This window comes from Candidatus Limnocylindrales bacterium (genome assembly GCA_035559535.1).
Classification (GTDB): Bacteria; Moduliflexota; Moduliflexia; order Moduliflexales; family JAUQPW01; genus JAUQPW01.
This window is the reverse complement of sequence record DATMBG010000051.1, coordinates 115,344-173,014: the sequence shown is the minus strand read 5'-3', so window position 1 is coordinate 173,014 and position 57,671 is coordinate 115,344. Positions and strand designations below refer to the sequence as shown.

Annotated in this window: 48 protein-coding genes (2 of these 48 cut by a window edge); 16 read left to right on the top strand and 32 right to left on the bottom strand. The window is 44.8% G+C overall.

Annotated elements, in window-relative coordinates; all coding sequences use genetic code 11:
* The 10 genes from VNM22_19265 to VNM22_19220 form a co-directional block, all read right to left on the bottom strand.
* Nucleotides 1-65, bottom strand: partial view of a glycosyltransferase gene (locus tag VNM22_19265; GenBank protein ID HWP49305.1) — the start only. It extends 949 nt beyond the left edge of the window; only the first 65 of its 1,014 coding nucleotides appear in the window; it begins with the start codon at nucleotides 63-65; its stop codon lies beyond the left edge, outside the window.
* Nucleotides 66-243: 178 nt separating this feature from the next.
* Entirely contained in the window at nucleotides 244-996 is a 753-nt protein-coding gene (locus VNM22_19260) for a class I SAM-dependent methyltransferase (protein ID HWP49304.1), read from the bottom strand.
* Between the two features lies 1 nt (nucleotide 997).
* A complete protein-coding gene (locus tag VNM22_19255) occupies nucleotides 998-1,819 on the bottom strand; it encodes a class I SAM-dependent methyltransferase (protein ID HWP49303.1) in 822 nt (273 codons plus the stop codon).
* A 148-nt stretch (nucleotides 1,820-1,967) separates the two neighbouring features.
* The gene (locus VNM22_19250; protein ID HWP49302.1) at nucleotides 1,968-3,149 is read right to left on the bottom strand and encodes a glycosyltransferase; all 1,182 of its coding nucleotides are present in this window, start codon (nucleotides 3,147-3,149) and stop codon (nucleotides 1,968-1,970) included.
* Between the two features lie 25 nt (nucleotides 3,150-3,174).
* Nucleotides 3,175-3,879 carry a hypothetical protein gene (locus VNM22_19245; protein HWP49301.1) on the bottom strand — a complete coding sequence of 235 codons (705 nt, stop codon included), beginning with the start codon at nucleotides 3,877-3,879 and terminating at the stop codon, nucleotides 3,175-3,177.
* Nucleotides 3,863-4,945 (bottom strand): hypothetical protein, encoded by a 1,083-nt coding sequence (locus tag VNM22_19240; protein HWP49300.1) that lies wholly within the window; start codon nucleotides 4,943-4,945, stop codon nucleotides 3,863-3,865. Before VNM22_19240 ends, VNM22_19245 begins: the two co-directional genes overlap by 17 nt.
* Nucleotides 4,942-6,078, bottom strand: a complete 1,137-nt coding sequence (locus VNM22_19235; protein HWP49299.1) for a DegT/DnrJ/EryC1/StrS family aminotransferase — start codon at nucleotides 6,076-6,078, stop codon at nucleotides 4,942-4,944. The genes VNM22_19240 and VNM22_19235 overlap by 4 nt, the downstream gene beginning before the upstream one ends.
* On the bottom strand, nucleotides 6,075-6,788 hold the full coding sequence (locus VNM22_19230; GenBank protein ID HWP49298.1) for a hypothetical protein: 714 nt from the start codon (nucleotides 6,786-6,788) through the stop codon (nucleotides 6,075-6,077). Before VNM22_19230 ends, VNM22_19235 begins: the two co-directional genes overlap by 4 nt.
* A 16-nt stretch (nucleotides 6,789-6,804) precedes the next feature.
* Complete coding sequence (locus VNM22_19225) at nucleotides 6,805-7,518, bottom strand: class I SAM-dependent methyltransferase (protein ID HWP49297.1); 714 nt, start codon at nucleotides 7,516-7,518, stop codon at nucleotides 6,805-6,807.
* Nucleotides 7,519-7,534: 16 nt separating this feature from the next.
* A complete protein-coding gene (locus tag VNM22_19220; protein HWP49296.1) occupies nucleotides 7,535-8,833 on the bottom strand; it encodes an ABC transporter ATP-binding protein in 1,299 nt (432 codons plus the stop codon).
* Nucleotides 8,834-9,812: 979 nt separating this feature from the next.
* On the opposite strand from VNM22_19220, the gene VNM22_19215 reads away from it, so the two are divergent.
* From VNM22_19215 to VNM22_19195, 5 genes are all read left to right on the top strand, one after another.
* Nucleotides 9,813-10,727 carry a MoxR family ATPase gene (locus VNM22_19215; protein ID HWP49295.1) on the top strand — a complete coding sequence of 305 codons (915 nt, stop codon included), beginning with the start codon at nucleotides 9,813-9,815 and terminating at the stop codon, nucleotides 10,725-10,727.
* The gene (locus VNM22_19210; GenBank protein HWP49294.1) at nucleotides 10,727-12,169 is read left to right on the top strand and encodes a VWA domain-containing protein; all 1,443 of its coding nucleotides are present in this window, start codon (nucleotides 10,727-10,729) and stop codon (nucleotides 12,167-12,169) included. Before VNM22_19215 ends, VNM22_19210 begins: the two co-directional genes overlap by 1 nt.
* A gap of 7 nt (nucleotides 12,170-12,176) precedes the next feature.
* Complete coding sequence (locus VNM22_19205) at nucleotides 12,177-12,593, top strand: hypothetical protein (GenBank protein HWP49293.1); 417 nt, start codon at nucleotides 12,177-12,179, stop codon at nucleotides 12,591-12,593.
* 370 nt (nucleotides 12,594-12,963) lie between these two features.
* Nucleotides 12,964-13,311: an RNA-binding protein gene (locus VNM22_19200; protein HWP49292.1), complete on the top strand. Its 348-nt coding sequence runs from the start codon at nucleotides 12,964-12,966 to the stop codon at nucleotides 13,309-13,311.
* A gap of 257 nt (nucleotides 13,312-13,568) precedes the next feature.
* Complete coding sequence (locus VNM22_19195; protein HWP49291.1) at nucleotides 13,569-14,501, top strand: hypothetical protein; 933 nt, start codon at nucleotides 13,569-13,571, stop codon at nucleotides 14,499-14,501.
* A 131-nt stretch (nucleotides 14,502-14,632) separates the two neighbouring features.
* On the opposite strand, the gene VNM22_19190 is transcribed toward VNM22_19195, so the two are convergent.
* Together VNM22_19190 and alaS are read right to left on the bottom strand one after the other, a co-directional pair.
* Nucleotides 14,633-16,501, bottom strand: coding sequence for a radical SAM protein (locus tag VNM22_19190; GenBank protein HWP49290.1), 1,869 nt, complete (start codon nucleotides 16,499-16,501; stop codon nucleotides 14,633-14,635).
* Between the two features lie 307 nt (nucleotides 16,502-16,808).
* Nucleotides 16,809-19,445, bottom strand: coding sequence for an alanine--tRNA ligase (gene alaS / locus VNM22_19185; protein ID HWP49289.1), 2,637 nt, complete (start codon nucleotides 19,443-19,445; stop codon nucleotides 16,809-16,811).
* Nucleotides 19,446-19,700: 255 nt separating this feature from the next.
* Here alaS and VNM22_19180 point away from each other — a divergent pair, with 255 nt between their 5' ends.
* Nucleotides 19,701-22,340 carry a GAF domain-containing protein gene (locus VNM22_19180; GenBank protein ID HWP49288.1) on the top strand — a complete coding sequence of 880 codons (2,640 nt, stop codon included), beginning with the start codon at nucleotides 19,701-19,703 and terminating at the stop codon, nucleotides 22,338-22,340.
* 64 nt (nucleotides 22,341-22,404) lie between these two features.
* Here the strand turns inward: VNM22_19180 and VNM22_19175 are convergent, their stop codons facing one another.
* Genes VNM22_19175 through recA form a run of 3 tightly spaced genes read right to left on the bottom strand, consistent with a single transcriptional unit; the run spans nucleotide 22,405 to nucleotide 25,204 of the window.
* Complete coding sequence (locus tag VNM22_19175) at nucleotides 22,405-22,917, bottom strand: regulatory protein RecX (protein ID HWP49287.1); 513 nt, start codon at nucleotides 22,915-22,917, stop codon at nucleotides 22,405-22,407.
* Nucleotides 22,918-22,972: 55 nt separating this feature from the next.
* On the bottom strand, nucleotides 22,973-24,160 hold the full coding sequence (locus VNM22_19170) for a type IV pilus twitching motility protein PilT (protein ID HWP49286.1): 1,188 nt from the start codon (nucleotides 24,158-24,160) through the stop codon (nucleotides 22,973-22,975).
* Nucleotides 24,161-24,163: 3 nt separating this feature from the next.
* Nucleotides 24,164-25,204, bottom strand: a complete 1,041-nt coding sequence (gene recA / locus VNM22_19165; GenBank protein HWP49285.1) for a recombinase RecA — start codon at nucleotides 25,202-25,204, stop codon at nucleotides 24,164-24,166.
* 387 nt (nucleotides 25,205-25,591) lie between these two features.
* Here recA and VNM22_19160 point away from each other — a divergent pair, with 387 nt between their 5' ends.
* Nucleotides 25,592-27,451, top strand: a complete 1,860-nt coding sequence (locus tag VNM22_19160; GenBank protein ID HWP49284.1) for a diguanylate cyclase — start codon at nucleotides 25,592-25,594, stop codon at nucleotides 27,449-27,451.
* A 137-nt stretch (nucleotides 27,452-27,588) separates the two neighbouring features.
* The gene (locus VNM22_19155) at nucleotides 27,589-29,433 is read left to right on the top strand and encodes an SGNH/GDSL hydrolase family protein (protein HWP49283.1); all 1,845 of its coding nucleotides are present in this window, start codon (nucleotides 27,589-27,591) and stop codon (nucleotides 29,431-29,433) included.
* Nucleotides 29,434-29,485: 52 nt separating this feature from the next.
* Here VNM22_19155 and VNM22_19150 read toward each other — a convergent pair whose 3' ends face one another.
* From VNM22_19150 to dnaA, 13 genes are all read right to left on the bottom strand, one after another.
* On the bottom strand, nucleotides 29,486-29,788 hold the full coding sequence (locus VNM22_19150; protein ID HWP49282.1) for a hypothetical protein: 303 nt from the start codon (nucleotides 29,786-29,788) through the stop codon (nucleotides 29,486-29,488).
* A 93-nt stretch (nucleotides 29,789-29,881) separates the two neighbouring features.
* On the bottom strand, nucleotides 29,882-31,432 hold the full coding sequence (locus tag VNM22_19145) for an NADH-quinone oxidoreductase subunit N (protein ID HWP49281.1): 1,551 nt from the start codon (nucleotides 31,430-31,432) through the stop codon (nucleotides 29,882-29,884).
* A 116-nt stretch (nucleotides 31,433-31,548) separates the two neighbouring features.
* Nucleotides 31,549-33,120 carry an NADH-quinone oxidoreductase subunit M gene (locus VNM22_19140; protein HWP49280.1) on the bottom strand — a complete coding sequence of 524 codons (1,572 nt, stop codon included), beginning with the start codon at nucleotides 33,118-33,120 and terminating at the stop codon, nucleotides 31,549-31,551.
* 60 nt (nucleotides 33,121-33,180) lie between these two features.
* A complete protein-coding gene (gene nuoL / locus VNM22_19135) occupies nucleotides 33,181-35,346 on the bottom strand; it encodes an NADH-quinone oxidoreductase subunit L (GenBank protein ID HWP49279.1) in 2,166 nt (721 codons plus the stop codon).
* A gap of 258 nt (nucleotides 35,347-35,604) precedes the next feature.
* Complete coding sequence (nuoK, locus tag VNM22_19130) at nucleotides 35,605-35,916, bottom strand: NADH-quinone oxidoreductase subunit NuoK (protein HWP49278.1); 312 nt, start codon at nucleotides 35,914-35,916, stop codon at nucleotides 35,605-35,607.
* Complete coding sequence (locus VNM22_19125; protein HWP49277.1) at nucleotides 35,913-36,410, bottom strand: NADH-quinone oxidoreductase subunit J; 498 nt, start codon at nucleotides 36,408-36,410, stop codon at nucleotides 35,913-35,915. The genes nuoK and VNM22_19125 overlap by 4 nt, the downstream gene beginning before the upstream one ends.
* 132 nt (nucleotides 36,411-36,542) lie before the next feature.
* Nucleotides 36,543-36,995, bottom strand: a complete 453-nt coding sequence (locus VNM22_19120) for an NADH-quinone oxidoreductase subunit I (GenBank protein ID HWP49276.1) — start codon at nucleotides 36,993-36,995, stop codon at nucleotides 36,543-36,545.
* A 113-nt stretch (nucleotides 36,996-37,108) separates the two neighbouring features.
* The gene (nuoH, locus tag VNM22_19115; GenBank protein ID HWP49275.1) at nucleotides 37,109-38,245 is read right to left on the bottom strand and encodes an NADH-quinone oxidoreductase subunit NuoH; all 1,137 of its coding nucleotides are present in this window, start codon (nucleotides 38,243-38,245) and stop codon (nucleotides 37,109-37,111) included.
* Nucleotides 38,235-39,392 carry an NADH-quinone oxidoreductase subunit D gene (locus VNM22_19110; GenBank protein ID HWP49274.1) on the bottom strand — a complete coding sequence of 386 codons (1,158 nt, stop codon included), beginning with the start codon at nucleotides 39,390-39,392 and terminating at the stop codon, nucleotides 38,235-38,237. The genes nuoH and VNM22_19110 overlap by 11 nt, the downstream gene beginning before the upstream one ends.
* A gap of 71 nt (nucleotides 39,393-39,463) precedes the next feature.
* Nucleotides 39,464-40,051: an NADH-quinone oxidoreductase subunit C gene (locus tag VNM22_19105; GenBank protein ID HWP49273.1), complete on the bottom strand. Its 588-nt coding sequence runs from the start codon at nucleotides 40,049-40,051 to the stop codon at nucleotides 39,464-39,466.
* 143 nt (nucleotides 40,052-40,194) lie between these two features.
* The gene (nuoB, locus tag VNM22_19100) at nucleotides 40,195-40,704 is read right to left on the bottom strand and encodes an NADH-quinone oxidoreductase subunit NuoB (protein HWP49272.1); all 510 of its coding nucleotides are present in this window, start codon (nucleotides 40,702-40,704) and stop codon (nucleotides 40,195-40,197) included.
* A 24-nt stretch (nucleotides 40,705-40,728) separates the two neighbouring features.
* A complete protein-coding gene (locus VNM22_19095; GenBank protein ID HWP49271.1) occupies nucleotides 40,729-41,163 on the bottom strand; it encodes an NADH-quinone oxidoreductase subunit A in 435 nt (144 codons plus the stop codon).
* 343 nt (nucleotides 41,164-41,506) lie between these two features.
* Complete coding sequence (gene dnaA, locus VNM22_19090) at nucleotides 41,507-42,907, bottom strand: chromosomal replication initiator protein DnaA (protein ID HWP49270.1); 1,401 nt, start codon at nucleotides 42,905-42,907, stop codon at nucleotides 41,507-41,509.
* Between the two features lie 762 nt (nucleotides 42,908-43,669).
* On the opposite strand from dnaA, the gene VNM22_19085 reads away from it, so the two are divergent.
* On the top strand, nucleotides 43,670-45,049 hold the full coding sequence (locus VNM22_19085) for an extracellular solute-binding protein (protein HWP49269.1): 1,380 nt from the start codon (nucleotides 43,670-43,672) through the stop codon (nucleotides 45,047-45,049).
* Here the strand turns inward: VNM22_19085 and VNM22_19080 are convergent.
* On the bottom strand, nucleotides 45,044-45,748 hold the full coding sequence (locus VNM22_19080) for a hypothetical protein (GenBank protein ID HWP49268.1): 705 nt from the start codon (nucleotides 45,746-45,748) through the stop codon (nucleotides 45,044-45,046). The genes VNM22_19085 and VNM22_19080 overlap by 6 nt on opposite strands.
* 241 nt (nucleotides 45,749-45,989) lie before the next feature.
* On the opposite strand from VNM22_19080, the gene VNM22_19075 reads away from it, so the two are divergent.
* On the top strand, nucleotides 45,990-46,856 hold the full coding sequence (locus VNM22_19075) for a TauD/TfdA family dioxygenase (protein ID HWP49267.1): 867 nt from the start codon (nucleotides 45,990-45,992) through the stop codon (nucleotides 46,854-46,856).
* A 72-nt stretch (nucleotides 46,857-46,928) separates the two neighbouring features.
* Here the strand turns inward: VNM22_19075 and VNM22_19070 are convergent, their stop codons facing one another.
* Nucleotides 46,929-47,840: a phytanoyl-CoA dioxygenase family protein gene (locus VNM22_19070; GenBank protein HWP49266.1), complete on the bottom strand. Its 912-nt coding sequence runs from the start codon at nucleotides 47,838-47,840 to the stop codon at nucleotides 46,929-46,931.
* 669 nt (nucleotides 47,841-48,509) lie between these two features.
* Between VNM22_19070 and VNM22_19065 the strand changes: the two genes are divergently transcribed.
* The 5 genes from VNM22_19065 (at nucleotide 48,510) to VNM22_19045 (ending at nucleotide 53,230) form a co-directional block, all read left to right on the top strand.
* Nucleotides 48,510-48,731 (top strand): hypothetical protein, encoded by a 222-nt coding sequence (locus tag VNM22_19065; protein ID HWP49265.1) that lies wholly within the window; start codon nucleotides 48,510-48,512, stop codon nucleotides 48,729-48,731.
* Nucleotides 48,724-48,879, top strand: coding sequence for a hypothetical protein (locus VNM22_19060; protein HWP49264.1), 156 nt, complete (start codon nucleotides 48,724-48,726; stop codon nucleotides 48,877-48,879). Before VNM22_19065 ends, VNM22_19060 begins: the two co-directional genes overlap by 8 nt.
* Before the next feature lie 287 nt (nucleotides 48,880-49,166).
* On the top strand, nucleotides 49,167-50,615 hold the full coding sequence (locus VNM22_19055; GenBank protein ID HWP49263.1) for a TldD/PmbA family protein: 1,449 nt from the start codon (nucleotides 49,167-49,169) through the stop codon (nucleotides 50,613-50,615).
* Nucleotides 50,616-50,675: 60 nt separating this feature from the next.
* On the top strand, nucleotides 50,676-52,055 hold the full coding sequence (locus VNM22_19050; protein HWP49262.1) for a TldD/PmbA family protein: 1,380 nt from the start codon (nucleotides 50,676-50,678) through the stop codon (nucleotides 52,053-52,055).
* A 59-nt stretch (nucleotides 52,056-52,114) separates the two neighbouring features.
* Nucleotides 52,115-53,230 (top strand): SIS domain-containing protein, encoded by a 1,116-nt coding sequence (locus VNM22_19045; protein ID HWP49261.1) that lies wholly within the window; start codon nucleotides 52,115-52,117, stop codon nucleotides 53,228-53,230.
* A gap of 18 nt (nucleotides 53,231-53,248) precedes the next feature.
* Here the strand turns inward: VNM22_19045 and VNM22_19040 are convergent, their stop codons facing one another.
* Nucleotides 53,249-53,770 (bottom strand): hypothetical protein, encoded by a 522-nt coding sequence (locus VNM22_19040; protein HWP49260.1) that lies wholly within the window; start codon nucleotides 53,768-53,770, stop codon nucleotides 53,249-53,251.
* Nucleotides 53,771-53,865: 95 nt separating this feature from the next.
* On the bottom strand, nucleotides 53,866-56,235 hold the full coding sequence (locus VNM22_19035; protein HWP49259.1) for an MMPL family transporter: 2,370 nt from the start codon (nucleotides 56,233-56,235) through the stop codon (nucleotides 53,866-53,868).
* A 585-nt stretch (nucleotides 56,236-56,820) separates the two neighbouring features.
* Between VNM22_19035 and VNM22_19030 the strand changes: the two genes are divergently transcribed.
* On the top strand, nucleotides 56,821-57,671 hold the 5' portion of the coding sequence (locus VNM22_19030) for a family 16 glycoside hydrolase (protein HWP49258.1). Its footprint extends 142 nt past the window's final position; 851 of the gene's 993 nt are visible here — the first part of the coding sequence; it begins with the start codon at nucleotides 56,821-56,823; the stop codon falls past the right edge of the window.

Genomic DNA, 57,671 nt, shown 5'->3' with positions numbered 1-57,671 from the left:
GAGTGATAAAGGGCCAGTCCCCGTAATAAATAATGATGATCAAAATAGGTACAGAAATAGTACATCAAACTAAAAAGACAATCATTCTTTAAACAAGATCAGAAGTTTACTTATCGAACCTCAGATCCTGATATAGAACACTGTTTAAACCTCCTCTCCCGCAGCGTGGGAGAGGGACTTGGGGTGAGGGCCGCTTAAACATTAATCACAATTAAAGTTACAGTGTAATATTTTCTCCTTGAATCAATCTTGCTTAAAAACAAGTTCGGGCTTTCGCGCTATCAGCACGTTATCTAACGTATCCCCTCGCTTGCCCAATAGCTTATCTAATATAAATCCAGTCAGTAGCACTGGTGAAAGCAGGATCGATAAGGCCAGAATCACCCACGGCGGTCGATGGATAACATAGGTATGAATAATTGTATCTACCATGCGTTGTGCCAGGGTTGCCCAAAGCCCACATGTGGGAATCACCTTAATGACTTCCAATCCATTCTTTTCGGCAAGATAACGCAGTCCATAATGGGTATACCGGTAGAAATCATAAGGTTCTAGATGAAGGCCCCAGGTTTGAGGAGTAGTTAAGAGGAGATAACCTCCGGGTTTAAGCACCTGAACTGCTTCTGCCATTACCACAGAAGGTTCTGGTACATGTTCCAGAACTTCGTTACACAGGACCGTATCAAAGACTTGACTCCGAAAGGGTAATCTCATGGCATCACCTATGACATCTACTTTACCACCGGATGGAATATCCAGACCAATATATCGGTCCACAAATTGAAACAGATCCCGATAAGGCTTTCCTCCACAGCCAATATCCAATAGTGATCCTCGGGCGTAGTGAGAGTGCTCCTGGATTGCCTGCCGCAATAACCGACGGGCAAGATGCAAGGGATCTGTCCATGCCAGTAACCAGGGACCTCCAGGAATATGAAGTAAAACACCCTTGCTCGTGAGGTATATCAGCCTTAAGCACCGTAGAACCCAATTCACTTCAACCAACCTCACAGATATAGGTATAGGTCTTACTTGTCTCTTGAAGTACTTCTTCCAGGTTGTAGGGGAGACTGGATAGCACGTGACGAAGAATTAATCCATTTTGCCTTATCAAATCCTGTAACTCCTCCTCGTTAAAAATCACTTCTATCACGGGTTGTCCGTAGGCAGATTTACGTAACAGAGTTGTGGATCTCTTCTGCAGGACAGGTACCGTATGAAAAATACACCATTTTCGGGTGACCCGACGACTTTCACGGATGGCTTCCCGGTAGCCTAACACATGCATCAATACCGTACCCGATAACAAAATATCGCAGGCTTCATCCCTCAGAGGAAGGGCTGTGGCATCCCCGACGACAAATTGAACCTCAGGATAAGATCGTTTCCCTAAATCGGTCATGGCAAAGGAATAATCCAGACCGATATAGCGGACAGGCCGCTTCAGGAGATGGGTTAAAACCTCAAAATTCCAGCCACTTCCACATCCTACCTCAATAATCAAGGGGTTTTTTAAGGCGGTCATCTGCACAGCCTTAGCTACCGCGACAAAATCCTCCCGTGGATTCCCTTCATACATTTGTCGGAGTAAAGGGTCAAAGGCTGCATGCTGCCTTTCGGCAACAGCCCGATCTTGCCATCCGTATAGGAGTTCCGGTGGAACTTCCTCCTTTATCACTTCAAGGTTAGAGGACACCGGTAGATTCTGTCCCGTGTTTCCGTTCTTCCGAAGCCACTCCCCTAATACTCGTCGTAAACGGAAAGGTAATATCCTGCGTGCAACGGCCTTTAGCTTCAAAGAGGTCGAAGTGAAAACCATCTGAAAATTTCGTTGTTGGACAGGTAATACCAATTCCCCATAAAGATTAGGCCTTACCCCCCTCTCCGGACGTGGGGACGGAGGGACTATGTTTCCCTATCGAATTGGTATAACATGCCAAAATCGAGACCTTTCCACCCGTTATTAATTAAAGATATTTACGAACCATATCCACAAACTCCTGCATGCGGTGGGAATAGGTATGTTCTTGTAAGACCCGTTTTTGACCGGCACAGGCAATGGATTTACGTTCTTCATCGTGTTCCAGGTAATATTGAATGAGTTCGGCACATTCTTCGGGAGTTCGATAGCTTACGATTTCTTTACCCGGTTCAAACATCTCGTGCAAATTTTCTTTCCAATCGGTCACGAGTAAAGTTCCAACCCCGGTTGCTTCGAAAAGGCGCATATTGTTGGCATAGGGACCCGCTATATTAATGTGGTGATTCAGGGTTATTTTGGAGTTGGAAAGGATTTGATACATTTCGATACCCCAGGCTTCGCCCCGGTAACACCGACGAATAGAGGAAGTCTCCGACAGACTCTGAATTCCCTGTCCCCATATCTCCATATCCTGACGTGCACATAGCTGTTCGAGGAGCTGAACCCGGGCTTTATGATGCGAGGATAGACTCCCTACAAAGGAGATGGAAATTTTACTCTCCCTCTGTTCCAATCGCTCTAATATTTTCGGCTCAAAGGCAAACCTATGTAATTCGGCAGGAACCCCTCTCCGTCGGAAATCCTCAACAAAATTAGGCAGGGACGAAAGGATCAAATCATAGCAACGAAAGTCCTGGTTAGGGGGTAAGGGAGAAGCAATTTGCCCTACCAGCAAGCGGGTGTAAGGTTTCATCTCTTTTAAAAACAAACTGCTCATACTTTTCATATCCAGATTAAAAAGAACATCCGGTCGGTAGTGCTTGATTTGTGCAGCCAGGATTTTGTACTGCCGTTTATCCAGTGAACGAAGTACCGGGCGAAAGAGTGGCTTAAGGTGTCTCAAGGGCGTTCGGGCAGTAACATACCGAATTTGCCGTAAAGCGTTCCACCCCGGCTGTGCTATGGAAACCGCCTCGTCTGGTTGGACTGGTTGGATATTATATTGTTGAGCCCACGCTCTCTGCATGAATTCATTATTAACGTGGATGTCCCAGGCTTCATTGCCGAGTTTATGGAGATTGTCGGAATAAAAATCTGCAAGCCCAAATAAACTCTCGTTGCGGACCCGCATTTGTTCTTCATAGGGTTGACTCTCTAACCCCGGATGTTGAGAGTAAAGCCACTGTAAGAACTCGGTATAATCTGTGTTAAGGATAAGAAATTTCATACTTACGCTGCGCTGCAGGTTGCAGCTACTTATAGAAAGATAAAACTCTCTTCCAGAAGGGTTCCGGTAGCTTTAACCTGGAAAGGCCTATCAGGGTAGAATCGTCTTCACCTCTTCCAATCTTCTGGACAGAAAAGTTTAACCGCCTTAGATGAGTTATCTGTTCGTCGGTTGCCGTCAAAATGGTGTAGCGGGCATTTTTTTCAAACCATTTATCTGCCAGCTCGGGTAAATGTTGCTCATGCTCACGAAGGTCTGCAGATTCCCAACCCCGGTAAGTATTTAGCATCATCACCACGTCGAAGGGAATTTCTGGGCAGGTCCTAAAAAGGTGTTGTATAAAAACATTGAAAAGTTGAACCCCTTCCTGTTGAACTTTAGAGTGTGTGCTAAACTTGCCCTTATTACAATCAATTCCAAAACAGTGGGCTTCAGGGAATGCTTTCTTGATCTGCCAGAGTATAACGGCATCTCCACAGGCAATATCCAGAAGAGAAAAGCCGGGTTCCAGGAGATGGTGCTCAATAAGGGTATTCAGATAAGAAATAATCTGGCCGGATCTGGAACGTTTATGGGTCACTTCATAATCCGACACACCTACCCTCTGAACGATTCTATCCTGGATGCCATCTCCAATAGGGGTTCTCGGCCACAGATAATAATCTGCAACATCTTCTTTTGAAGAAATGTGTTCCAAGTCCTCTAAATATTTACTATGAAAGGATTTCATGGATTAACTCTCGAACTTTTGTGGGAGTTGCAAAGACCTCCTCGGAAACTTTGGGGATAATTTGACCTCCAAACCGAAAGACGTTTTGATTCCAAAAGTCTATGGGGGTCGTACCTAATTGATAAACGGTCGCAGGGGCAATGGCGGTTACATCTTTTCCCAGGAATGGGGGAACGTAGATATGACTCCCGAAATCCCTTTCTGTGAAAAACAAACAGTGTCTGGCAAAGTGGATCAGGCAGATCTGCTCTGTGAAGGAGCTACAGGAGTACTGAAAACAGTTGGGCAACTTCTTAAAAGCCGAATAACTATCCAGATATCGACCGGTATGAAAAGATAAAAGAACTACCTTAATTTCCCTGGCCAGGGCTTCAATAAGCCGTTCCTTGGGTACAACTTCCTGAGATCTAATTACAATCTCCCGGTTTCTTGTTTGGCAAAGTACAAAGGGTTCGGTTAAATCCCAACCCAGTTTCTCCTCAACAGAAGCCCGTACCCTCAAATCCGGTTCGATCTTTTGAAAAAGATTGTTATTGAGATCCAGCAGGTCGTAAATATTACCTTCCGCAATATCCACGCCATATCGCCTGCGATCGCAACCAAAGGTACAGCCGTTTAACCGGATTTTGTCGGAGCTGAAGATAAAGGTATAGGGTTCTCCGGATCGGTCAGATCCTTGCGGTGAAAATAAATTCCACCACCGAAATTTTGGATTTCTGGATTGTTTTACCCCTTCCAGATGTTGAAGAATAAAAGATTTAAGTTCTGCTTTGAGCCGGTGATCGAATCTGTGGCGCTGATAAAAGGTCAATTTTCTTTTTAAACCAGAGGTAAGGTCGTAGGGATGTAGAGCAAAATACCCACAAGCGACACTCCTCTGAAAAGACTTTACCTGGGAAATATCGATGTATTGAGAAGCCTTTTCATACAGGGGATAAAGATTTGCCCGGCTGCAGCAGATAATCTTATCAGAAGGCGAAAGGGTCCTGGAAAACTTTCGGATAACGCCTTGCCAGTTGAATAATTCGTAACCAAACTCACCCAGAAACGTAAAGATGTAAATCATGGGTTCGATAAATCCTTACCAAAGTCATAAATAGATTCAATGATTTTATTAACCTCTTCATCGGATAGAGATTGATGGATAGGCAGGCAAAGGGTTGAGCGGGCTGCTTCTTCGGCATGGGGCAAATGGGTTGTTACCCCATAAAATTTCACCCAGTGTAGAGGGTAGTAGCGGAAAGTGGTATAGATGCCTTTTTCTCTTAGATATTTAGCCAGTCGATCCCGGATCTTGGGTTGGGTCTGGATCCAATAGAAGTAGTAAGAAGATTCCACATAAGCCGGGATCTGAGGTGGCAGTTGCAGCCAGTCCAGTTTAGAGAGGGCCTGATTATAATATTCATGGATTTCTCTGCGACGATTAATAAAATCGGGGAGTTTTCTTAATTGTTCAACTCCAATGGCGGAAGCGATATCATTCATGATAGCCCGCCTTCCATAACAGGAAATCTCAAATTCCCACCACTTGGTGTCTACGCTGCTGGAAAGTCCACTCTGGGTTGTTAAACCCAGATAAAGGAGTTTTTCGGCCCGTTGGGCTACCTCCGGGGTTCTGCAGTAAAGCATGGCCCCGTCTCCGGTCACCAGGATTTTCATGGCATCAAAGGACCATACCCCTATGTCTCCAAAGGTTCCGCAGGCCCGGCCTTTATATCGAGAGGCAACACTACAGGCGCTGTCTTCGATAAGTGCAATTCCTTTGTCCCGCACGAGCTCACAAATTTCATCCATCTGACAGGGCACTCCTCCATAATGTAAAATGATGACAGCTTTGGTCCTGGGAGTGATTTTCTCCTCGATAAAATCGGCCGTCGTATTGAGAGTTCTTTTGTTAACATCACAAAAGGTAGGTTGAATACCCGCCGAAGCTACGGCATTGGCCGCACCTACGAAACTGATGGAAGGAAGAATAACCTCATCCCCCGGACCTATACCCAGTAATTCCATAGATAGGAACAGACCTTCCGTACAGCAACTGAGGCTTCGAACTAACTCCCGCTTCACACCTAAGTGAGAAGCAAATTTCTCCTCGAATTGATTAGTTATTTTTCCTTTACCTACCCAATTTGATTCGAAAACTTCTTTAACAGCTTTTAATTCTTCTTTACCTAAAGCAGGTTGAAAGACATGGATCATGTTGGAATCATCCTTAGAGATTGCAGGGTTTGATAAATTTCAACGGCTTCTCTATCCCCGGGAAGTTCACTATGGTTATAATGCTTGCGTGAAGAATCGAACAGAGCTCGGGCCTCTCCGGTGAGAGGAATCCCCAACTTTTTACAAAGTAAGGTTGTTTGCTCGATTACATCTCCGTTATAATCGAGAAGGTACACAGGTTTTTTACCTTCACAGGCATGATAAATATATAAGAGCGATCGATTAAAGCGTTTCCAGTATTGTAAAGCCTGTCGTCTTCTCCAAAGCCCTTTGATCCATCCCTGACCCAGATAAGACGCAACCACTTCCTGGGGAGCTCGAAACATGCCGATAACAATATCGAAATGGTCCAGCCAGATATCATGCAAAATGGTCGTCCTGGGATCTTTAAAAGCCCAATAGGAAAGGGGGCTATTCGCTTTTGCCTGGGAATCCATGTACTTTATAAAAAATCGGGCCAAGGTATGCCAGGAATCCGAAAGTTTGATCTCTCTGGCCGGAAGCCTTCCGTAGGGCAATCCGGGTTTCGCACCGAATTCTTGTATCAAAACCGAATCGTTCACGAGTCGAGCCAGTTCATGTTCGTAGGCCCAATTCACGTCATCCAGGAATACTCCACACTTACCTAAGAATTCAGTGAGATAAGTCGTTCCACTACGACCCATCCCCACAATCATCACCCGTTGCATAGTAAACTCTTCCTATTTAGCAAGCTTTTATAAAGCGTAATACTCTCAGTCCAAGAGGATGAGGATAATCGTACAAACAAGCATCTAATCGCAGTTCAGGTATTTCGTTTACAATCCCTTCAAAGAACTCTAAGGTATGATGCCAGTACTCACGGTCCGGGAATGTTACAATAGCCCCCTGGAGAGAACCATTACGCGGATGGATAATAGGTTCTAAAAAATTCGGGCCATGTGGATTCAGAAAGATCGTCGCATACAACCGACCTCCGGATCCCATGACTTTTGTCAGATCATGAAAACAACGCCGAATAGCTTCAGGCGGGATATGATCAAACAAAGCATGAATCCAAATGTAATCAAAGGAGGTTTTAAGAATTTCCTTTAAAGGGACCGGTTCCTTACCCAATTCAACAGTATAAATCTGTGGTTTCTTTTCTAAAAGATGCAAAGGTTTTAAAACCCGTTCGATCCCGGCCTTAATAAGGGTTGAATCTTTATCTAGGGCAAAGTAATGACCTTCCATCAAATATTTGATAAAGAAATGACCCCCTCGAAAGGACCCACAGGCAACATCCAGCAAATAGTGATGGGGTTTAAGCCCTTCTTTTATCAGGAACTCAAATTGATTCCGTCCAACGTCCTCCCAGTGTCCTCCTACTGCAGCCTTATAATCTAGGCCAGAGCCTGAGGGATTCAATAGCCTCTGAAGTAGACGTTTGATTAAATTCACAGGGGTTTTCCTCTCCTCAAGGGATTTCATTATTTTCCATAGGGAAGTAATGCCATGTTTGATCCAGTAAAAAGGGACCTTGACTGCTTGAAGGCATAACTCCCGTACCGTAAAAATCTGCTTCATGAACTTCTATACTCAACGCATCTTTAATCTGGTCGGAGATTTCCCCATTGATGTCTATATAAAGGGAGAGGTAATATATGCCGGGACGAAGCAGTAATCTGGGCAGGTTGCACATCACTACCGTACCGTTTGTGATACTTCCCATATGGGCCTGGGCATTGGGATCGAATCTATTCAGCAGGGTAATCAACCTATCTCCATAAGGGCCGTTAATGCCGATGCCGATTTTTACGTTTGAAGAATGGAAAGCTGTAACGGCTTCAAGTTCCATTTTTATGGATGCTGCACACCCTGAGTACAGCCAGGATTCTCCATTTTGATTGAAAACGGCAACTTCTTTAAAGCGAATTAAACCGGTACCTGTCCTTGCTGCAAAGATTTTCGTACCCCCTGCTGTCCCTTGTGCAGCTGCCATCTGATATTTACTGATGACGTCTTCCACAGGACCTATACAGGTTACGCGCCCCTTCTCCAGAAGGATGCCCCGTTTACAAAGCCGGGCTATAGCAGCCATATTGTGGCTTACAAACAATACGGTTCGTCCCTCTTTTGCCACATCGCCCATCTTCCCCAGGCATTTCTTCTGAAAAGCCATGTCCCCCACCGCAAGTACTTCATCTACAACCAGAATCTCAGGTTCCAGGTGAGCAGCAACGGCAAAGGCCAGGCGTACATACATTCCACTGGAGTAATACTTTACCGGGGTATCGATAAATTTCTCTATCTCCGCAAAGACTACAATCTCATCGAATTTACGGTCAATTTCTGCCTTTTTCATCCCCAAAATAGAACCATTCAGGTAAATATTTTCCCGTCCGGTCAGCTCGTTATGAAAACCGGTACCCACTTCCAGTAAAGACCCGACCCGGCCATAAATAATGGCACTGCCTTCTGTCGGTTCGGTAATGCGAGAAAGAATTTTCAACAAAGTACTTTTCCCGGCTCCATTTCGACCAATAATGCCTACCACTTCACCTCGCTCGATTTCAAAGGAGACTTCTTTAAGTGCCCAAATGAAACGGTTGGATCGAGAATCCTGAACGGAAGATGAGGGACGGGAGAGGGGGAAAACAGCCCGGAAAGGTGCATAGAGGGCATGGGCCAATACATCTCGCAGAGCCTTGTAGGGCTCCCGTGGACCGATTTGATACATTTTACCCAGATTTTCAGCCCGAATAGCCAGATTCATAGAAAAAGAATCTCTTGCCGGGATTACCCCTGCAAAATAAACTTTATTACTTCTTTTATCAGGATAGGAAAATTAACAGAGTACCATAAGATTAACAGAATAAAAAAACAAGTCAATAACCCTTTTATCTATTATAGCTGTATCAATTTCCCACGCTACGATTTTCATGCCTTGTGGCGACCCAACGGGTCATAGCCGTTTAGTAGAGGGAAAAAGAAACATCCTCTAACCCCCCCCCATGCGCCAGGATAAGCTGAAAAGCCCCGTCAGGGGCGAACAGTTAGTAGCCCCCGACCTGCGTCGGTGGATTCAGAAATTCAGAATTTTTTTCACATCCTGGTAAACAGGTTGCCCCTGACGGGGCTTAGAGGATCCTGTTATCCTGTTTCCCCTGGCTTACACCAGGGGCTACCCACAGGTTGCCCCGCCAGGGCTGACCTTCCCATGGCGTGCATGCCTCTGACCTCCCTGGAGGAGGAACTTCAGTAGCAGCAACCCCGTATCAGTCCCCTCTGGAGGGGGCTAAAGGGATGTTCAGACAGAAAAAAGTGACACCTACTACATTGTTACAGCTACTTATTTCTTTGGGATAATCTTACTGACCTTTTTGTTTAGAGCAAAATTAAGGCCAGCTCAAGGGAGTCGTTTTGAAACATGGGGAATTAAACTAAAAGCCCAGAAAGTCGAATAAAAATTAATCCAACCCTTCAAGTTCCTTTTACAAAACTTTTCTGGTAGGTGTCAAAATTTGTCACCCCCCCCTCCCCTTCCCTTTTAATAAATCCCTTGACTTGCTTCGTGAAAATAATGAAATTAACAAGGGTAGCCAGTTTCCATTCCCTGAGACCCTACCCTGAACATCGAAGAGTTGAAAAATCATTTTTAACCTCGGAATAAAAGAAGAGCCTGCTCACTTGAAAGAGAGTCCCCGATGGATGGATTCGCATGGGTAAGAAATAGCAGGGGAAAATTAAAAAACATGTTTAAATCGATTTCTGATGTACAGGAACGGTTTGAAGGTAAAGGTTATCTTTGTAACCGGCAGGTAGCCACGGTTATTTACTTAGCTAGCAGAATGAAAAAGCCTATTCTGGTGGAGGGTCCTCCAGGAGTTGGAAAAACAGAGTTGGGAAAAACGCTGGCAGAGGTTCTGGGTATAGAATTGATCCGGCTTCAATGTTATGAAGGATTGGATGAAGCTAAAGCCCTTTATGAATGGAAATATGCAAAACAGCTACTTTATACCCAGATTCTAAAGGATAAAATCGGGAGTATTCTCAATGAGAGTGTAACCCTTCAGGAGGCGGTAGATCGGATTTCAGAAGAGGAGGATGTTTTTTTTTCAGAGCGATTTTTAGAGCCCAGGCCTCTTCTTAAAGCGATTTTAGCCGATGAACCTACAGTCCTCCTGATCGATGAGGTGGACCGGTCAGATCCAGAATTTGAAGCTTTCCTGCTGGAAGTTTTAAGTGATTTTCAAGTCAGTATTCCAGAATTGGGTACCCTTCGGGCCAAACATATTCCTCTGGTGATCTTAACCAGTAATAATAGTAGAGAAATGACCGATGCCCTGAAACGTCGCTGCCTGCATCTTTATATCCATTTCCCGGAAAAGGAGGAAGAACTGCGGATGCTTCAGATGCGTATTCCCGATTTATCCGATACCTTAGCCCGGCAGATTGTAGAGGTTGTCTACAGGCTAAGGAAATTGGATCTAAAAAAATCTCCCAGTATCAGTGAGACTTTGGATTGGGCAAAATCTTTAATAGTTCTTAATGCCGATAAATTGGACCAGACTACCCTGGATAGTACCTTAAATCTTATTCTTAAATACGAGAGGGATATCGAAAAAGTACGGAATCATTTACCTCAAATCATCAAAGAGATTGGTTGATGGAAGAAAAAATTTTAGAATTTGTCCAGGCCCTTCGAAAATCCAATATTCGTGTAACCCCTTCAGAGGAGATAGATTGCCTTCACTCTCTGAGCCATATCCCTTTGGAAGAAAAAGAGATATTCCGCATGACCCTTCAGACGACCTTGATCAAGCGTGTTGCCGACATTCCCACCTTTCAAAACCTTTTCGATCTTCATTTTAACTTTGAAGATAAAAAAAATAGTACGGGCGTAAGGCCTTACGCCCCTACAGAAAAAAATTCCCTGATGGCCCCCCATAACCCCCTAGAAGAAAACCTCCTGGATTATAATACCCTTGCAGAAAAGATTGACCTGGCTTTAGAAGAAGCAAGTACTAACATAACGGCCTTATCCAGGCATATTCTGGGAGGTAACGGAGGGCAATTACATCGATGGATCAAAGCGAAAGGACAGGAAGTCGGGATTCAAAACATGAGTTATTTTCTCCAGGTGAATTACTATACCCAGAAAATTATGGAATCTTTTGACTGGAGGGAAATCGAAACAGATCTCAATCTTCTTTTAAAGATCCTGGCCCAAAAAGGTCTGGATGGTCGTAATCTCAACCAAACAAAAAAACTTCTCAATTATCGGGTGAATCTTCTCAAAAACACGATCCGACAGTATGTACGGCAGGAGTTCGAGAAAAAGGATTTTAGATTTAGGCAGAAATTGGCGGAAGAAGCTTTGATGGATAAAAACCTCTTACAGTATACCGAACGAGAGGTAGAGGCCATGAAAGGGATGGTTGCCCAACTGGCCCAACGGTTGAAGGAGCTTCAAGCCATTCGTCAGAAAAAAGCCCGAAGAAGCAGGCTTAATGTAAAAGGCATCTTTAGAAAAAATCTGAAATACGGAGGGATTCCCCTGGATTTATCCTTTAAAGAAAAGAAAAAACGTAAACCCCAGATTGTAACCCTCTGTGATGTTTCCAACTCGGTTCGAAATGCCTCGCGGTTTATGTTACAATTCCTTTATAGCCTTCAAGACCAGTTTTCCAGGGTTCGAAGTTTTATTTTCGTCGATGAAATTGCGGAAGTCACAGATCTTTTTAAAACTTACCCCCTGGAAGAGGCAATTACCCGGGCGATGACCCAAATGGGAATTGCCTACAATCATCTGAGTGATTTTGGAAGTGCCTTTTCAGCTTTCTGTGATAACTACCTGTCCGCCGTCACCAGTAAAACGACGGTTATTATCATGGGAGATGCTCGCAATAACCAATACCATCCCCGAGAAGGGGCTTTGAAGGAGATCAGAGCACAGGCTAAACGAATCATCTGGTTAAATCCGGAATCTAGTTGGAGTTGGAACTTTGGAGATAGCATCATGGGCCACTACGAACCCTATTGCGATAGTGTCGTCGAGTGCCGAAATATCAAACAACTTGCGGCAGTTATAGATACCCTGGTTCTGTAAAAACCCTATGAAAAACCTTTTTTTCGTTTTAGTCGTTTTATTTTTAGTTTCCTGCAGTCAGGGAGAGGGAGGACAGAATAAAAAACTTACTTTATCTGGAACCATTTATATCGACCCTTCCCTCGCTGCCAAAGTAGGTCGTAATGATCGTTTATTTATTATAGCCCGGCGACCGGAAGGAGGTCCTCCCCTGGCCGTTCAAAAAATAGTCAATCCAGAGTTTCCGCTTAAATATTGGCTCAGTCCGGAAGATGTCATGATACCGGGGGTTGAGTTTACAGGTGAAGTTACGGTGATCGCCCGAATTGATAAGGATGGTCAGGCCGGTCCTCCACAACCCGGTGATTTAGAAGGGAGTTGGAAGGGTAACCCGGTTAAAGTAGGCGATCAGAAAGTGGATATTCTTATCGACAAGCTTTACTAATACTTTTCCGTGTTGAGGTGGGATCTAACAAAGGGGCTATTCGGTTGAAGGTCGACCTTGTGGGAAGATGGTCCTTACCCTGGATACCGTATTTTTACAAGGGGTGGGTATAATTTTTACGGAAAATTTAAAATATCATCTTGACACCCTATAGAGTCCGGGTTATATTGCGATTGTAGTTGACAATATAAGTACCTGCCTAGTCGAAAGTATCCAAAATGTGGAGATTTTTAATCTCCCAAACATAAAGGTACATTGTAGACAAAGCAGCACCCAAAGTTTCTGGATCGTTTTTGATCGTTTCGTTTGTAAACCCTCAAAGACTTTCTAAGGGCTTTGAGGGTTTTTTCTTTTAAGAGAGGTGTGAAAAATGTTAAGTAAACTTTATGTAGGAAATTTATCTTATCAAACCAGTGAAGAAGATTTAAATCGACTTTTTGGACAGGCAGGAACCGTTGAATCTGTAAGAATTATTACCGATGCGACGTCAGGTCGTTCTAAAGGGTTTGGATTTGTTGAAATGGCCTCTGAAGAAGAGGCGCAAAATGCGATCAATATGTTTAACGGATACAGTTTTAAAGATCGAGAAATGGTGGTAGATAAAGCAAAACCAAAGCGCACCAACAATTATAAAAGTCGTGATTTTAAGGGAAGCGGCGCAGGAAAACGAGGAGGTTCCAAGCCCAAGAGAGTTCAGTACGAGGAAGATATGGAATAATTAAATTATTATTTGAAGTTTGTGAGGTGAGGCTGCTCAAGCATCTACAACGGACCCCGAGAAAAAGTTAAAAAATTATATAAAGGAGCCGGGAGTACTTTACCGGCTCCTTTGCCTTTTAATGATAGGAAAGTCTGTGGATCCCTGTCCTTGCGGGGTTTTTCCCCTCTTATTCTCTCTTTCTTCTTTCCTTTCCGGTTTTTATCTTATAAATACAGCTTGACAATTGGTAAAAAGTCTTTACTCTACTCACTGTTATGAGCGAGTTAGAAGCTCTCTTACAAGGACTTTTTGCCCTCATGGAGTGGCGCGTATTTCTGACTACCCTGGTCTTTTCTGTTTTAATGTACCGGGTTCCGATTTGGCGGAAGAAGGTACCACCCTATGCAAAGCCGGTGGTAAAACCTCCTCCTGTTAACTCACCTGCCCCTCTACCTTCGACTCCGAACCCCCAGCCTGTATCGGCTCCACCTTCCCAGATTCCCCCCTCTTCAGTTCCGAATCCTCAACCAGGACCTCCAAAACCTTTACCGGCCCCTTTGCAGGCCTCACCCTTACCCCCATCGGGATTTTCTCCCCCATCCCCTCCCCCACCCGGTTTATTCAAAAAGATGACCCTGGGGATCCTTTCCTTACTTAAAAACTTTCTTATAAACTTTCCCTTGTATAGCCTCTTGCTGTCTGTTTATCTTTTTTTTGTCATTCCTACTGTTATTAACCCTTCTGAGAGAACCACCTTCGAATTATCCGATAATTATCTTTTGACCTCTTTGGCGGGTGCAACCTTTGTGATGATGGTCGTCTATCTACTAGCTTTAATACCTAAACTGGGAAATTTCTTTGATGATCTTCATATCCTAACCTTTTTCGGCTCTGTGCCTATTATGATGGGGTTTTATACCCGGGATACCTTGCCGGATATCTTAAATAAATTCCCTTTGTTGTTCCTCTTTTACCCTATTTTTACAGCAATACTCTTAATATTTCTTAAAATAGGAACCTTCTTGCGGGAGAAGATAGCATGGACGGTTGGTAGATTTTTGTTCTTAGTTTTCAGGTTTGACGGGGTTCGTGCAGCAAATATACAGGCGAGTCTTTCTTCTGCCCTGGCCCCATTTTTCTTTGCAGGTCCTATTTTTGCCCTATTTATTTTTTTCTACCATACCCACTTCGCACCGGAAGTTAAATAGTCCAGGGAAACGGTCTCAAAAGTTCCAAACAGGGGTAGAAACACAAAACCGGGCAATCCCTGCTGTAGGGCGAAAGGACATTTCGCCCTACTTTAAAATGGGTCATTCTATAGAAATAACTTTTACCGCTCTCAGGCAGGAGTTAAAGCTTTACTACAGGCCCTTCTAATTTTATTTAAATCATCGGTAAAAATCAATCCTATTTGAGTGAGCGTTTGTTGTAAGGATTTACTTTTCACATCTGCCTGGACCCGAATGATATGGGGGAGAGAGTTTACAGTAGATTTAATAGCCTTTGCGACTTCCTCAATACTGGCAATCCATTTAGAGGGATATTCTTCCAAATCCTCAACGATAGGCACAATTACATAATCTACTTTCCCTTTTAAGCTTTCCATATAATCATAAACGATCTTGACGATCTTCTCTTTTCCCTGAGCCAGTTGCTCTTGCCTTTCTGTGACCAATTCTCCAAGCCCTTTAATGGAATCTTCAACTTTAACGCCCAATTCCTGGAAGAAAGTTTCTAAAGCCCGTTTAATCGTCTCACTGGAAGCGATGTCGGCAATGGCAATAACGCCTGTTTTCTTAATCGGCTCCTGTCCGACGAGTTCTTTAACTTCATTATAAAGATCCGTTTTCAACTTTTGAATGTAATCTTCATTGATCTTAAACCAATTCTTGAGAAGTCGGTGAGCGGTGAGACGTAAACCGGCCTCATAAAAATCTCCCCGAATCGCCCGTTTAAAAGCTGCTTTCAGAGAATAAAAATCTTTCATGGCCGTTAAAGTTTCAACTTGAAGCTCATAGGGGGTCATTCCTTTAGGAACATGGACCACATGGTGACCATCAAAGAGTGTCCAATCCTGGGTCAAAAACTTCCTGCCGCTGGCCTTAAATTGGATATAATCGTGAGATCCTGGAATGGGGGTAAGAATCATAAACTGGATGGTATCGATATCCCACTTTTCAACGAACCTTCGGGTTTCGCGAATAGTTTCCACACTATCTTCATCCGACCCTACCACAAACATGCCGTGGATTTTGATCCCATGGCCATGAAAAGCTTTAATGGCATTTTCTATATTTTCTACGGTCTCTTTCTTATGGAAGAGTTCCAGGGTTTTAGGGTTGATTGATTCAAATCCGACAAAAACCCTGTCGCAATTGGCTTTTTTCATGAGCTCTAACAGTTCTGGATCCCGGGATGCTTCATGGCGAACCTGGGCCCCCCACTTGGGCGTCAATTTATTTTCGATCATTCCCCTTAAAATCTCTTTGGTTCGTTTCTTATTATAGTTAAAAATATCATCGGCGAAGAACAGAAAGCTGAGATTAAACCGGCTCATGTGAAATTCTATTTCCTTTAGAACCTTATCGATAGAAAGTCCCCGGTAGCCTTTCCCGTTAAAAGCCGGTACAGAGCAAAACGTGCAATCAAAGGGGCATCCTCGGCCGGTTACGACGGAAACAATGGAGTGTTTTATATTCCCTTCAACCAGAGTAAAATCCGGAATGGGATAGACATCTAAATTTTCTTTTAAAGGACGAGGGGGATTATGCACCTTTCGACCATCCTGCCAATAGGACAACCCTAGAATTTTACTGAAGTCGCCTTTTTCTTCTATACAGCGGATGAGTTCTACCAGGGTTTCTTCTCCTTCACCACGAATCAGGAAGTCTGCATGGTCCAGGCATTCATCCGGCTCAAAGGTGGGATGAGTACCTCCCAATACTACGGGAATACCCGCTTCACGGGCAATTTTCGCCAATTTATAGGATCGAGGCGCTGTAGAAGTCAGGGTAGAAATTCCGATCAGATCCGCATCTAAAAATTCTCTAAAATCTACCTCTCCCAATTCCTCAATATAGACTTTCACTTCATATCCCAGATCCCTTAAAATCGTTCCCAGAAGAACAGAGCCTACTCGAGGAATAGGAACATGACTGTACACATGAATATATGTAGATTTTGTTTCCACCAAAACTATTTTTCTCATTAGCACTCCCTTTCTAAGTATGTTGAAACAACTTTAAACTTCCAGTCACCTCAACAAGGTATCTTTAAACTTCCTCAGATGACGATAATTTAATCTCCTGCAAATATTATTCTATTCAGAACCCTTGTCAATATAAACTTACCCTTTTTTGAGGATCCAGCAGAAATCCCTTTCCTTAAAGACGAAAGAATCCTATAGAGTTTTCCAGGGAGTCTTGGATGAGATTTTCTCTGATTTGTCCAACAGTAAGGCAAGAAGCAGGCTCTGTTTTTCCCTCGAGCCAGGATAAAGACGAAATTCTACCTGTTTAAGTTTTCTCGACAATCTCAAATACCCTTTCGAGGGCTTCTTTAAGCCTTTCTGGATTCTTACCGCCAGCCTGAGCCATATCCGGTCTTCCACCCCCACTTCCATCCACAATCTGGGCAACTTCCTTAACCAGAGTTCCGGCATGATACCGATTTATCAGATCTTTCGTAACCGCTGCAACCAGGGAAACCTTTCCATCCTCTACGGTACCCAGGAGTATAATTCCGGATTTTATCCGCTCCTTTAAATTATCCACCAGGGTTCGAAGTCCTTTCATATCGAGATTATCCACCTGAGCAGAAATCACCCGGATTCCTTTTATTTCTCGAGAAGTGTTCAATAACTCGTCGACTCTGGAGCTTGCCAGCCTGGCTTTTAACTGTTCTATTTCCCGTTCTTGCTCTCGGGCGGTGGCCAATAACTTCTCCAGTCGGTTTATCAGATCTGCAGAACCGGTTTTGAGGAGCATAGAAATGCTACGGAGTCGGTCCGTCTCTCGCTGGATATACTCTAAAGCCCCGGGTCCTGTCAGGGCTTCTACCCGACGTATGCCGGCCGCAACGCTCCCTTCATTGACAAGTTTAAACAGTCCGATATCTCCACTGGCCCTGGCGTGGGTTCCTCCACAAAGTTCCATACTGAAATCTCCGATCTGAACTACCCGCACCTGATCCCCATATTTTTCTCCAAACATGGCTACAGCCCCTCGTCGCAAGGCATCATCCAGGCTGGTAATAAAAGTCTTAACAGGCATATTGGCCCGGATAACCTGATTGACTACCTCTTCAATCCGGTAGAATTCCCGATAATCCAAATCGGAAAAGTGGGAAAAATCAAACCTGAGACGATCCGGAGCTACCAGAGAACCTGCCTGCTTGACATGATCTCCCAAAACTTGTTTTAGGGTAGCATGCAGGATGTGAGTGGCTGTGTGATTCAAAACAGTTCGCTGCCGACTCTCCGGGTCTACCATGGCTCTTCCCTTTTGTCCTTTGTGGATGGTTCCCTTTTTAACTTTTCCTTTGTGAACATGGAGTTGAGGAATCGGTTTTTGAGTATCTGAAATAACTACTTCTCCTTCGGGCAGACGAAGGATTCCTTTATCTCCTACCTGTCCACCAGACTCTCCATAGAACGGCGTTTTATCAAAGACCAGTTCAATTTCATCTCCCTCAGAGGCCATATCTACGGGGGTTTTATCTTTAAGGATGGCTAAAACTTCCACATCACCTTCCAGAGTCTCATAACCCACAAACTCCGTGGGAGGTAATGTCTTAGATAGGGTAAGATAAGATGGATCTACTTCACTTTCTCCAGAACCTTTCCACGATTTTCTGGCGCGAGCTCGCTGTTCTTCCATGGCCCGTTCATATCCGGGCATGTCCAAAGTTAATCCCTGTTCACGGGCAATCTCATCCATGAGATCCAGGGGAAATCCATAGGTATCATAAAGCTTAAAAACTTCCTCACCCGGAATCACTTGTTCGCCTCGTTGTCGGGTTTCCAAAATGACTTTGTTGAGCAATTCCATACCCACGTGGAGGGTATGACTGAATCGGCGCTCCTCATTTAAAGTTATCTGGGTAACCTGGTCACACCGATCCACCAACTCGGGGTAAGCCGGCTTCATAATATCTACAACAACCTGAATTCCTTTATAGAGAAACGGCTTTTCAAGTCCCAACATCTTACCATGCCGGGCCGCTCGACGCAGAATCCTTCGAAGAACATAACCACGACCTTCATTAGAGGGAATAACTCCATCACTGATAAGAAAGGTGATGGCCCGTAAGTGATCGGCAATCACCCTCATAGAGATATCGTCTTTTTCATTATCATGATAAGACTTTTCGGAAATGTCCTCCACAAAACGGATAAGGGGAACGAATAGATCCGTTTCAAAGTTACTGAAAACTCCTTGCAAAACGGCTACAGTTCGTTCCAATCCCATTCCGGTATCGATACTGGGTCGCGGCAAGGGAGTGAGGGTTCCTGAAACATCCCGGTTATACTGCATAAAGACAAGATTCCAGAGTTCTAAATACCGGTCACAATCACAGCCAACTCCACAAGTAGGTTTTCCACAACCGATTTGTGGACCCTGATCGATGAGAATTTCTGAACACGGCCCACAGGGACCCGTATCCCCCATGGCCCAGAAATTATCCTTCTCCCCTAACCGAACAATACGATCCGCCGGAATTCCAATGGTTTTATGCCAGATTTCAAAAGCTTCGTCATCTTCTCGATAAATACTTACCCACAACTTTTCTCGGGGAAGCTTAAGAACCTCGGTCAGAAATTCCCAGGCATAAGGAATGGCTCCTGCTTTAAAATAATCTCCGAAGGAAAAGTTCCCGAGCATTTCAAAGAAGGTATGATGACGGGCGGTACGCCCTACATTTTCTAAGTCGTTATGCTTTCCGCCGGCTCGAACACATTTCTGGACGGTCGTAGCTCGCGTATAACTCCGCTTCTCTTTACCCAGGAAAACATCCTTAAATTGAACCATCCCGGCATTGGTAAAAAGTAAGGTCGGATCTCCTTGCGGAATCAAAGAAGAGCTGGGTACAATGGTATGCCCCTTTTTATGGAAATAATCTAAAAACTGCTGCCGCAATTCGTGACCTGTCATGATAAACAATCCTTTCCAAAGGATAAATTTCTTGATTAAAAAGTCTATAAAGTCTTGAGCTTATCTATTTTAACATAACAGAGAAACAAGAAACTCGCAAGTAAAATCCGAGTAAACCCTCGGTTTCCTGCTTTGTACAAAAATGTTGACAAATAATTATATATAGGATAGTTAAAAAGGGAAACAAATGAGCTCCATTCTATCTGAGTCAGTAAATGGATTGTTCCGATATTTTTATGTCTCATGGACAGTGATTTGAAGGACAAATTCTCTTTAGAACAGGCCCTGGAGAAACGAAATCATGAGCTTTCTACGCTGGCCAGGAGTCAGCAACTCATTACTTCATCTCTAAATCTTAAAGAAGTTCTTGTTTTCATTGTGGAGGCCTGTGCCAATCTCATGAAGGTCCCTGCCTGCCATATTCGATTGCTTAATGAGAACAACGAACTGGTGTTTGCAGCCGCTTCAGGAGTTTATAAAGATTCCCAACAGGAATTTCGCAAATTAAAAATAGGTGAAAGCCTCTCGGGTTGGATTGTAGCACGAGGTGAACCCCTGATCGTTGAGGATGTTACGTTGGATGGGCGAAATGTCCATGCCCATATTGCGAAAAAACACGGCCTTAAGTCTTTTTTGGGAGTTCCTTTGAAAATCCGAGATAAAGTGATCGGGGTTCTGGGTATGATCGCCGATCAAACCCGGCTTTTTTCCGAAGAAGAGATCCAGCTGGTTTCCAGTTTTGCCAACCAAGCAGCTATTGCCATTGAAAATGCCAGACTTTATGAAGAATCCAGGGAAAAAGCAAAACAACTGGCGCTTATCTATGATCTCACCAATAAGATCAGATCAAGCCTGGACTTAGAGATCATCATTTATCAGACCCTGACCAATTTAAAAGACCTGGTGAACTACGATCATGCAGGAATTACTCTGATCGACGAATCGGGAGAAAATATCATTGTAAAATCCCCGGTAAGGGAAGGGAGTAAGAGTACTCCGCCTCCAGAGATCGTTTTTCCTCTTAAAGGGAGCGCGCTGGAGTGGATGTTGACCTCACGACAGGCCCATATTCAGAAAGATCTCAGGAAAAATCAGGTTTTTTTACCCGACCAGACTCTGCTTTCTTGGGGAGTTCGGTCTGTTGTCCGGGTTCCTTTGATGGTTAAAGATAAAGTTCTGGGTCTCCTCTTTCTGAATAGTTATCAACCCAATTACTACGAAGAAAAAGTCCTCGATGTCTTATATCAAATTGCCGGACAACTGGCCATGGCCATTGAAAATGCCAGACTATTCGAAGAGTCTGAGAAACGGCGTCGGGAAGCAGAAGCTTCCAAGTATCATCTGGAAGTAGCCATCCAGGCTGCCCAACAAAGTGAAGAAAAATTTCGCCAAATAGCTGAGAATATCGGTGAGGTTTTCTGGATGACTTCTCCCGATAAGAGCCAGATGATCTATGTAAGCCCTGCTTACGAGAGGATATGGGGTCGTACCTGTAAGAGTCTCTATGAACAACCCAGATCCTGGATAGATGCCATTCATCCTGAAGATCGTGAACGCATTCGAGCGGCTCTTGAGAAACAGATCCGTGGCGAGTACGATGAAGAGTATCGGATTCTGCAACCCGATGGATCAATTCGTTGGATAAGGGATCGGGCTTTTCCGGTTCGGAATGGGCTTGGAGAAGTTTACCGGATTGCCGGAATTGCAACCGACATCACCGATCGTAAGAAGATGGAAGCAGAGCTTCTGAAAGCCCAAAAACTGGAATCGATCGGTGTCCTGGCCGGTGGTATCGCCCACGATTTTAATAATATTCTAACCGCTATTCTGCTGAATATATCCCTGGCAAAAATGAAGGTAGATCCCGAAGGGGAGATATTTAAAAATCTCGATGAGGCAGAAAAAGCTTCCTTACGGGCAAAGGATCTAACCCAGCAGTTACTGACCTTCTCTAAAGGTGGAGCACCGATTAAGAAAACAGCTTCTATCGCAGAATTAGTCAAAGATTCGGCTAACTTTGCCTTGAGAGGCTCTAATGTTCGATGTGAATTTTCTATTCCCGAGGACCTCTGGCTTGTTGAAGTGGATAAAGGGCAGATGAGCCAGGTGATCCATAACTTAATCCTCAACGCCCAACAAGCCATGCCGGAAGGAGGGATCATCAAAGTAACGGCTGAAAATAAGATGGTTGGGGTCGAAGGAGAGCAAGAACTCCCTCTGCCCATGGGACCTTATATCAAGCTGTCCATACAGGATGAAGGAACGGGTATTCCTGCAGAACACTTGCCGAAGATCTTTGACCCCTATTTTACTACCAAACAAAAGGGAAGTGGTCTTGGGCTTGCGACAACGTATTCGATTATAAAAAGGCATGGGGGTTACATTGGAGTGGAATCCAAATTGGGAGTGGGAACTACTTTCTCTATTTATCTTCCTGCATCCCGAAAAGAAATTCCTCTCCCTAAAGATTCTATGGAAGCCGGTATAGAGGTTAATCCACAGATGAGTAAGAAAAGAATTTTGATCATGGATGATGAAGAGATCCTTAGAGAGGCTACGAGTCAGATACTGGAACAGATGGGATATGAAGTAGCGCTTTCCAGAGATGGAGTTGAGGCGATAGAATTATATAAAAAGGCCATGGAATCCCATCAACCCTTTGAAGTTGTGATTATGGATTTAACAATTCCAGGAGGTATGGGAGGGAAGGAAACCCTTCGGAGACTGCTAGAAATAAATCCTCAGGTTAAGGCCATTGTTTCCAGCGGCTATTCCAATGATCCCATAATGGCCGAATATAAACAGTATGGTTTCAGTGGAGTTATTTCAAAGCCTTATAAAATCGAAGAGCTAAGCCAAACCCTACGCAAAGTAATCCTGGATACGAATAAATAGGTTATTCCACTTTTGCAGAATTGAGCCTTCGGGAACAAAAGTAGAAGATTAACTTTACAACGTGCTAGCTTGGATGGCCTTCTGCCGGATCTTCATTTCCTGGACTCAAAACCTGTTGAATGATATCGGTCGGAAAACCTCTACGCCAGAGATAAGTATACAAACGCCGTCGCGTTTTAACATCTAGATCTGTTCCTCTTCCTTTTTTCTTAAGAAGAGCCCTTTTAGCCAGCTCTACAAGATCTACCTTCTGGTAGACCTCGGACATAACCTTCTCCACCACTTCTGAAGAAATTCCTTTGTGAAATAATTCTTGTTCAATCCGTTGAGGTCCATAAGCCTTCAAGTTCAATCGATTTTGTGCCCAGGTGCGCGCGTAATCTTCATCATCCAGGTAATGAGATTTTTTTAGATCCCTGATGACCCGGGAAGAGATTTCTGGTGGAATATGGTGGGCAAGGAGTTTATCCCGGAGTTCTTGAACAGATCTGGATCGTCGAGCCAGAAGCTTGTAGGCAAGGGTTTTCGCTTTAAGAAAAATTTCCTGATCCATGAAGGGGAGGAGCGATCCTTTCATAAGTTTAAAGCCTGTTTGGATGAGGCCGGGAAACCGATCTCAGGATCACCCCGGTTTAATACCTGGTAAACGCCCCGGAGGAGGGGGTTGGAGGTCGTTTGTTTTTTTCTTTTGCACCGGCTAAGGCAATCTGTTCGGCGGCCAATCGCTCCTTGATGGTATCCTCAGTGGATTGAATACCTTTGACTTTAAGGGCAAAATCACTGGGCTTGGTGCTCTGGAGCAGAGCTTCCTCATAAGTAATAAGTCCGTCTTGAAGAAGCTTCATTAAAGCCTGATCGAAGGTTTGCATTCCATATTGGGAAGTACCGGCGGCAATGATATCGGGGATCCTGAACGTCTTGGCCGGATCTACGATGCATTCACGAATAATATCGGTCACGATTAAGACTTCAACTGCAGGAACCCGTCCTTTTCCATCCGCTCTCCGAACCAGTCTCATGGAGATAATTCCTCGCAACACTTCGGCCAACTCCAGTCTGATTTGCTGGTTCTGATGGGGAGGAAACATGGAGAGAATTCGGTTAATGGTTCCCATGGCATCAGCCGTATGCAAAGTACTCATGACGAGATGACCGGTCTGAGCGGCGGTAATTGCCGTGGCCATCGTTTCCTGATCTCGCATCTCTCCAACCAGGATAACATCAGGATCCTGTCGAAGAGCGCTTCGCAGGGCTTTATTAAATCCCAGGGTATCACTCCCTACCTCTCGCTGATTAACCAGACTCTTTTTATCCCGGTGGAGGAATTCGATGGGATCCTCGATGGTAATGACGTGGGCATCCACATGGGTATTGATATGATCGATCATAGCGGCCAGGGTTGTGGATTTACCACTTCCGGTGATTCCCGTTACCAGGATCAAACCTCGAGGCTCTAAGGCTAATTCTTCTAAAACGGGAGGGAGGCCGAGTTCTCGAATGGTCAGGATGTTTATGGGGATTGCTCTGAGTACAATGCCAATACTTCCCCGCTGGCGAAAGATATTACATCGAAACCTCCCTAAACCCGGTATACTATAAGCTGTATCTATCTCATTGTTTTCCACAAATTCCTGTTTTTGCTTCTTATTGGTAAGAATCTGGGAAGCCATCGCCACCAGGTCTTCGTGTCGGAGTCTTTGATGTTCAGTAATGGGATGAAGATTTCCATTAACCCGAATAACGGGAGGACTTCCCACCTTAAGGTGGAGATCAGATGCCTGACGTTCCATCATCTGTTTTAAGAGCTCATTAACGTCCATAGATTACCCTCCTATCTCTTCCCCAGCTGGTTCCTGTAAAAATTCTAATAATCCATATTTTTCTCGGATTTTCTCCTCTAATAACCGGGTTAACTCCGGATGCTCCTTTAAATAAATTTTGGCGTTTTCTTTCCCCTGACCAATCCTTTCCTCTCCATAAGCATACCAGGTTCCACTTTTATCTATCAGTCCGGCATTAACGGCTAATTCTAGAATATCACCTTCCCGCGAGATACCTTCGTCATACATGATGTCGAATTCTACTTCTTTAAAGGGTGCTGCGACTTTATTTTTAACCACCTTAACCCTGGTTTGATTTCCGACAATATCCTGACCCTGCTTAATAGAAGCAATACGCCGAATTTCGAGGCGCTGACTGGCATAAAATTTAAGGGCTCTTCCCCCGGTGGTTGTCTCCGGGTTTCCAAACATGACACCGATTTTGTCACGAACCTGATTAATAAAGATAACCGTGGTTCGGGACTTACTGATGGCCGCCGTTAACTTTCTTAGAGCTTGAGACATCAGTCTGGCTTGAAGCCCCATTTGAGCATCTCCCATCTCTCCTTCCAGTTCTGCTTTGGGAACCAGGGCTGCAACCGAATCAATGATGATCAGATCAACTGCGGTACTTCGAACCAATATTTCGGTAATTTCTAAGGCCTGCTCCCCGGTATCGGGTTGAGAGATCAACAACTCATCGGTATTGACTCCAAGTTTTCTGGCATATTTTGCATCTAAAGCGTGCTCGGCATCAATGAAGGCCGCCACACCGCCTCGTTTCTGAGCTTCCGCAGCTACATGTAAAGCTAAAGTTGTTTTACCGGAAGACTCCGGTCCGTAAATTTCAATAATCCGACCCCTGGGAATTCCACCAACTCCTAAGGCAATATCCAAAGACAAACAACCCGTTGGAATAACCGAAACCTTCTCGATGGCCCCTTCCTCCCCCAACCGCATAATCGTCCCCTTCCCATACTGCCTGTCAATCTGGGCCATGGCCACCTCCAGGGCCTTTCTCTTTTTTTCGTTATCTACAATCATGGAATCTCCCTTCTTTATGCAAAAAAATTCATAATTTTTTATAAATATTGAATCCCTATTCTTATCTTTTTAGTTGAAACCATAGCAGGGCTCATACGATTTGTCAACTTCTACTTTTACAAAAGTAAATAACCGCCTCTAAAACTCTTGACTTCTTAAAGCAAAAAGATATAATTTTTCTGTCTTTTCCCACTGGCTATAAAAAGACTTTTCTATTCTTACCCAAAGAGATAAACAAAAGTGCATAAAACCGGTGGAGAGCTTAAATAAAGGCAAACTTTTTGCTCCATCTGATATCTAACATAAAATTTGAGTATTTAAAAGATGAACCTTTAAGAAATTTGGGACAGATCTTGTATCCATCCAATCCTTTAGATACCCAATGATATGGTCCATCTACTCCTGATCGATCCAAACAAGTTTTTCATCGAGGCTTATCAAAAGCTCCTGATAACGAAGGGATATATTTGCTCTTTTATAGAGGATAAAAACGTGCTTCAGGAGCAACTTGCTAAACCTGCCGATTTGATCCTGATAGATTTAGATGGGAAAGGATTGGAGAAATTATCCCTGGTCCGCCAGATCCATCCCCATGTTCCTGTTCTGGCTGTTTCAACCCAACTCTCCTTTGAACTTGTTCAAAACCTCCTCAAACTAAATATCCAGGATCTACTTCCTAAATCTGTAAAACCTGAAAAACTCTTTACCAGAATCGAATATCACTTGCAGAACTCTCCCTCCTTCTCCCCCGAAAAACCTAACCTGCTGGTCGAACTTGAAAAAAAAATACATGAACTTTCCACGTTTAATGAACTGGCCAGGACCCTCACCTCAACCCTTCAGTTGAAGGAAGTTCTTCAGATTATTATGGATAAAATTAAAGATTTGGTTAAATCCCAGGCCTTATCCCTGTTGTTGATAGATGAAAAAACGAAAGAGCTGGTTTTTTCCGCAACAGAGACGGCTGAAGCCGATAAATTGGAAGGAATTCGACTGAAGTGGGGACAGGGCATTGCCGGATGGGTTGCCAAAACCATGCAACCTATCCTGGTAGAAGATGTCTATAAAGATACCCGATTCTTTCAAGATATCGATAAGATGCAGGGATTTAAGACACGATCGATTATGTGTGCACCCCTTCTGTATCGCAATGAACTGGTTGGGGTTATAGAGGTTGTTAATAAGTATGGGGGAGGTAACTTCTCCCATGAAGAATTACAAATCTTGGTTGAGTTGTCTTCTCGATTTTCTGAAAAACACGGTCAGGCCTTAAGGTATCAGAATTTAACTCCCGAAACAGATAAAATCCTCAGAAATTTAATTGCCGAGGTAAGGAATTTTATAAAAGCAGAGGCCCTTTCTATACTGCTTCTGGACGAAGAGAAAAAAGAACTTGTTTTCTCTGCTTCGGAGACCCTTCGAGGGGGTACCGTCGAAGGATTACGATTAAAACTCGGACAGGGAATAGCCGGCTGGGTGGCCAGCACCAAAGAACCTCTTTTCGTAGAGGATGTAAAAAAAGATCCCCGATTCTTTAAAGAAGTCGATAAGATAAGTAATTTTGAGAGCAAGTCGATTATCTGCGCGCCTTTAATTTCCAAAAATAAACTCTTAGGGGTCGTGGAGATTATTAATAAGGCCGACGGGACTTCGTTTACAGAAAAAGACTTCCAGTTAGTCTTAACCCTTGCAGATCATGCCGCTATTGCCATTGAAAACGCAACCCTGTACCGACAGGTGGAGCTGGCGGCTATCACCGATGATCTCACGAAACTTTACAATTCCCGTTACCTGCATCGGTTTTTGATTCAAGAGCTTCAACGGTCCAAACGAGAGGGTTTTAAAACTTCTATTCTTCTACTAGATCTAGACAATTTTAAACAGGTTAATGATACCTACGGTCACCTGGTAGGGAGTCAAACGCTGGTTGAAGTGGGTCAGATTATGAAAAGTAAAGTCAGGGAAAAGGATGTGGTGGGACGGTTTGGAGGAGATGAATTTATTATTATTTTGCCTGAAACGGGGTCCGAGCAAGCCGTTGCCATTGCAGAAAGAATTCGACAGGCCATTGAAGACTTAAAAGTCCTGAGAGACTTCGATGTAGATATCTCTGCCTTGAGTGTCAGTATTGGGGTAGCCACCTATCCAGATCATGGATTGGAAGAGGAAGAACTTATCCAAAAAGCAGATCAGGCTATGTATCATGTTAAACAGCACTTCAAAAATGGTGTGAAACTGGCCAGTTAACTTCTTTGTCTCCTTGTCCATTGTCCTTTGTTCATCGTTGATGAGTAGCGCAAAATTCTTTACAAATTCGGTGAAAAGTGTCGGGCACTTTTAAGGCAACCCTCTACTGCATCAAAAACTCCAGAGGACAACGAACAATGAGTGGCGGATCATCCATGTGGAAAATCCTGTTGGTGGGGTTATGCACCTGGTTTTTTTCTCTTTCTTGTTTTGCCCAAGAAGAATTTCCTTTCTTAAACTCCTTAATTACCTCTCAAGTATTTACTTCTACCGATATTCAGAATCGCTATGCCTTCACCCTGGCTCTGGATCCAAAGGGTTATCCCTGGGTTGTTTGGATCGGCTATGATGGGAAAGATGAGGACCTTTTTTATAGCCATTGGAATGGGTCTGAGTGGACTGCGGAGGGCAGAGTGGCACCGGATGTTTCCAGTCTCGATAAAACTCCCTTTATCCTGGTGGACGGTAAAGGAACGGTTTGGGTCGCCTGGTCCCGCTGGAAAAGAAAGCTTTTGGGCTGTAACCCTTCTCTACCTACCCCTTTGAGGAACTCCGGACGGAATCTAGACCCGGTTGCAGGAACAGAATGCAGGGCAGGTTCTACCATCGAAAAGGATATCTATGTAACTTATTGGGAAGGTTCTGAATGGACTCTCCCTCAAAAAGTCAATTCTTCACAGGTTACTTCTAACCTATCTCCTCAGATGGTTATGGATCCTCAAGGAAGACTCTGGATTTTCTGGTCTGGGTTCGATGGGGTCGATGATGATATTTATTATTCTTATTGGAACGGCCATACCTGGCAACCGGAAGCCCGGGTTAATCCCGACAACGCGGTACCCGATGTAAACCCTTCCGTGAAGGCGGATGAGTCGGGAGTCATATGGGTTACATGGTATGGATTTGATGGTCAAGGCTATCGAACCTACGCCAGTTACTGGACTTCAAGGGGGTGGTCTCCACCTGTTGGGATAGAGAATCAGCGACCCACAACGGCTAACAGGCGACAGGCCCCCAGCAAGTTAAATCTCGCCCGTAATGAGACTTACATCGCCTTCGGAGATAGCATTACCGCCGGGGTTGGAGACGAAGAAAACCTTGGAGGTTATCCCCCCAGACTTGAAACTCTTTTAGATCAGCAGGTAGCCCTTTCGACCGTTCTTAATGAAGGATATCCCGGAGAGACAACTTTCCAGGGAGTTAACCGGATTGATAAGGTACTTCAACAAGATCAGGGCCGGTACATTCTCCTCATGGAGGGAACCAATGATATTTATCTTCATTATTCTACCAGTAGTATCGTCTTTAACCTGGGTATGATGGTGGACAAATCCCGTGCATTTGGAACCATCCCTGTATTGGCTACCATTATTCCCCTGCGTAACCTTCCGGGAGATCCCATGGTGGATCCCGGGAATATAGAAACGATGGATTTAAACGATCAAATCCGACAACTTGCCCAGGATCGGGGGGTTATCCTGGTAGATCAGTTTCAAGCTTTTAACACTTACCCGGACTATCGAGATACACTTTACGCAGACTTTCATCATCCCAATGGGCAGGGCTATGACCTTATGGCGGAGACCTGGTTCAACGGAGTGTTAGGAATACGGATTGAGGGTTCTGTCTTGCTTATTCAAAACGCTGCCAATTTCCCAATTTTCGGTCTACTCCAGACGTATCTGGATCTTTCTATAACCGCCGGGACCCTGGATCTTTACGTCAGCTTATCAACTCCGAAAGGCACCGTATATTATCTGGTAGGACCGAATAAACTGGGAGCACCCAACACCATCATTCCCCTCAGAACCGGACTTACCGTCCAGGAAACGGAGAAATTAATCATGAGCTATTTGTTTAAAGGTAGGGAATCTCCCGGTATTTATACCTGGACGGCCATGCTGGTTCTTCCGGGAACCGATGTGGGAAATATTTATAATTGGGTTAGTTCTTCATCGGTCAGTTTTTCTTTTGCTCCCTGATGGGAAAAGGCAAAAGGGAAAAACTTTCTTTTTCCCTTTTGCCTTTTCCCTTTCACTTTTTACCGGTAAGAGCAGGATTTAATCCATCCATCACAATAGGTTCCAGGTTGGTGTGTTCCTTCATCCATTCCCGGATTTTGCGTTCCCGTTGAACCCGATCTCTTCCCGTAAAGGAGAGAACCTCGATTCGTTTAACCTCATTTCCATCGGGAGCTCTTAAAATACCTACACTGTGGGCAATTCTAGGAACGGTAAGATCCTCAAAATGAATGATTTCGGCTTTAACAATAATCCCCTTTTCTGCTTCTCCTATTCGTTGGTTATGGACATTCCCGTTATACTCTCGTACGATCATACCAGGAGTATAAGAGTATGGAAGTGCGGGAGTATGGGACACCGGCTATAGGCCCCTACTCCCCTACTCCCCTACGTTTTATTATCGACTTACTTATCTTAAAAATTTCAGAGAATGGTCCGCCAACCGAACCAGTGGAGACCAGTAGACTCCAAATAAAACCGTCAAAATCATCAGAGCCCCCAACAAGCCCTCATATAAAGGATGGGAGGTATAAGCGTCTTGGGGACTCTGTTCAACGGCCTGGTCCAGGAACATAGCTTTAATAATTCGAGCATAGTAGTATAAAGAGATAACACTGTTCAGAAGTCCTATCAAGGCCAACCAATACAGTTTCTTCTCGATAACAGCCGCAAAAAGGAAGAACTTCCCGATAAACCCGGCCAGAGGAGGTATACCCGTTAAGGAGAACAAAAAGACGCCCATGGCACAGGCTATATAAGGCATACGCCAGGCCAATCCCGTATAACCACTTATTTCCTCACTTCCTAACCGATCGGAAACATAAATAACCACCAGAAAAGCTCCCAGGTTCATAATTAAATAGATCATTAAATAGAATATCATGGCCCGGATGCCCTGATCGGTCAGGACAGAAAAGCCCATGAGAATATAGCCGACATGGGCAATACTGGAATAGGCTAAGAGCCGTTTGAGATTGTTCTGTACAATAGCTACCAGGTTTCCCAGGGTCATGGTCACAGCCGAAACTATGGCCATCAACATGGGCCATTCTAAGTTACCTAGGGCTATCCAGGTTCCCGGCTGAGAGGAGGATGGAACCGACAAAACCTCATAAAAAAATCGAATCAAAGCGGCAAAACCTGCGGCCTTAGGACCGATGGAGAAAAATGCCGTAATGGGAGTTGGCGCACCTTCGTAGACGTCTGGTACCCACATATGGAAAGGAACGGAAGCAATTTTATACCCAAAACCGGCTAACATGAGAATAGAGGCCACCAGGAGTGTAAAGGACGGTAGTTGTTTCTGCTCGGCTAAAAGGTCCAATGCCTCATGGACCTTACTGAAGTTTAAGCTACCTGTCAATCCGTAAACGAAAGAAATCCCATAGACCATGACTCCTGAGGCTACTCCTCCGTAAATACAATACTTTAAAGCGGCTTCACTGGACTTCCGCTGGGTCTTCAGATATCCGCTCAGCACGTAGGAAATCACACTAACCATTTCAAGGGCCATATAAACCATGAGAAGATTCGTAGCCGAAGCAAATAGCATCATGGCCAGAGTAATAGCCAGTAAAAGCGTGTAATACTCTGCTTTTTCTACCAAGGAAACTTCCTTAGATCTCACCGAGATGAGGACGATTAAAATGGTTGCCAGGATAACCAGGATCTTAAAGAAAAGGGCGAAGTTATCCACGGCAATCATCCTGTGAAAGAGCCAATATCCTTCCAGGGGAGTCCTGAGAGCCGGAAACATCAGGATAACGGAAATCAGGGCAAGGCCCAATCCCATTAAAGTTAATCCGGCCAGAAGATCTTCTTTCTGAAAGAATCGAAAATTTAAGTTGGAACTCCTCAACTGCAAAAAGATCAAATCCACCAGGAAGAGTAGTACAATAAATCCGGATAGAATGAGTTCCGGGTAAAAAAAGGAGAGGCTTTGAAAATTACTCAGTTCCATAAAATAGAAAGCGATATTCCATGTGCCTGGAGTATCTAAAGGTAGTGGGGACAGGTTTGAAACCTGTCCTTACTTAGAAATCAACTTTAGACACTTTAGTCCACCGGAAGCATTTTTTACAGGAACGACCGGACAAGTTCATTGAGTTGAACCAGGGAAGTATTAAGCAAGTTGAGCACCGGCATTGGATAAAAACCGAGAATAATGACAATAATACCCAGGGGTACCAGGGTAAATAATTCCCGTTTGTTGATTTCTGGAAGGGTTGCATATTTAGGATTTAAAGGTCCCAGGAACACCCGTTGCATGGTCCAAAGCATATATCCGGCCCCTAAAATAACTCCGGTCACCGAGATCATAGTAATCAAAGTATAACGTTGAAAAGCTCCCAGAAATACCAAAGCCTCACTGATAAAGGCACTTAATCCGGGTAACCCCAGAGCTGCAAAGAACGCAAGTCCGGTAATACCACTATAAATAGGCATTTGTTGCGCCAGGCCTCCAAATTCTTCGATTTGTCGGTGATGTGCTCGATCATAGATGACCCCTACGATCAAGAAAAGCATGGCCGTGATGGTCCCATGATTGAACATCTGGAAGACCGCACCGTTGATCCCCTCCGGTGTAAAACTGGACATACCCAAAAGCACATACCCCATATGACTGATACTGGAATAAGCCACCAATTTCTTCAGATCTTTCTGGGCCATGGCGCATAGAGCTCCGTAGATAATATTTATCATTCCCATAACGGCTAGGAAATACGAGAACTGGACGGTCGCCTGGGGGAGCATGGGATAATTGATTCGAAGGAGTCCGTAAGTGCCCATTTTAAGCAGGATACCAGCCAGAATGACACTAATCGCTGTAGGGGCTTCTACGTGGGCATCGGGTAACCAGGTATGAAAAGGAAAGACCGGAACCTTAATAGCAAACCCAATATAAAGGGCTACCCAAAGCCACCACTGGGCTCTTGGGCTGTAAGAGGCATGGGATGCCATCAATTTGGTCATATCGAAGGTATGCGGCTCATGAACGAAATAGAAGTATAAGATACAGATGAGCATGAGGGCACTTCCTACCAGGGTATATAAGAAGAATTTAATGGCTGCGTAAGGACCTCCTCGAACCATTCCATCAGGATCTACCCGAGAGGGGCTTCCCCAAATTCCGATAAGGAAATACATGGGAAGGAGCATCACTTCCCAGAAAATAAAGAACAGGAAGAAGTCCAGAGCTGCGAAAACTCCCATCATTCCGGTATCCAAAAGCAGGAAAAGACACAGATAACCTCGAACGGCTTTATCAATTCCCCAGGAGGCAAAAATACAGAGAAAGCTCAGGAGGGCTGTTAACAGAACCATGGAAACGCTGATTCCATCAATCCCAAGGAAATAATCGATATTGAAATAAGGAATCCAGGGCGCATGTTCTACAAACTGGAAATCAGTCGAGGTACGATTAAATTTGAGGAAAATATAAAAAGCCATGACCAGGGGGAAGAAGGTCGTAAGGGCTGCGACCCGTTTCATGAGCTCCTCTTGTCCCTTGGGAAGGAAAAGAATAATCGCTGCGCCTATTAAAGGAAAAAAGATAATCCAGGATAACACATGCTTTTCCAGCATAAAAAGAGAAATCAGTCCCGGAATGGCTACCAGAATATAGGCTAATCGTGCCAGTATTTCCATGCTCTCAAGTCAGAAACCGGAAGGCAGAAGACGCGAGAAATTCTGACTTCCAGCCTTTAATTAAATAAACGTTCTTATCAGGATAATAATAACCACTCCGCCTAAGACGGCGAAAAGATAGCTTTGAACCTGTCCGGTCTGAACTTTTCTTAATCGACTTCCCGAAAAGATCGTTCCACTTGCCAGGGTATTGACAATTCCATCCACAAACCTGAGATCCAGCCAGCCATTAAAGGTGGAAAACGCCGCCGTAACGCGTGCGCTCCCATTGACAATTCCATCTATAAACTTCAGATCAAATCGGGCAGAAGCCGTCGTAAGGGCTAGAAGCCCATTAACAAAAACAGCCTGGTAGATTTCGTCTACGTAGTACTTGTTCAAAAGGAGCTCGTAGAGTCTACTCAACCGGACCGATAGCAAATCCGGTAATTCCGGCATAATCAGGTACATGACCGCGGCCACTGCCATCCCTCCCAAGGCAACAGCCATGGAGATCATCATAAGAAAAATTTCCAATACCGTGGAATGTTCACCAGTTTCAGCAGCTACAGGCGCCACTCCGCCATGACCCCCAAAGACCGGATCCAGAAAATGAGGTACGCCAAACCATCCTCCGATAACCGAAAGAACAGCCAATGCGATAAGAGGATACGTCATAGTCCCCGGAGACTCCCGGGGTTCCCGCTGCGGAGACAGGGAGATTATTTTCTCATTTCCATGTCCCTGAAGTCCTATGCCTCCAGGGCCTTGTGGCTTCGCATCCTTTCCATGTCCCCCATGTGGCTCGGCAGGTTCTGAGCGGAGTTCTCCGAAAAAAGTCATAAATACCAGACGAGACATATAAAAAGCCGTAAAGCCTGCCCCCAGAAGACCTATTAACCAGAGTAACTTAGGTAGAAAGGGCAAAACAGGATGGGAGTAGTTAAAAACGTTCCATAATATTTCATCTTTACTGAAAAAGCCTGCAAAAGGAAAGATCCCACAAATGGCCAGCCAGCCGATGAGAAAAGTTCGAAAGGTTGTAGGGAGATATTCTCTTAACCCCCCCATATCTCGTATATCCTGTTTTCCCCCCATGGCATGGATAACACTTCCAGCCCCTAAGAATAACAAAGCCTTAAAGAAGGCATGGGTCATAAGGTGAAAGATACCGGCCCCATAGGCAGCAACACCCATTCCCAGGAACATATATCCCAACTGACTCACCGTCGAGTAAGCCAGAATCCTTTTAATATCATTTTGTACCAGACCAATAGTTGCTGCAAAGAAGGCCGTTGCGGCACCAATCAGGGCCACGAGGGTCAGGGTAACCGGAGCCATGCTGTACAGGAAGTTTAATCTTCCGATCATATAGACTCCGGCTGTAACCATGGTTGCTGCATGGATGAGGGCGCTCACCGGGGTAGGACCTGCCATGGCATCGGGCAGCCAGATGTAGAGGGGAATTTGGGCAGATTTACCTGTAGCTCCCAAGAACAGAAAGAACGTGATAAACGTGGCTGCCGGAATACCCAGAATCGTATCCTCTGCCAGTAAGTAGGCATGCTCCCCGATTTGTCTAAAGTTAACGGTCCAAATCCCATGCCCTCCCAAAGACCAAAATAATGCAAAGATTCCGATCAGGAATCCAAAATCACCAATACGGTTCACCACAAAGGCTTTCATCCCTGCCACGGCGTTAGCCTGTTTTCTATACCAAAAGCTGATAAGGAGATAAGAGCAAAGCCCAACCCCTTCCCAACCCACAAACATCAAGAGAATATTATCTGCTAAAACAAGAAGCAACATGGAGAAGGCAAAAAGGTTCAGGTAAGAAAAGTATCGCCAGTAGCTGACATACCGATAACCCTGTTCATCATATTCATCGTGACCCATGTAACCTATGGAGTAGAAGTGAATTAAGAATCCTACTCCCGTTACGACAAGAATCATGATTCCGGAAAGGGGATCAATCAGGAAGGAGACCTCTGTTTTTAAGTTCCCGATATGGAACCAGGTATAGACCGTATTCACCAGAACTCTTTGATCTACCGGACGTAGGAGCAGATGAATAAAGCTGAAAAGAGAGATCAAAAAGGAGATAAAAACAGTTCCACAGGCTATCTGACTGATCAGACGCTTACCTTTTTCTTCACCGAGGGTTTTAATAAATCGATAACCCAACAAACCGTTTATCACGGCCCCTAATAAGGGCATTAGAGGGATGATCCAGATCAAGTGTTGCATGCCCAAAGTTCCGAAGTTCAAAGTCTAAAGTCCAAACGGAGAGTTCACTTATAACCCGCAACTGCCTCATTCCTACCCTCCTCCTTTCCTGAAGTCCCGTTTTCCCTGTCAGACGGGGTTAACCGGGTCGTATGGGGTGCTCCGTCAATCTGGAAAACCCGAAGTTCCTACCCCCCATTGATGGAGATTAGGGAGGAAGGAGGGGGGTAAGGTACTCGCTATGCGCTACTCGCCAATTAGACTTTAGATTTTCTTTTTTTATCCTTTCATGAGATCGGCTTCATCCAGGTTAACCGTATCCAGTTGCCGGTAGATATTTAGTACGATGGCCAGAGCCACCGTAGCCTCTGCTGCGGCCAACATAATAATGAAGATGGCAAACATAATTCCATCGATGTTCAGAGTTCCAAAACGAGCAAAGGCCACAAAATTAAGGTTAGCAGCGTTGAAAATTAATTCAACGCCCATAAGGACGGCTACAGCGTTGCGTCGGGTTAAAACACAGAAAAACCCCAGGCAGAATAATATGGCACCCACCAGGAGGTAATGTTCCAGCACGATCATATTCATTTTTTAACCCTTCCCCTTGCAATGAATACCGCCCCTACCAGGGCAGTTAAAAGAACCAGGGAGGCTATTTCAAAGGGAAGGAGATAATCTGTCATAAAAAGAGTTCCGATTCGGGCTGTGGTTGGGGTTAATTCCGGTACGGGAACTGTCGGCCATTGGGTTCGATAAACCACGATGCTCAATAAACCAAGGAAAGATAAAACAACGATGGCGGCGGGAGCCAACCGCATGGATTCATTGCTCAAATTTACTTCATGGATTTTATGGGTCAGCATGACCCCGAATAAAAGTAACACGAGAATCCCACCCACATAAATCAACAATTGCGTGGCTGCAAGGAAATCGGCAGCTAAAAGGACATATAATCCGGCTATTCCAAAGAAAGTAAAAAGTAGGGAGAAGGCCGAATAAACGATATTTTGGGAGAAGACCACCATACCTGCAGAAATAATGGTAATAGCTGCAAAGATGGTAAAGATAATGGCTAACAGCATACGTAAGACCCGGGGATTTTGGGACGCGGAGACAAAGAGACACGGGGACGCGGGGACACGGAGACACGGGGAAGTCTATCTCCACGTCTCTGCGTCCCCAGGGCTCCGTGTCCCAAAATCCCCGGGTCTTCATTAATAAGAGACTCCTTTCTTGGCGAAACGAAGAAGCAAGTCTGATCGGTCATAGACGGTATACTCATAGGCCTCGGTCATGATCAGGCATTCTGTAGGACAGGGTTCTGTACAAAGCCCGCAATAGCAACACAAGGTCATATCGATATCAAACTGGGTAACATATAATCTTTTCTTGGTCCCATCTGAAGTTACCCCCAGGTCTACCTCTTTAGGAGCTTTAGGAGCATCGATGTAGATACAGTTCACCGGACAGGCCCTGGCGCACTGGAGACATCCTATACAATCTTCTATTTTGCAAAACAACATGCCTCGGGTTCTTTCTGGATAATCCAGTTTTTCATGGGGATATTGTAAAGTAACCGGTTTAGTAAATAGATGACGCCAGGTTACTTTCATTCCTATGAGAATAGACCGGACTGCTTCAAAAATATTTTGAAAATATGCTTTCATAAAGCTGTCTGTTCTTTATTGTTCATTGTGTCTCCATGTCCCCGTATCTCTTTGTCTCCGCTCCAGGTTTACCTGGCTAGATTCCCAGATCAACAACAGATAACGAGGTTTTATTAAGCTGACTGCAGGAGCAGCATCCAGGCACTAACGCCGAACAAACAAGCAAAGGCAAAGGGAAGGAGAACCTTCCAGGAGACGTACATAAGCTGATCCACCCGTAAGCGGGGTAAGGTCCAGCGTAGCCACATCATAATGAAAACAAGGGCAATTCCCTTAAGGACAAATATGATAGGATTTAAAAAGGCGAAGGCTGAGGGAAAAATAGGGAATTCCCAACCTCCCAAAAACAGAGTGGTGACGATGGTTCCCACTAAAAACATGTTGGCATATTCGGCCAGGAAAAAGAAAGCAAAGCGCATTCCGGTATATTCAGTGTGATAACCCGCTACCAGTTCAGATTCTGCCTCTGGGATATCGAAGGGGGTTCGGTTAACCTCGGCCAAAGCTGCAACGAAATAAATAATGCAGGCCACAAAGCCAAAGGGAGGATTACGAAAAATAAACCAATTCCAAAATCCTCCACTTTGTGCTAAGACGATATCTCGCATGCTCAAGCTCCCTGCTGGCAGAACGGCTGCCAGTAAAGCAATTCCTACTGGGATTTCATAGCTGATAATCTGAGCTGCTGAGCGCATGGCTCCATAAAGGGCCCATTTATTATTGGAAGACCAGCCGGCCATGATAATACCGATAACAGTCAGAGATGAGACGGCCAGAATATAAAAGATTCCGATGTTCAGGTCTGCAACCATGAGATTTTCACTGAAGGGCACAACGACAAAGGCCGAGAATGCTCCAACAAAGACGATGATGGGAGCTATAACAAACAGGGGTTTATCGGCTAAAGCGGGGATGATATCCTCCTTAAGAAAGAGCTTGATGCCATCAGCGATGGATTGAAGCCAACCATGTCGCCCCACCTCCATGGGTCCGTAGCGGTCTTGCATATGCCCTGCAACTTTTCGTTCCAGCCAGACAAAAAACATGACCAGGATCGCAATAAAACCCAGAATAATAGCACTGGCCGCCACCATGGCCATCAGATACAGGAGAGGTCTGGGAAGGATTTCCAAGAACTCATAACTATTGACGAGCTGGTCTACAAAATTACGCATCGGGGGATGGTAAGGGATTGAAGCAGTGGGGTCATGTAACTTCCCCACTGGTTTCAGTCCCTGACTACCGATCAATCTCTCCGAGTACGATGTCCAGACTTCCGACGATGGCTACCATATCTGCAATCATTCCACCTCGAGCGATCTCATGAAATACACTCATGGCCGTGAAGCAGGGGGAGCGAACTTTCAGGCGATAAGGTTGTTGAGAGCCATCACTGATCAAATAGTAACCTAACTCACCTCGAGGGGTTTCGGTACGGACATAGACTTCCCCTTTGGGGGGTTTAATAGCTTTTAATCCTTCCGGGGCCATAACCTCTCCTGGGGGTATCTGGTCCAGGGCCTGGCGAATGATCTTAATGCTCTCTCCCATTTCCCGGATTCGGACCCAATACCGGTCCCAGCAATCCCCTACGGTTCCCATCTCACCGGTTCCAACCGGAATATCGAACTCAAACCGGTCGTAGATGGAATAGGGATCATTCCTTCGCAGATCCCACTTCATGCCGGAGCCTCGAAGATTAGGACCGGTAACCCCATAACTGATAGCCAAATCCAGGGGCAGGACTCCTACATTAGCCGTCCGTTCAATGAAAATTTTATTGAAGGTTAAAAGGTCATTGTACTCTTTAATTTTAGGTTCAAAGTAATCGATAAACGCCCGGGTTTTTTCAAGCCAACCCGGTGGGACATCCTTAGCAACCCCGCCGATTCGGGGATAATTATAGAGAAGGCGTGCCCCGGAAGCTTCCTCGAAAAGATCCAAAATTTTTTCCCGATCCCGGAAGGCATGCATAAAAGGGGTAAAAGCCCCTATATCCAGACCATAGGTCCCAAAAGCCAGCAAATGACTGGCAATTCGATTCAGTTCTGCCACAATGACCCGGATATATTCCGCCCGCTCCGGCACTTTGATTCCCATTAACTTTTCAACGGCGATCACATAACCCAACGCGTTGTTCATGGAACCCACATAATCCATCCGGTCGGTGTAGGGAATAACCTGGGGGTAGGTTACGTTTTCCGCATGTTTCTCAAAACACCGATGCAGATAACCGATATGGGGAATTGCCTCTTTAACAACTTCCCCATCGGTCCTCAGGACCAACCGTAGAACTCCATGGGTACTGGGATGCTGAGGCCCCATGTTAAGGAGCATCTCATCACTTTTGAGTTCTCCCTTGATCCCTTCTTTAAGAAGATCCGCTGTTTCTAACATAGCTTTAGTTTGTTATCTGTTGCCCGTTGTAGGGGATAAACCTCTTCAAACAACGGGCGATGAACCAGGAACTACTCAGCTTTTTTCTCGGTTGTGGCCTTGGGATCCGGTTTGGCAGTTTTGGCAGCCGCAGCTCCGGCAGGTTTTACTGCTTTGTCTGCCTTGGGCTTCTGTTTAACTTCGTAGAGAGGATCTGGAGGCTCGGCAACTTCCACCCGAATACCGTGATAGAACTCTTGGGTTTTATAATCTTTACGAAGTGGATAACCTTCCCAATCATCCGGGCAGAGGATCCTTCTCAGATCACTATGGTTCTCAAAATGAATTCCGAACATATCAAAGGCTTCCCGTTCATGCCAATTGGCCGTTTTCCAGACATTTTCTACTGTGGGTACGGAAGGATTATCCCGGGGGGTTTCCACCTTTAGGACTAATTTATGACCATGCTTGAAGGAAAAGAGGTGGTAAACCACCGCGAGGGTATGGAGGTAATCAACCCCACTCAAACACATGAGAGAGTCGAAGGCGAGAGCTTCATCGTCTTTAAGGAAGGCGGCGACCTCTGCGATGTTTTTAGCAGGAACCTTGATAAAGGGGTCTACCTTCGTATCTACCAACTCAAAAGAAACCCCCTCAAACCTGGCCTTTAGCTTTTCCAAAATCTCCTGGATACCCATCTCCTTACTCAGCAGTTCCTGGACTTTTCTAAATTTATCCGTAAAGGGCGTAAACTCGAACTACCATTCACGACTCCAAAGGCGTCGGTCCTGCCTCTGGATAACCTTCCTCCCTCCCCTGACTTTTAAGAAGACATAACCGATGAAATCCCACGGGCCAACAACCTTTCATTTCGGATCTTTTCTTGAAGTTTTAAAACCCCTTCTATTAAAGACTCCGGACGAGGCGGACAGCCGGGGACATAGACGTCCACAGGTACCACCAGGTCAACTCCCTTTAAGACATGATAACCGTGTTGCCAGTAAGGACCTCCGCTGGTGGCACAACTTCCCATGGATATCACATACTTGGGCTCTGGCATTTGCTCATAGAGTAGCTTAAGTCTGGAGGACATTTTAATGGTAACCGTTCCGGCAACAATCATAAGGTCCGATTGTCGGGGAGTGCCACGGAAAACCCCTGCTCCAAATCTATCCAGATCATATCGAGCCGCTCCCGTCGCCATCATTTCAATGGCACAACAGGCCAACCCAAAGAGCATGGGCCATAGAGAAGACAACCTTGCCCAATTAAGAAAATAATCTACGCGAGTTATCAGGATATTATCCCGAAAGGTGCTTTCCAGTAATTTCATTCTAAAACACCTCCCTGCGAGGACTCATCTATGAAGTGTCTCACCATGCTCTTGAGAGCTTCTTTCTCGAGCCAGAGAGATTTCAGAGGGTTTAACCCATTCAAGGTCTCCTTTACACCAAACATAGGCCAGTCCCAAGAGAAGAATGAAGATAAATACCGACATCTCTACAAAGGCAAAAAATCCTAAGTCTTTAAATACTACGGCCCAGGGATAGAGGAAAACCACTTCCACTTCAAAAATGACAAAAATCAGGGCTATTACATAAAATCGTATATTAAACTGAATCGCCGTTCCTCCAATCGGGCGTTCCCCACATTCATAATTGGTTAACTTATCCGGATTCAGGGTCCTGGAATGGAGCAGTCTGGATGCCAGGCGAGCTGCAAGCAAACTCCCTACCAGAAAGAGAACTCCTACGGTCATGAAAACCAAAACGTTTACGTAATCGAATAACATAATTTACGCCCCCCTCCAGGTGGATTGAAAAGCAGAAAAAGGATCCCCTTTAAGCATAACAGACAAGTAGCCGCAAGGACAAATTTTTCTTTACTTTAATATCAGTTAACATTTTTACTTGAAATTTGTCAAGCAAAAAAGCCGTTTCTCAACAGGGATCAACCTGGGTTTTCAGCGGTCTTCACAAAAACCTAAACTTTTTGTCATAAAACCTTCATAATTCCTGCTTATGCTAATTTCAGGGGACGAAGTCTTCATCGGTTAGCTAACCACCATATCCTGATCTTATCTACAAAACCAAAGCTTCGTCCCCAGGATGTTAAAGCAGACTATGAATTATGGGTTAAGACTGAATCAAGTTTTTAAGTTTATTAATCAATCCCCTCAGTTCCGGATTTTTGCTCATCTCTTGCTCTATTTTACGGCAGGCGTGAAGAATCGTCGTATGGTCTTTACCACCGAAACTTCTTCCAATCTCGGGCAGGGATAACTGGGTTAATTCGCGACACAGATACATGGCTACCTGTCTGGGAAATGCAATATTTTTGACCCGGGTCTGGGCTTTCAACTCCTGTTGAGGAATTTGGTAATAATTGGCTACGACCTTCTGGACAAGGTCAACGGTAATAGGTTTTACCTTCGTATCGAATAAATCCTGAAGGACTTCTTGGGCCAGTTCCAGGTTGATGCTACATCCTTTAAAGGCGGCAGAGGCAGCTACTTTAGTCAAACAGCCCTCCAATTCCCGAATGTTGGATTTCACTTTGCTGGCTATGAATAAAGCTACTTCATCTGGAAGATGAACTTTTCTTTCTTCCGCTTTTTTCTGGAGAATGGCGATCTTGGTTTCCAGGTCTGGAGGTTGAATGTCCGCAATGAGCCCCCATTCAAATCGGGATCTCAACCGCTCCTCCAGAGTTGGAATCTGTTTCGGCGGACAATCACTGGTAATAACAATTTGTTTCCGTGCATTATGGAGGGCGTTGAAGGTATGGAAGAATTCTTCCTGGGTCCTGTCTTTCCCGGCTATAAACTGGATATCATCGATAAGAAGGAAATCAATCTGACGATATTTCTCCCGGAAGCTCGGCAGGGAATCATATCGAATGGAATTGATCAATTCATTGACAAAACGTTCTGAAGAGATATACAGGAGTCTTACTTTCTTCCTTAATCCTAAGGTTTTATGACCGATCGCATGAAGGAGATGGGTTTTTCCTAATCCTACTCCCCCGTAAATGAATAAGGGGTTATAGGTAGAGGACATCTGCTCTGCAACTGCTAAAGAAGCTGCGTGGGCAAATCGGCTTCCTGAACCCACTACATAGGTACTAAACGTATATCTGGGATTAAGGGCCACCTCCTCTTCGGACTCTTCAAAGACCCGAGAAGGGTTTTTCCTGTAAGGAGTTTCTATGGGTGTGGGCAATTCCATTTGACGCTCCCGCATTTCCCTGGACGAGGGAAAACTTGAAACTTCGGAGTTTTTGGCCTCATCGGATTCTTTGTAGACCACAAAGGAAACTGCCGGGAGTTCTCCCATCACCTCTTTAATGGCGCCCAGTAGGACTTCCAGGTAATGCTCGTTGAGCCAGCTTATAAAGTTTTGATCAGGCACTCCCAGTTTAATAGTCCCTGATTCGAAGGATAGGGGTCGAACAGGCCTAAACCATGTCTCAAAGCTTTGTCTGTTAATCCGGTCCGCTATATGTTTGAGAATGTTCTCCCACAAATTTGGATTCATAGGGATGATTTATCCACAGGGGTGGATAACTTTATAACAATCATTTTTATCTAAAGTTGAAGAAGAAAATATCCAGCTTATCTACAAAAGATTGTTAAAAAGTCATTTATTTAAAACAATTTAACAGAATAAAGGTTGCATCACCCCAAAAACTTTTTCAAGCTTTTTTTAGCTAAAAATTTTAACCCTCATAAATTTGCTAAGATAGATCCTTTCTCCCTAAATTCTATCACATTTGTAATGGAGAAGAGATTTTGTTTAATTCTATCTCTTAAATAAACCGTCCCATTTCCTAAAACTTCAAAAATTCTCCGGTTCCTAAAACTTTGAACTTCTAAAAATTAAATCTACCGAATCTTAGAAGAGGAGAGATAAGTATAGAAATTTTCCGTTTTTAATTTGGATTAGTTAAAAAACTGACATAAATCACTTGACAAAGATCCAGGGGTTAGATAGATCGACCGAATTTTAATCTTATAAAAAGTATCTTGACGAATAAATAGGGTTAGTCTATGATTTTCTTTTTAGAAGATAAAAAAGTTTGAGAACCCTCAGGTTCTTGGGTCTATAAGTGCATAGGTCGTATTTAAAATTTAAAATTGAAAGAGATTCGAGTTCAGGGGTTACTGCTCCATCAGGTTTGAGAGACGCCGAAAGATTGGCGGCTATAGGGCGGTGCTTATCTGAGGTGAGTTTCCGGGTATTGGTGAGGAGTTCAGCCCCAAAAACCTGGGAGGGAGTAAAACAAGGAGGAAATCACCTATGAGCCCATGTGTCAGCAGTCTCCCCGAACCTGGCCCCTCCGTTACTCCGCCATCAGATTCTGCAGTTAATAGAGAAAACCTGTTCACACGGCGTCAGTTTCTGAAGGTGGTTGGGTTAACGACCGGAATAACTTTTACAAAGGGTGTTTTATTCCCAGGCACTCAAAAAATAGCGGCTCCGGCAATTTTGAAAGGAACAAAACTACATCTTTTGCAGTTAAGCAGCTTTGTTCCACCCACCGATGATGAAATCCGAAGGCAGGCATCAGAATGGGGCAAACAAACAGGTGTCCAGGTAACCATCGAGACCATCAATGCCAACGATTTGCAGGCGCGGATTGCAGCGGCCATTGAGACCGGTACCGGACCAGATATCATGCAGATGCTTCATAACTGGCCGCACCTGTATGCGAAGGGGTGTATAGATATAGACGATGTGGCTGAAAAAGTGGGAGAGATGTATGGGGGTTTTTATCGGCAGATTCAGGATGTTTGTTTTGTAGAGGACCATTATAAGGCGATGCCTTATGCCATTGCAGGTACGGCTATGGTCCATCGGGAAGACTGGTTCCAGGAGGTAGGGGTTGAGAAATTCCCCGAGACCTGGGAGGAATATAGAAAGGTGGGAAAACTTCTTAAAGACCTGGGTCGGCCTTTTGGACAAACCTTCGGGCATACCTTTGGAGATGCGCCCACTTTTGCGTATCCTTATCTGTGGAGCTTTGGGGGAAAGCCTGTGGAGGAGGATGGTAAGACTATTGCCTTAGACAGTCCGGAGACCTTAGAAGCCGTGGAATTTATTCCGGTTCTTTGGAAAGACGTCTTTGACGAAACAGGGCTTGCCTGGGATGATACCAGCAATAACCGGGCCTTTTTAGCCGAACAGATTTCCTGTACCCTGAACAGTGCCAGTATTTACGTAGTAGCGAGAAATCAGTCCCCTCAAATAGCTCAGCACATAAACCATGCCATCATGCCTGCGGGACCGGCCGGAAGTTTCCACTATAATACCACGCTTGAGTTCGCTGTTATGAAATACTCTCCCCACATCGATGCAGCAAAAGAGTTCCTCCTATTTTTGATGGACAAACCCAATTTCTATAAATGGTTTGAGATAGGAGGCGGTGTGAATGTTGCTCCAGGTCCTGATCATGAAACTCATCCCTTATGGCAGAAAGATCCCCGGGTCTTAGCTTTCAGGCACACGGCAAAACTGGGTCGCTCGATCGGCTATCCAGGACCTCCTACCCGAAATGCTGCAGAAGCCCTATCGAAATATATTATTGTAGATATCTTTGCACGAGCCATTCGAGGTGAAGCACCTAAAAAAGTAATAGAATGGGCCGTCGGTGAGCTTCGCCAGATTTATCGATCATAGTGTAATTTTTACGATCCATCCGGAGGTTGCATCGCAATAGAGGAGATCTTTACCAAAAATGGATAATCCGTGGGGTTCTGGATCCGACTTTGAGATGGTTATCCGGTCCAGTTCCGTTCCGCTTTTCACATCAAGCTTGACAATAACCCGGCGGGAGGTATGTACAACCCAGATTCCATCCTCTACCCGTACCACCCCGTGGGCCCTTTCATAAGGTAAGGGAATCACGTGTTGAAGAGTCCAATCGACAATCCATACCTTACCCAAAGTTTGATCTTTAAGAAGGGTTATCCAGAGATAACCTTCTTCGAAAGGGTCATATTCGATTCCATGGGTAGGACCCCCGCCCGGGACCGGATACCGTCCCAGAGTTTTCCCTGTATAGGGATCAACTTTCAGGATCTCCCCCTGATCCGGTCCGGCGTCGGTCAGTCGTGCCGATCGCCATAGCGTAGCCGGACCGTTAACACCCAGCCAGAGTACGCCATCTCCATAAGTTAATCCGCTGGTATTGGAGGATTCGCTGGGAATATCTCGAATGAGCCTGGGAACCCTGCACTCCGGAACAATTTGCGTAATCTCGGTAAGAGCCACCCGATCGGTCATTTGATCCACGATCCAAAGTCCCTGTTCGGTCATTTGTAAATCATTGGGCACAGCATAAGGGGCACGGAAAAGTTTTTCGATGGGTCGAGTCATTACCTTCTCTCCCTTCTTTTTTAAAGAATTTTAAACAAAAGTCCCTTCCAGACCTTATTTTTTAAAAAAAATTCTTGCATTTATCCTCGATAAAATACATGATGCAGGATAAAAGCAAGAGAATTTTTATAGAAAATTAAAAACAGGGGTCTGACTATAAAGTCCTGAAGACACAAACTTATGAGTTTAGGACTTATGTCAAAATGAAAAGGATATAACTTCCTGATGAGGTAAAACCACTATGGCGATAACCATCAATCCACTGACCGATTGTTTCGGTGCAGAAATTTTGGGTGTTGATATTACAAAACCTTTGGATGAAGAAACTTTTGAGCAGATCCGGGAGGCTTTCAACAGGTATTCGGTGTTGGTCTTTCATGATCAAGATTTAAATGACGAACAGCAAATTGCCTTTAGTCAACGGTTTGGACCATTGGAATCAACCATGAAAAATGACTTCACCGGGGGTGGAGGTCTTATTAACAACCTTTCCAATGTTGATGAAAAAAATGAGATGATCTCGCCGGAAGACAAACGCATATATCATCTTTCTGCCAATATGCTTTGGCACTCTGACAGTTCGTTTAAGAGGATTCCTGCTAAAGCCTCTCTCTTATCAGCCCGGGAGGTACCTCCTGAAGGGGGAGAAACCGAATATGCCAGCACGCGGGCCGCTTATGATGCCTTACCGGACGATAAAAAAGCCATGTTAGAGGGTCTTGTTGCCGTCCATAGCCTGGCCTACTCCCGGAGTTTGATTTCTCCCGACCTGATGGATGAGGCCTTCAAGAACGAAGTACCACCGGTAAAGCAAATCCTGGTGCGAACTATTCCAGAGACCGGCGAAAAGGCGCTTTTTATCGGCTCACATGCCTCCCATATTGTCGGCTGGCCGATTGAAGAAGGCCGGGCCTTGCTGAAGGAGTTACTGGAATGGGCAACCCAACCTCAGTTCGTTTATCGCCATAAGTGGCGACCCAAAGACCTGGTCATGTGGGACAATCGTCGCTGCTTACATCGGGGCAGACCCTGGGATACCTCCAAATACCGGCGGGTCATGCATCGGACAACGATCGCGGGAGATGGACCAACAGTACAAGGACCTTAATAGAGTGATCCACCGACCGGGTTGGCCCCTTGAATTATTCTTACCGGCTTCTCCCTTACAGAGGCTTATTGCTTAGTCTTGGAAGTAGCTGCTAATTTTCCCTTTCTGGTTTTCGTAAATGGAACCGCCATACAATGCCGGAGGTAATGGCATACGTACCGGTACTGGAATAAGACGCGGTTGATTGGTGGCTTCGCCGGCGACGATGAGTTCATTGAACTCCTCATAGGTTTTGGCTCCAGATTGGCTCATACCCATTAAAGGCCAGGCATCGACAGCAGCATAGGCGAACAGAAGCAATCGACGCGGTTTATGGGAGTAATTAGGTGCCGAACCATGAACGGCGCGAACGTGATGAATCGTCATTCCTCCGGCGCTACATAACAAAGGCACAGCATCTTCATAATTTACCTTACAGGAAGGATGGATAGCTCCACAAAACCGACCGTTTGCATGGTGATCGTAGACAGGCCCCCTATGAGATCCCGGAATGACCATGAGAGGTCCATTATCCGGGGTACTATCATCCAACAAAATACCTACCGCCAGCACATCATCGTTGGTATGGGGATAGAAAGCCCAATCTTGATGCCACTCGACCGGTGCCCCATAACCGGCCGATTTCATATTCAGTTTTTCGCTGTGAAACCGTATATTAGGGCCGATCAATTGAGCTACAATACCGAGGATAGTTTTATCCCTGGATAATTCCCAATAGAGAGGGTGTACTTTGGAAGGATTTTTAATCCGTCGAACCCGTGGCTCATCCGGTATGTGGGAATCTTCCAGGTCATATACCTCGGTATGTTGGGTCAGTCCTCGCGCTCCCTCAACAATTCGATCTGTAACCTCCCGCAAAGCGATCAACCTCTCTTCGTCTAAGACCCTTTCGATGATCAGGTAACCCTTTTCATGATAAAAGGCAATTTGTTTTTCGGTAAGTCGAAGGGGTGAAGATGATGTCTCCAGAAGTTGAGTTGCCATATAAATAGTCTCCTCCTAAGCCGGTGAGGCTCTTAAATTAAATCATTTTGTATTCTCGTCTTGCTGAGCATCACGATAACCTTCGTATTATAATATAAGTAGTATCTTGAGGAAAAAACCTCAAGGGTCGGTTCCGAAACCTATCTCCTTCTATCCCTGCAAAATTTGGGTTTTGTACTATTGACAGTTCTTTGTAGAACTGTTTCATCGCTACGGAGTAACCTCAGATTCCTCCATTTTGCCATTTTGCCAGGATGAGGTTTTCCACAGGGAAGATAATGAATCCTTTAATCCGGTTTATGTAAGGTTCCTCGGTCCTGATGCTATAATGTTTTAATCAGATTAGATTTTTTACTTGATCCAGCGGTTTTGCTTGACCATTTGACTCTCCTTTTATAAAATAGTTTTATAATGTTTCTAGATGGGCAATCTTTTTGGAAAAGAACGTTTTTTACGCCTTATTGTCGTCTAGAAATATCATAAGGACCGATAAAAAATTAGCCGGCTCAAAATGAGCTGTCTAAGACAAGAATTTTAGATGTTAGATGGTTATCTGGTGGCATTTATGCGGTATTTAGAAGGATTAGGCTGCCTAAAAGCCGTCTTTTTTGCGGTGATTGGGCCGTCCAATATAAGTTAGGACTCGGTAAGAACCATACAGAGATTTAAATGAGTATCAGTGAACTGTTGCAAAAGGTCCAATTTTTAGTGGACACCCCAGGCGACGAGAAAGCCGTAGTGTTGGATTATGCAATCTGGGAGGAACTGCTCACTTTATTGGAGGACCTAGAAGACGCTGAGGAAATTCGCCGTCTTCGTGAAGCTGGAGAAGAAGCCGTTCCTTGGGAGCAGGCTAAAGCAGAATTACGAGCTAAGGAAGTCGATGTATAGTGTGCGCAGACTTCGGCAAGTCATCAAGGATATAGCCGACTTGCCTAAGGATTATGCTCGTTTAATTAGTCAGCACATTGATGGGCTGGGAGGCAATCCCCGTGTCCGCAAGATGCGAGAGGATTTATTAATGAACAATATCGGGTAGTCGAGAGGCTCTATCCCATTGGAATCAGAGCAGCTTGAATCTTATAGGTCTGTCCGATTCAAGGTTAGGGGTACGGCGCGCCGTGCCCTTACTAGAGAGTTTCTTAAAAACTATCAGATCGTATGGCCGAACAAAAGTAAAACGCTGGCTAAATTCTGAATTAAGAGAAACACGAAAATCACGAGATACGAAGAGATCCAGGAAGAAGAAAAGGTATCAAAAAATCGCCGAGAGACCTGGTAGTCCTTGGTACTTTCGTGTCTTTGTGGTAGAATTAATCTCTGCCCATGAACATAAAAGACTTTCTTAAAGAAACGATTAGCTACCTGAAGCAAAAAGGGGTAGACTATGGAGATATTCGCCAGGTTCGGACAAGGCATCAAAGCTTAGAGGTTAAAAACGGTATGGTGGAGAACCTTCTGGAGGATTTAGATCAGGGATTTGGGATCCGGGTCCTGGTCAAAGGTTCCTGGGGATTTGCCGCCAGTTCGATCTTAACCGAAGAGGAAATGAAGCGGGTAGCGGATCAGGCCGTGGAAATTGCCCGGGCCAGTGCCTGGGTTAACAAGCGGAAAGTCCAATTAGCCGAAGTCGAGCCTTACATCGATACCTACCGAACTCGAATCGAGATAGATCCTTTTCAGGTTTCTCTGGACGAGAAAATCAATCTTCTGCTCCAGGCCGATGAAGTCCTCCGGAAAGATCCGCGAATTAAAGTTGCTCAAGGGATTATGGGATTTAATCGTATTGACAAGATCTTTGCCAGTACCGAGGGGGCCTTTATCGAACAAACTATTTGGGAAAGTGGGGGAGGCATTTCGGTTATAGCTGTGGAAGGTTCAGAAGTCCAGCAGCGATCTTATCCCCAATCCTATCACGGAGATTATGCTACCCGTGGATACGAATTCGTCCTTGGAATGAACCTGGTTAACGAAGCAGAGAGGATTCGGACGGAGGCTTTGGAATTGCTCCGGGCTCCAGAGTGTCCTTCAGGCGAAAAGACTTTAATTCTGGAAGGGTCTCAGGTGGCCATTCAGGTTCATGAGTCTTGTGGACATCCCATTGAGTTGGATCGGGTACTGGGAACCGAGATCAGCTTAGCCGGAGGGAGTTTTCTAACCCTGGATAAATTGGGAAAATTTCGGTATGGTTCCCGTTCGGTTCATATCACTGCCGACGCCACCCTGGAAGGAGGCTTAGGTAGTTTTGGATATGATGACGAAGGGGTTAAAGCTCAGCGAACCGATATTGTCCGAGAGGGCATTTTTGTTGGATATTTGACCTCTCGAGAGACCGCCGTGGTTTTGGGGCAGAAAAGTAATGGAACCATGCGGGCAGACGGTTGGAACCGGATTCCCCTTATTCGTATGGTTAATATTAATTTAGAACCCGGCGAACCGAGCCTGGAAGAGCTTATTGCCGATACACCCGACGGACTTTACCTGAGTACCCTTAAAAGCTGGAGCATCGATGATTTGCGCCTCAACTTCCAGTTTGGGTGTGAAATGGCCCAGGAAATCAAACACGGTAAGCTGGGAAGAATTTTTAAAAACCCTGTTTATACCGGTATCACACCTCAGTTTTGGGGTTCTTGTGATGCAGTTTGCAATAAAAATTTCTGGCACATCTGGGGAACTCCTAATTGTGGAAAGGGAGAACCCATGCAGGCCGGCCACGTGGGTCATGGTACAGCTCCGGCCCGGTTCCACCGGGTTCAGGTTGGTGTGAAAAAATAACTTCGTCTATTGCCTGTTGTCCGTTGTTCATGAAAATAGAAGAGAGATAATGCGCGGACTATGGATAATAGACTACAAGCCAAAATGCTGGGAAAGGATAAAGCGCTGGATATACTTACCAACATTGTCCGTAAATCCGAAGCAGATCAAACAGAAGCGGTGCTGGTTGGAAATTCAGAAGGATTAACCCGATTTGGGGAGTCGGTTATTCACCAGAGTATGATAGAATCCAATATAAGGGTGATCTTTCGGGTTGCCCTGGGAAAAAAGCTGGGAATAGCTTCTGTGAATTCTCTGAACCCGGAGGACCTTAAAAAATCTCTGCAGAGCGCCATACAAATAGCTCAACTTCAAAAGGAAAATCCTTATTTTGAATCCTTTCCGGCTTCGGAGGAAATGCCAGATCTTCAGACCTATTATCCCGAGACAGCAGCTTACTCTCCTCAACAACGGGCTGAGATTATCCAACAAGCCATTCAACGGGCAGATTCTTACGGGTTTAGAGTTGCCGGAGCCTTGGCTACCGGAGAGGGAGAAATGGCCGTGGTTAACTCACGGGGCCTTTCGGTTTATCAGCCTTACACCCAAGTTCGCTTTAATATAACCGCTCTAACCGCCGATGGCTCCGGCTATGCCACCGATACTTCTCGGAATATCCAACAGGTAGATTTCCCCCAACTGATAGAAACGGCCTTGGAGAAATGTTCGAACAGTCGAAATCCATCTTCCCTGGAACCGGGGTTTTATGATGTGATTCTGGAACCTCCTGCGGTAAGTATTCTCCTGCAATGGATGGGATATATCGGATTTGGGGCTAAAAGTTTTCAGGAGGGACGAAGTTTTTTATCAGGTCGATTGGGCGAAAGAATCACCGGCTCCTCTATAACCATCTACGATGATGGTTGGGACCCTGCCGGTGTACCCATTACCTTCGATGCAGAAGGAGTTCGGAAGAAAAAAGTTATCTTGATCGATAAAGGAGTTGCAGCCAATGTCTTATACGATACCTTAACAGGAGCCCGCGATCATAAACCGTCTACAGGGCATGCTATGCTTTCAGGAGGATTCCACGGCGGAGAACCGGCTCCTTTGAATCTGTTTATGGAGCCCGGAGAGGTAAGTTTTTCGGAAATGTTGACTTCAATGGAACGAGGTCTCCTGATCACCCGTTTCCATTATGTAAATGGGCTGCTGGATACTCGACGGGCTCTTATGACCGGGATGACCCGAGATGGAACCTTTCTTGTTGAGGAAGGAAAAATAAAAAAACCCATTCAAAATCTTCGATTCACCGAAGGAATTCTGGATGCTTTCTCTCGGGTAAAAAAGATCTCCCGCGAGCGTCATCGCGTAGGATTCTGGGGTTCTGAAATAGGGACCTGCGTAGTACCCGCCTTGCTCATCCAGGGGTTTCACTTTACAGGTAAAACATCGGCTTAAAAAGTACCGAATCATGAAAAGGGGTCTAAAAGTTTATATTGACCGGGAGGAAAATCATAATGACGAATTCAATGACTCTGGCAGAATTAAATCGACGTAATGCACATCCCTATCACATGTATGATGCCATTCGAGCCCAACCTGCCTTGATTCACGAGGTATTACAAGCCAACACCTTACAACTAGACCAGGCCGTTGAGTTTCTGAAACGGCAAGGTAGCTGGTATTTCTGCGGGATTGGTACTTCTTTTCACGCCGTACTGGTGGGAGAATATTTTATGCGCCTCCTGGTAGATGACTTTATTCCCACCCGTGCCATCCATTCCTTCGAATTTGTATGTTATCCTCCCCCTGTTCGAGAAGATACAGGGGTCCTGGTAGTAAGCCATCGGGGAACTAAGAATTATTCCCTGCAAGCCCTTGAACAGGCCAACAGACGGGGTGCTACGACCATAGTTATTACCGGTAAGGACTCCGCCGAGGGTATTCACAGAGCCCATACCGTTTTAATGACCGTTGATCAGGAAATCTCGGCTGCACATACCAAAAGTTATACAACGGCACTATCTTTATTGGCGGCTCTAATTATACAACTGGGACGCCATGTAGGTAAAGATATTGAAGTAGCCAGGGCCCAACTGACCCGTGTTCCTGAATTTATTCAACGGGCCCTGGAAACAGAGGCCCATATCCAGGAGCTTGCGCAAGAACTCACAGAAAAAGAATTCGTGGTCTTTGTAGGAGGCGGTCCCAACACAGCAACTGCCTACGAGGTTGCCCTCAAAATGAAGGAAACTAACTACACACCCTGTGAGGGCTTCCAGGCGGAACAATTCCTTCATGGACCTGTGGCAGGGCTCAGTGATAAAATGGCCGTATGGGTTATCGCTCCTCCAGGGCCCAGCTATTCACGCTGCCTTGAAATCGTGAAAGTTGCCAATACCATTGGAGCTACAACCGTTGCATTGGTAGAAGAGGAGGATCAGAACCTGGCAAAGATTGCAACTCATACTATTAACCTGCCCAAAATGATGGAAGCATTAACCCCTCTGGTTTATATAATACCTCTGCAGTTATTCAGTTATTATCTTGCGCTGACCAAAGGAGCCAACCCGGATATATTCCACTTTGACGATCCGCGCCACCAACAAACGAAGAGGCATTACAATCTTTAGCACGATGCCTTGATCCTTTTAATTCGATCTTAATAACTTATCCAATACCTGGAAAACTTTCTCTTTACGATCTTCGACTTTTCCAGAGTCGGTATAGATAATATCCAGGTCCTTATTAAAAATAACCACGTTCACATCTTGACGATTGAGATTAAAGGATCGGATGACCTGACCGTTCCAATCGATAAGCAAGGAGATCTTTTCAGGGACATGCTCCCGGAGAGTTTTTTTTACCTCTTCGGGAGTTTTATCTTTAGCCTCCTCGGCGTTGGCAACCCGAAGAACTTTGAGGGTTTCCCCATATCTTTTCCTTAGGGTTTCCTCCCAGGATTTGATCCTCCTCAGAGTCTTCCCATTTCCGGCTGCCAGAAGCACCACCACATTCCCCTTATAATTGATAAGAGAATCTTCCCGATCCAGTTGATCTTTTAACGTAAATAGTAAACGACTGTCTACCATTGTATAACCTGAAGGGACGGATAAGAGAAACCCAATCAGGCTTAAGCTACTCAAAAAATAAAAAATAATTTTTCCCACCATAACCTGACCTCCTATTACTTTGTAAAGTTAATTTTGAGTTATCCCTCTGGGGAGTGAAAGCAGCCCTATAAGTCCAAAATTAAGTAAACAGTGTACTATTTTAAAGGTTTAAAAATAATGAGGGTTAAGGGAAGGATAATCAGATTACTGATCAAAGCCAACAAAAGGGTCATCCCGGTCAGCAGAGCAAAGTAAATAGAAGGCTTAAAACTTCCGAAAATACCAACCCAGAAACCAAGCACCAGGATCATCGATGAGGCGATCATGGCTCTTCCTGTATTTTTAAGGGTGGCCTGAATGGCAGAGGTATAATCCTTTAACTTTGGAAATTCGAGTTTAAACCGTGAGAGGAAGTAAATGGTGTTATTGATGGCTAATCCAATGACAATACTGGATATCATGGCTGTCGGTACACTTAACTCAACCCCGGTCCAGCCCATGAAGCCATACACCATCAGAATGGGAATCAGGTTGGGAATCGCGCTCATGAGACCGATAAAAGTAGACCGATAAAGTAGACCCATGGAAATTAAAATCAAAGGTAGGGCAGCAGCCATACTTTTGATTTGGTTACGAACCAGGTAAGTAGACATATTAGATAATACCAACATGCTTCCCGTAATGCGAATCTCCTCTCCCTCCTGGAAAGCCGTGTTAATATAAGTCTGGATCTGTTGAAGCATTTGCTGGGAACGATCGGTTCCTATAGCTTTTACGCGGCAAGAAATTCGGACAAGGGAGAGGTCTTCGGTGATAAACTGGAGATATTCCCGATCTTTGGAGGTAGCCAGGAAGTCCAGATATTCTTCAAGGTCTGATTCATCCTCCGGCAATCGATAAAAAGCCGGATCGTCCTCATGGTCTGCCTGATAAAGCCTTTTGATCAGATCTACCAGAGATAGGGTTTTAACTATCTCGGGAAAGGTATTCAGGAACTGTTGCAGCTCTTCTATTTTTTTCAAGGTTTTTAAAGTGATCCTGGAATTGAGGGCTTCAGATTCCGGGCTTTGAACGCTGGATCCTTCAACCGACTCGAGTCGCTTTGGACCCCGAACGGTAATCTCCAGGGAGTTTACCCCGGTTAGATGTTCATCGATGAATTGAGTTGCCTGATACAAGGGAGCTGTAGATTTAAAGGAACGGATAATATCCGTTGTTATTTTAATATGAAACAGACCCATGGAGGAGACAACTAATAAAATTCCTGTAATAGACAAAACCCAGTTTTTCTTGGAAAGGATGATCTCTTCTAGATAGGATAAAAGCTTTTCTAAATAGTCCCATTTTTTACCCTTCCAGGGATCTAACTTTCCGACCTTGACCTGCACGATCGTAAGAGGTACCAGAGTCATGGCCAGAAAATAAGCGAAGGTAGCTCCCAGGGATGCGTAAATACCAAAATCCTGAACGGCAGGAATGGGGTTTACCATGAGCGAAGCGAAACCGATAGCCGTTGTAAAACTGGTAAGAAAGCAAGGAATTGCAATAATGGAGAAACTTCTTACCAGGGCTTTCTGTGGATCCCCCAGATTATAAAAATCTTCTCGATACCGGTTCAGAAAGTGAATAACGTTTTCAACGGAGGTCACCATGACAATAGGGGTTAATAAGGTGGTAATGGCATTCAAAGCTTTTCCCTGTAAACCGTATAATCCAATGGTCCAGATAAGGCTCAAAAACATGACCAGAAGAGGTAGAAGAACTTCCAGGACGGTAGAGTAAGTTAGACTCAAGGCAAGGGTAATGATCAGAAATATGAAGGGAAGGAAGATCTTCTGGTCTCGGCGAATATACTCTGCTAAATCGGTTACCTCAACCGGAATACCGGCAACGTAAAAATCAAGTTTTGAGGAGGGATGTTTTACCTTATCCTTCTGATCCCCAACCCCTGATTCCTGACTTTCGGCTTCTGCTATTATCTCTCGAATTTTTTCCACGATCTTCTTTCGATAAAAGGGATCTCCTTCCCGGGGAGTTATATCTACCAGAATGGCTGTAGTCTTTCCATCTCTGGATAATAGGAGGTTTTGCACGAGGGGGTTCTGAGCTACTTCAGAGGCAAAATCCTGGAGAGTTTTTTTATGGGAAAGAACCTCTTCAAAAGGAACTCTTAAAGCCGGTCCAAAGACATCACTTCGAACATCCTTGAAATTAACCAGGCTAACCACCTGGGTTACGTATGGAATCTGCGAAATTTTATCTGTCAAAGCCGAGAGTGAGGCAAAGTTTTCTTCCGTAAAAAGTTGGGGAGAATGTAATGCAATGACAATAACCTCATCACTGCCAAATATCCGGTTAAATTCTTTTAAGTATTCAACGGTTATATCACCCTGAGGGAGTAAGGACTCATTGGAAGGATCCACGGTAACATGCCAGGCATAGAAAGCAAATACAAGGGTCGGAATCATAAGGACTATCAAGGCAAGTCTGGGGTATTTTAACAAAGGGCCGAGTAACTTTTCCATACTTTTATTTTGCCAGACCCTTTTTCTACCGTCAAGGATATGTTTTTTAGGGGTGACTGTAACAAGTTATTAGGTATCACTTTTTCTGTCTGAACATCCCCTAACCAATAGGTGTCAGAATAAGAAGGTTAGCCCAGCGGGGCGATCTGTTTAACAGGACACGACCCTGAAGCTTGAAAAAATTCTGACTGACTGAATCCCCCGACTTCTATCGGGGGTTACCTACGGTTGGCCCTGACGGGCTTTTCAGCTTAACCTGGCGCGTATGGGGAAACACCCCCTTCCCCCCTCGAGGGGGGAAGGGGGTATTCAGGCTGAAAATAAGGCTTTTTCCCTTTCTCAGCTTGATACGTATGCTGGCTCCCCAGTGATGGACGAAAATCGTTTGGACAGGTTACTTCTACCGGCAAAAAAATTATATAGTAAAATTAAAAAACGTACTTTAAGTTATAAAAAGATGGTTAAACCTTTGGAAATCTCATTTTTTGCATACTCTTTGCAGGAAATTAATTTGTTATAAAGATAATTATTTCGGATCTTAGATCTGAATCATAAAGACCTTTTGAGAAAAAGGAGTTTTGTTCCATGAGCACCATGAACAAATGGATTTTGTTTATTTTGATTACCCCCTTGTGTGCCTGGGGGTTATTCTTGTTATTTAACAAGTCTCCACAAATACCTGATTTTTCTCATGAAAAAAGTAAAACTGTGGGGAAGACCGACACCGAAAGCCAGGTTAATCTGTCAGGAAAGACTCAAACCGAAAGTCCGGTTAATCCGCAGATCCAGTTAAATCCACTATCTCAATCTGAAAAAGCTCCGGGTAATGAGGTAGTGTCAGGCCAAAAAAGCGCACCTCTGGAAAAGCCTTCTGGAGATACCAAACCTCAACAGCCATCGGATACCATGACCCATTCTACTCTACAGAATACCCCGACGAGAGATCTTCCGGTAGAGACTCCGGCGGCTAAAAACACCGATGGCAACAAGATCTTAACTTATCGATTCGATGCAGATAAAGAAGGAGAATCTCCTCAGGGATTTTCTGCTTTTCGAACCGGTCGAGGTTCTCAAGTTAAATGGGTAATCATAAAAGATTCCTCCCTCTCTAATCAAAACTGGGTACTTACCCCCCAATACACAGGGAAAACCGATGCCCAGTTTCAACTTCTCCTGTTGGATGAAGGGGATTACCAGGATCTGGATGTAGCTGTAAAGTTTAAACCGGAATCTGGAAAAACAGCACAAGCCGGTGGGATTGTAATTCGTTATCAGGATCCTAATAATTACTACGTCATCCGGGCCGATGCTTTAAAAAATAACTATAGCCTCTATCGATTTACCAGGGGAAAACCGGTCCGGATCGCCAGCAAAACGGTAAAGATTACTCCTAACGAATGGCATACCCTTAGAATTCAATGTAAAGGCGATCAGTT

Excerpts from the sequence above, each read along its gene's own strand:
- VNM22_19045 (HWP49261.1), top strand. The coding sequence starts at position 52,115 with ATGACGAATTCAATGACTCTGGCAGAATTAAATCGACGTAATGCACAT.
- VNM22_19060 (HWP49264.1), top strand. The coding sequence starts at position 48,724 with ATGTATAGTGTGCGCAGACTTCGGCAAGTCATCAAGGATATAGCCGAC.
- dnaA (HWP49270.1), bottom strand. The coding sequence starts at position 42,907 with ATGAATCCAAATTTGTGGGAGAACATTCTCAAACATATAGCGGACCGG.
- VNM22_19210 (HWP49294.1), top strand. The coding sequence starts at position 10,727 with ATGGAAGAAAAAATTTTAGAATTTGTCCAGGCCCTTCGAAAATCCAAT.
- nuoK (HWP49278.1), bottom strand. The coding sequence starts at position 35,916 with ATGAATATGATCGTGCTGGAACATTACCTCCTGGTGGGTGCCATATTA.
- VNM22_19050 (HWP49262.1), top strand. The coding sequence starts at position 50,676 with ATGGATAATAGACTACAAGCCAAAATGCTGGGAAAGGATAAAGCGCTG.
- recA (HWP49285.1), bottom strand. The coding sequence starts at position 25,204 with ATGATTGTAGATAACGAAAAAAAGAGAAAGGCCCTGGAGGTGGCCATG.
- VNM22_19055 (HWP49263.1), top strand. The coding sequence starts at position 49,167 with ATGAACATAAAAGACTTTCTTAAAGAAACGATTAGCTACCTGAAGCAA.
- nuoB (HWP49272.1), bottom strand. The coding sequence starts at position 40,704 with ATGAAATTACTGGAAAGCACCTTTCGGGATAATATCCTGATAACTCGC.
- VNM22_19075 (HWP49267.1), top strand. The coding sequence starts at position 45,990 with ATGGCGATAACCATCAATCCACTGACCGATTGTTTCGGTGCAGAAATT.
- VNM22_19040 (HWP49260.1), bottom strand. The coding sequence starts at position 53,770 with ATGGTGGGAAAAATTATTTTTTATTTTTTGAGTAGCTTAAGCCTGATT.
- VNM22_19200 (HWP49292.1), top strand. The coding sequence starts at position 12,964 with ATGTTAAGTAAACTTTATGTAGGAAATTTATCTTATCAAACCAGTGAA.
- VNM22_19215 (HWP49295.1), top strand. The coding sequence starts at position 9,813 with ATGTTTAAATCGATTTCTGATGTACAGGAACGGTTTGAAGGTAAAGGT.
- VNM22_19110 (HWP49274.1), bottom strand. The coding sequence starts at position 39,392 with ATGTTAGAAACAGCGGATCTTCTTAAAGAAGGGATCAAGGGAGAACTC.
- VNM22_19145 (HWP49281.1), bottom strand. The coding sequence starts at position 31,432 with ATGGAACTGAGTAATTTTCAAAGCCTCTCCTTTTTTTACCCGGAACTC.
- VNM22_19095 (HWP49271.1), bottom strand. The coding sequence starts at position 41,163 with ATGTTATTCGATTACGTAAACGTTTTGGTTTTCATGACCGTAGGAGTT.
- nuoL (HWP49279.1), bottom strand. The coding sequence starts at position 35,346 with ATGCAACACTTGATCTGGATCATCCCTCTAATGCCCTTATTAGGGGCC.
- VNM22_19195 (HWP49291.1), top strand. The coding sequence starts at position 13,569 with ATGAGCGAGTTAGAAGCTCTCTTACAAGGACTTTTTGCCCTCATGGAG.
- VNM22_19190 (HWP49290.1), bottom strand. The coding sequence starts at position 16,501 with ATGAGAAAAATAGTTTTGGTGGAAACAAAATCTACATATATTCATGTG.
- alaS (HWP49289.1), bottom strand. The coding sequence starts at position 19,445 with ATGACAGGTCACGAATTGCGGCAGCAGTTTTTAGATTATTTCCATAAA.
- VNM22_19245 (HWP49301.1), bottom strand. The coding sequence starts at position 3,879 with ATGAAATCCTTTCATAGTAAATATTTAGAGGACTTGGAACACATTTCT.
- VNM22_19085 (HWP49269.1), top strand. The coding sequence starts at position 43,670 with ATGAGCCCATGTGTCAGCAGTCTCCCCGAACCTGGCCCCTCCGTTACT.
- VNM22_19250 (HWP49302.1), bottom strand. The coding sequence starts at position 3,149 with ATGAAATTTCTTATCCTTAACACAGATTATACCGAGTTCTTACAGTGG.
- VNM22_19160 (HWP49284.1), top strand. The coding sequence starts at position 25,592 with ATGGTCCATCTACTCCTGATCGATCCAAACAAGTTTTTCATCGAGGCT.
- VNM22_19080 (HWP49268.1), bottom strand. The coding sequence starts at position 45,748 with ATGACTCGACCCATCGAAAAACTTTTCCGTGCCCCTTATGCTGTGCCC.
- VNM22_19205 (HWP49293.1), top strand. The coding sequence starts at position 12,177 with ATGAAAAACCTTTTTTTCGTTTTAGTCGTTTTATTTTTAGTTTCCTGC.
- VNM22_19175 (HWP49287.1), bottom strand. The coding sequence starts at position 22,917 with ATGAAAGGATCGCTCCTCCCCTTCATGGATCAGGAAATTTTTCTTAAA.
- VNM22_19170 (HWP49286.1), bottom strand. The coding sequence starts at position 24,160 with ATGGACGTTAATGAGCTCTTAAAACAGATGATGGAACGTCAGGCATCT.
- VNM22_19255 (HWP49303.1), bottom strand. The coding sequence starts at position 1,819 with ATGGTTTTCACTTCGACCTCTTTGAAGCTAAAGGCCGTTGCACGCAGG.
- VNM22_19235 (HWP49299.1), bottom strand. The coding sequence starts at position 6,078 with ATGATCCATGTCTTTCAACCTGCTTTAGGTAAAGAAGAATTAAAAGCT.
- VNM22_19240 (HWP49300.1), bottom strand. The coding sequence starts at position 4,945 with ATGATTTACATCTTTACGTTTCTGGGTGAGTTTGGTTACGAATTATTC.
- VNM22_19155 (HWP49283.1), top strand. The coding sequence starts at position 27,589 with ATGAGTGGCGGATCATCCATGTGGAAAATCCTGTTGGTGGGGTTATGC.
- VNM22_19140 (HWP49280.1), bottom strand. The coding sequence starts at position 33,120 with ATGGAAATACTGGCACGATTAGCCTATATTCTGGTAGCCATTCCGGGA.
- VNM22_19125 (HWP49277.1), bottom strand. The coding sequence starts at position 36,410 with ATGCTGTTAGCCATTATCTTTACCATCTTTGCAGCTATTACCATTATT.
- VNM22_19150 (HWP49282.1), bottom strand. The coding sequence starts at position 29,788 with ATGATCGTACGAGAGTATAACGGGAATGTCCATAACCAACGAATAGGA.
- VNM22_19065 (HWP49265.1), top strand. The coding sequence starts at position 48,510 with ATGAGTATCAGTGAACTGTTGCAAAAGGTCCAATTTTTAGTGGACACC.
- VNM22_19230 (HWP49298.1), bottom strand. The coding sequence starts at position 6,788 with ATGCAACGGGTGATGATTGTGGGGATGGGTCGTAGTGGAACGACTTAT.
- VNM22_19120 (HWP49276.1), bottom strand. The coding sequence starts at position 36,995 with ATGAAAGCATATTTTCAAAATATTTTTGAAGCAGTCCGGTCTATTCTC.
- VNM22_19035 (HWP49259.1), bottom strand. The coding sequence starts at position 56,235 with ATGGAAAAGTTACTCGGCCCTTTGTTAAAATACCCCAGACTTGCCTTG.
- VNM22_19220 (HWP49296.1), bottom strand. The coding sequence starts at position 8,833 with ATGAATCTGGCTATTCGGGCTGAAAATCTGGGTAAAATGTATCAAATC.
- VNM22_19070 (HWP49266.1), bottom strand. The coding sequence starts at position 47,840 with ATGGCAACTCAACTTCTGGAGACATCATCTTCACCCCTTCGACTTACC.